Genomic DNA, 56,501 nt, shown 5'->3' with positions numbered 1-56,501 from the left:
CGCCGCCCGCGCCGCCCGGTCCGCCGTCGCGTCACCCCGCTGCGAGGGTACGGACGACGAGCGCCAGCGGGCGTTGGACGCCTTCCTGCTCGCCTGGGCGCCACAGCCCGACCCGGCGACGGCCGAGGCGATCGCCCTGGCCGAGACGATCCGCACCGACCGGAGCGTGCTACGGGTGGACGACCTCGCCCGCCGGCACGGCCTGTCCGTACGGCGGTTGCAGCGGCTCTTCCTGGACCACGTCGGCGTCAGTCCCAAGTGGGTGATCCGTCGCTACCGCCTGCTGGAGGCGATCGAACAGGTCATCATCGGGCTGCCCGACTGGGCCGCCCTCGCCGCCGACCTCGGCTACAGCGACCAGGCCCACCTGGCCCGCGACTTCGCGGCCGTCACCGGTCACACCCCCACCGGCTACGCCCGCTCCCTGCGTTGACCCCCGTGCCGCAGCCGGCGGCGTCGCCCGAGGAGCACGGAGAGTCGGCGGTCCGCACCGCCGCCGACCCTGCTTGCCCACGCCCCGACCCTGCCGGCCTGCGCTTCGATCCTGCTGGCTCCGCCGCTGGATGGCCCAACCCGTCCGAGGGCGGGCCCGACCGCACACTGCCGGACCAACCGGCGACCGCCTCGGTGGCTAGTGGCACGTCTGTGGAGATTTCTTGTCGTCATGGCCGCAAGAACTCTCCACGATCCGGATGCGTGCGCGCCGCACCGTCACCGCTCGCAGGCATCGTGCCGCCGCCCCGACCGATCCTGACACGGGGGCCGGTCCGGCAGCGGCCAAACCCAGCCCGGGATAGTAACTACAAGTAGTTATCATTCCACTCACCCCTGACCCGCCCGCGTCCTTTGCTCTGCTGACATCAAGGCGACAATTACTCCGCGTGGCGGACGGCTGCACAACACCTTCGAAAGTCTTGCGTCATGGCAGTTCAGCGTGCTGGCGCGAACAGGGCAGCAGAGCAAAGGAGGAGGAAGGGAGTTCTCGGGGATCAGTCGGCGATTACGGTGAGCAACATCCAGAGCGGACGGCCGCCTGATCACTATCAGTAATCACGATACTGGTTGGGGGTGCCAGGGGCGGGTCCGGCGCACGAGGGCCCCTCAGCGGCGACGGACCGCCACCACCGCGACGTCGTCGTGGATCTCCGGCGGGGCCAGCTCCACCAGCAGCCGCTGGCAGAAGCCGTCCAGGTCGTCGTCGACCACCGTCGCGCAGGCCGCCAACGCGGCCAGGCCGTCGTCGATGGTGGTGTCCCGCCGCTCGATCAGCCCGTCGGTGTAGAGCACCAGCGTCGCCCCGGCCGGCAGGGTGAACTCCAGGTCCTCGGGGCGGTCCGCGCGCACCCCGAGCAGCGGGGCCGACTGCTGGACGAACTCCACCCGGCCGTCCACCGTCACCAACGCCGGCAGGTGCCCGGCGCTGGCCAGCCTGATCCGGCCCGTCGACGGGTGCAGCAGCAGGATGCACAGGGTCGCCAGCTCGTTGCGCAGCAGCGTCCGCATCAGCACGTTGAGCCGGTCCACGATCATCCCCGGCTGGTGCCCCTCCACCGCGTACGCCCGCATCGCGTGCCGCAGCTCGGCCATCACCGTCGCCGCGTGCAGCGAGTGGCCGGCGACGTCGCCGATCGCCACCAGCAGGTGCCCGTCGAGCATCACCAGCTCGTAGAAGTCCCCACCCACCTCGGTCTGCGCACTGGCCGGCTCGTAGCGCACCGCCAGGTCGAGGCCGGCGACGTCGGGCAGCCGGCGGGGCAGCAGGCTCCGCTGGAGGGTGACCGCGATCCGGTGCTCCTCGTCGTAGGAGCGCTGCGCCTCCACCGCCGAGGCGACCGCCTGCGCGAGCTGCACCAGCACCGGGGTCCGGGCGGTCTGGGTGGCGGTGGGCACCACCACGTACAGCGGGGCGCGGTCCTCCCTCAGCTTCGCGGCGGCCACCGTCACCGTGTCGTCGGCCGGCCACCGCACCAGCGCCCAGCCGTCGGGGGCGTCCACCCGGACGGTCGCCCCGGTCGGCACGCCGGTGTCGTCCACCACCCACGGCACGATCTCCGCCACCGCGCCCGGCCCGGCGGCGACCCCGGCCAGGCACTCCCCGTCGAAGGTCTCCGCGACCACCGCCGCCGGACTGCGGAAGATCTGGGCCGCACCGGCCGCCGCCTCCAGCAGCAGGCGGGCGAAGGTGGACGCGGCGTGCACCGCCACGGTCGTGTCAGCCAGCCCGGTGAGCCGCTCGGCGAGCAGTTCCGCCCGCTGCCGCGCCTGGTAGTAGCGCAGCACCGCGTGCGCGGTGGCGACCAGCTCCTCCGGCTCGATCGGTTCGGCCAGGTAGGCGTCCGCGCCCCGGGTCAGGCCCTGGGTCCGGTCCACCACGTCGACCGCGTGCGCGGACACGTGGATCACCGGAATGGCCGGATGGTCCGCCTTGATCCGCTCGCAGACCTCGAAACCGCTGAGATCCGGCAGCCGGACGTCGAGGACCACCAGGTCGATCGGGTCCACCCCGACCCGGGCCAGCGCCTCGGTGCCGTTCTCCGCCTCCCGCACGGTGAAACCCGCCCGGGTCAGCCAACTCACCAGCAGGTAGCGCTTGGTGGGGCTGTCGTCGACCACCAGGATCGTCGGCGGGGCGGCGGCCACCTCACCCTCCCGCCACGGGCAGGTCAACCATGAAACTGCTGCCCCGGCCCGGTTCGCTGGTCAGCGTCAGGGTGCCGCCGAGCAGCGTCACCAACCGCCGCGCGTACGGCAGGCCGAGGCCGGTGCCGCTGCGCCGGCTGGTGCCGGGCACCTGGTAGAACTCCTCGAACACCCGTTCGTGCAGCTCGGCGGGGATGCCCGGCCCGGTGTCCGAGACGCAGACGCGGAGCCGGTCGTCGACACGTTCGGCGCGCATCCGCACCTCACCCCGGTCGGTGAACTTCACCGCGTTGTGCAGCAGGTTGCGCAACACCTGGGCCAGCAGCACCTCGTCCGAGCGGAGCACCGTGCCCGGAGGCGGCTCCTCCACCACCAACTCCACCTCGGAACGCAGGGTGAGCGCACGCAGCGTCCCGCGCAGCTGCCCGAACACCGCCCGCAGGTCGACCTGCGCCCACTCCGGCTCGATCCGGCCGGCCTCCGCCTTGGCCAGGTCGAGCAGGTCGTTGACCAGGGAGAGCAGATCGGCGGCCGAGGACCGGATCAGCTCGACCTGCTGGGCCTGTTCGCCGGTGAGCGGGTCCGACGCCGAGTCGGTCAGCAACCGCCCCAGCCCGATGATCGCGGTCACCGGCGCCCGCAGTTCGTGGCTGACGTTGGCCAGGAACCGGCTCTTCGACTCGCTCGCCGCGCGGAGCTGGGCCGACTTCTCGTCCAGCTCGGCGTAGAGCGCCACCACGCCCCGGTTGGTCTCCTCCAGCTCCTCGGAGAGCTGGGTGTAGAGCGCCATCACACCCCGGTTGGTCTCCTCCAGCTCGGCGTTGAGCACGGCCAGCTCGTCACGCTGGCGGCGTACCTCGTCGAGGGCGGCGATGAGCTGCCCGTTCTGGGTGGCCAACTCGTCCAGGGCGCTGGCCGGCGCGCTGGCGCCCAGTTCGGCGCGCAGCTCCGCCAGGCGCTGCGGAGTCAGCGCCGCAGCGGTGTGCGGGACACGTCGGGACATCCTCACGACGGTATCCCCCTGCACGTCCGCCAGCCCCAGGGTGTCCACCAACCGCGCCACCGCGCCGGACTGCGGCTCGTACCGGTTGTCCGGCAACGGGCGCAGCGGGGCGAGGTCGACGCTGAGCAGCCGCCGACCGTCCGGCTCCGTCACGCAGGAGAAGGTGACGTCCGCGCCGTCCACCGCGCGCAGCAGGTCCCGGGCCACCTCGCTGAGGGCGGTGGCGAACCGGACCTGGTCCTGGTGCTCCAGCCCGATCGCGGCGGCGACCTCCCGGCCCCGCTGGCGTACGCCGAAGATGTCCTGTTCCACCCGCAACGCCATCCGCAGCAGGGCTTCGCGGGCGGTCACGACGGGGTTCTCGCGGCCAGCACGCAGGCGTCGTCCCGGCGTATCCCGGCGTCGCGCAGCAGGGTCGCCGCGACGACGACCGGCGTCCGCCCGAACAGACCCGGATAGTCCTCGGCGCGCCACCGGTCCACCACCCCGTCGCTCTGCATCACCAGCGTCGCGCCGGACGGGAACGGGTAGTCGTACCCGCGTACCGTCGGGCGCTGGTGGCCGGCGATGCCGGGCAGCGAGACCAGCCCCCGCCGGGTGCCGTCGGGGGCCAGCACGGTCCCGGTGATGTTGCCCAGGCCGGCGTAGCGCAGCAGGCCCGCCGCCGGGTCCAGCTCCGCCACCGCCACCGCGGCCCCCCGGGTGTGCGACATCGCCCGGTGCAGGTGCGTCACCACCACGGCGGGCGGCCCGTCCGGTGCGGACCGGAAGGCGGCCACGGCCGCCTCGGCGGCGACGTTGGCCAGCGGCCCGTGCCCCAGGCCGTCGCAGACGAGTACCTGGTGCCGACCGTCCCCGGTACGCACCGCGTGGCTGTCACCGCTGACCTGCTCGCCGGTGATCGGTCGGGTCAACCCCGCCGCCCAGGCCGGGGTGACCGCGACCCCCTTCGCCCACACCTGCACCGCGAACACGGTGCCGCGTCCCGGCCGGGACCAGGCGTCGTACCAGCTGGCCTGCCGGGTGATGGCACCCAGCCCGATGCCCAGCGTGCCGGTGGTGGAGTGGCCGTCGCGGGAGGACACGGTCAGGTCGGCCATGCCGGGGCCGGAGTCGACGGCGACCAGCTCGACCCCGGCGGCGTCGGCGGTGCGCACCGGCCGCAGCAGCAGGACGCCCTCCTGGGCGTGCTTGACCAGGTTGCTGGTCAGCTCGGCGGCGACGATGGCCAGTTCGGCGACCCGGTTCTCGCCGAGGCCGAGCTGACCGCCGAGGCGTTCCGCCGCGCGACGCACGGTGCTGGCGGCGCTGCCGCTCTCCACCCGGTACCAGTGACCCGCGTCCGGCACCACGTCGTGGGTCATCGGGACCACTTGGTGACGGTGATCCGGGTGCCCTCGCCGGGGGCGGTCTGGATGTCGAAGTCGTCGACCAGCCGGCGGGAGCCGCTCAGACCGAGGCCGAGGCCGCCACCGGTGGTGTAACCGTCGGTGAGGGCGAGGTCCAGGTCGACGATGCCCGGCCCGGAGTCGGCGAAGACGATCCGCACCCCGCGTCGCCGGCCGTCCTCGACGACCGTCACCTCGGCCGTGCCGCCGCCACCGTAGATGAGGGTGTTGCGGGCCAGCTCACTCGCGGCGGTGACCAGTTTCGTCTGGTCGACGAGGGAGAGCTTGGTGGCCACCGCCACGGTACGTACCAACTGGCGGACCCGGACGACGTCCTCGTCGCTGCCGATCGCCTGGGTCTTCGGGCCCAGGTCGACTCCCGCGGTCATGGCGATGTCGCCGCCGTCCCGGAGTCGACGCCCTCGGGGTCGTCGTCGTACCCGGGGTCGTCGTCACGGGCCGCCGCGATCAACTCCATGCCCCGTTCCACGTTCAGCGCGGTACGGATGCCGTTGAGCGACAGGCCCAGCTCGACGAGGGTGATGGCGACCGCGGGACGCATCCCGACGACCACCGTCTCGGCGTCGAGCACCTTGGAGATCGAGGCGATGGTGGAGAGCATCCGGCCGACGAACGAGTCGACGATGTCCAGGGCGGTGATGTCGATGATGACGCCGTGGCAGCCGGTCGCCACGATCCGCTCGGCCAGGTCCTCCTGGAGGGTGACCGCCGTCTGGTCGGACATGTCGATCTGGATGGAGACCAGCAGGATGTCGCCGATCTTCAGGATCGGCACCCGTTCCATCACGCCTCCCGGCGCGGGTGCCGGCGGGACGTCTCGACCCCGGTGAGGCGCAGCACGTGCCGCAGGGCGTCGGCCAGGCTCGCCTTGGTGGCGATGTCGCCGAACTCGATGCCGAGGGCGACGATGGTCTGCGCGATCTGCGGGCGGATGCCGGAGATGATGCAGTCGGCCCCCATCAGCCGGGCGGCCACCACCGTCTTGAGGATGTGCTGGGCGACCTGGGTGTCGACCGCCGGCACGCCGGTGATGTCGATGATCGCGTACGGCGAGCCGGTGTCGACCAGGGTCTGGAGCAGCCGTTCCATCACCACCTGGGCGCGCGCCGAGTCGAGGGTGCCGACCAGCGGCACGGCGACCACGCCGTCCCAGATCTTCACCACCGGGGTGGAGAGTTCGAGCAGCTGCTCGGCCTGGTCGGCGATCAGCCCCTCGCGGGCCTGCACGTAGGTCTCGAAGGTGAGCAGCCCCATCCGGTCGACCAGGCCGGTGAAGTCCAGGACGTCCCGCAGCGACAGCTCGACGCCGTCGGTCTCGGCCAGGTCGACCAGGACGTCCTTGAGTGCGTAGATGCTGATCGCGGTCTCGGTGGCGGTGAAGCTCTGCCGGGCCCGGCTGCGGGACAGGTCGGCGAGCACCGCGCGCAGCTCGCCCGCCTCGGGCTTCTGGAGGTCGGCCAGGCCCGCGCCGCCAGCGTTGATCATGCTAGCGTGCAGTTCCTGCACCTGCAGGCGCAGCTCGGCCTGGCTCAGCCGACCGCGCAGCGAGGCGGCGACGAGTTCGGTCCACCGCTGCACGACCCGCTCAGCATGCTCACTCAGCAGCCCGACGAGCCGGTCGCCCCCGTCTGCGGTCAACGCCATGGTTACCTCCTGTGAGCTGGGCCGGCCGGACTCTATCACCGGAGGCAGACCCGGTAGTTGCCGCGCGGCAAAGGAATGATCGCTCCCACCGGAACCGCTCCCGTTCTGCGGGTCCCCCCGTTCGTGGGATACCGTTCCACCGATAACAGGAGGTCTGAATGTCCCTGACGGTGCACACGGAACAGCGCGGCGACGTGGTCGTCGTGTCGGTCGCGGGCGAACTCGACATGGCGACCGCACCGCAGCTGCAGGACCAGATCACCGACCTGCTCGACAAGGGTCGCAGCCGGCTGGTGTTCGACCTGGCCGAGGTGTCGTTCTGCGACTCGACCGGGTTGTCGGTCTTCGTCCGGGCCAAGAACAGCTGCGACGAGGCCGGCGGTGTGGTCCGGCTGGCCGCCCCGCAGCGCGGGGTGCTGCGCATCCTTGAGGTCAGCGGCCTGGTGGAGGTGCTGCACACCTATCCGACGGTCGAGCAGGCCGTCGCGGGTGACCCCACCCCCGCGTCGTCCTGACCGGTCTCCTCAGCGCTCGTCCTCGATGAACCGGGGACGGGCGATCACCATGCCCGCCGTCGTCTGCACCGCCAGCGCGGCGAGCAGGAAGCCCATCGGCGCGGTCCAGCCGCCGGTCGCCTCGTAGAGCACCCCGACGAGCAGCGGGCCGAGCGCGGCGATCACGTAACCGGTGCTCTGCGCGAAGGCGGACAGCGCCACCGTGCCGTCGGCCGTACGGGCCCGCAGGCCGATGGTGGTCAGGATCAGCGGGAACGCGCCCTGACCGAAGGCGAGCAGCAGCACCCACAGCAGCGCCCCGCTCCGTGGCGCGAACGCCAGCCCCAGGTAGGCCGCCGCGGAGAAGGCGGTCAGCCCGAACACCAACGGGCGCAGCGTCCGGAGCCGGCCGGCCAGCGTCGGCATCAGCAGGGCCACCGGCACCCCGAGCGCGGTGACCCCGGCGAGCAGCAGGCCGGCGCTCTCCGGCCGGAAGCCGGCGTCCCGGAAGAGCTGGGCCAGCCAGCCCATCACCGCGTACCCGCTGAGCGACTGCGCGCCGAAGTAGACAGCCATCGCCCAACCGAGCCGGGTGCGGGCCGGCCGGACCCGGGTGCGGGCGGCCGGGACCGCCGTCGGGGTGGCGGCCCGCCGGGCGGCGCGGGCGCGCAGCGCCAGCGGCACCCACGGGAGTACGGCCACCGCCGCCAACGCCGCCCACACGCCGAGCCCGGCCCGCCAGGAGCCGAAGGCGTGCGCCACCGGCACGGCGGAGGCGGCGGCCACCGTCGTACCCGTGGTCAGCGCCATCGTGTACGCCCCGGTGACCAGCCCGGTCCGGTGCGGAAAGTGCTGCTTGACCAGCATCGGCAGCAGGATGTTCGCCACCGCGATGCCGGCCAGGGCGAGCGCGCTGGTGAGCACGAAGACCGTCGCCGAGTCGGTAACCACCCGGAGCAGCTGACCGACGGTGAGCGCGAGCATCGCCACCACCAGCACCCGGGCGGCCGGCCAGCGCCGGATCAGCCACGGGGTGAGCGCGCCGAGGCCGGCGAACGCGATGGTGGGCAGGGTGGTGACGAACCCGGCCATCGCGCCGGAGAGCCCGAGTCCGGTGCGTACCTCGTCGAGCAGCGCGCCGAGGCTGGTCACCGCGGCCCGCAGGTTGAGCGCGACGAGCAGCATCCCCACCAGCACCAGCGCGCCGCCGGTGGCCGGCGACGGGGTGCGGTGGGCCGGCCGGTGGGCGAGCGGTTCGGGTGCCTCGACGGCGGGAGCGGTTGGCGGGGTCATGACCTCGAACCTACAATCATGGGATGAATTTCGGCAGCTGGTGTAACCGGTGACACCGTCGCTCGATTCCCCACCCGTGCCCCCGCGCGGTCAGCGGGTGCAGCAGACCATCGAGCAGCTCCGGGGACGGATCCTCGGCGGCGAGTGGCCGGTGGGCGGGCGCATCCCCACCGAGCCGCAGCTGGTGACGGCGCTCGGGGTGGGGCGCAACACCGTCCGGGAGGCCGTCCGGGCGCTGGTGCACGCCGGGGTGCTGGAGTGCCGGCAGGGCTCCGGGACGTACGTGGTGTCGACCGACGAACTGGCCCCGGTGGTAGCCCGCCGGCTCACCGACGACCGGATGGCCGAGGTGGTCGAGGTCCGCCGGGCGTTCGAGGTCGAGGCGGCCCGGCTGGCCGCGCTGCGGCGTACCCCGGAGGACCTGGTGGCGCTCGACAGCGCGCTGGCCGCCCGGGAGGCCGCCTGGCGGTCGGGCCGGGTCGCCGAGTTCGTGGAGGCCGACGTCACGCTGCACACGGCGGTGGTCGCCGCCGCGCACAACGGCATGCTGGCCGAGCTGTACGCCTCGGTCGGCGCGGCACTGCGCAGCACCGTCGCCTACGTGACGGGTGACTCCCTGCAACCGCAGCGGTACGTCGACCACAGCCGGCTGGTGGCCGCGATCCGGGACGGCGATCCGGGACGGGCGGCGTTCGAGGCCGGTGCTTTTCTGGAGCCCCTGTCCGGGGCATAGGTTGTCCCCGACGGAGAATCGGACGGCACAGGAGTAGGGATGCTCAAGGGCTTCAAAGACTTCATCATGCGCGGCAACGTCGTCGACCTGGCGGTCGGTGTCGTCATCGGCGCCGCGTTCACGGGCGTGGTCACCCAGCTGACCAAGTCGTTCCTCGAACCACTGGTCCGGGTCGTCATCGTGCTGATCACCGGCCAGAAGGACGGCCTCAAGGGCTCGACGCCGGAGTTCCGCGGCATCCCGTTCGACTGGATCGCCTTCGTCAACGCGGCGATCACCTTCGCGCTGACGGCGGCGGCGCTGTACTTCCTGGTCGTCTACCCGATGAACCGGCTCGCCGAGCGGCGCAAGCGGGGCGAGGAGCCGCCGCCCGCCGCGCCGAGCGAGGAGGTCAAGCTGCTCACCGAGATCCGCGACGCGCTGCTCGCCGGCGGACACGCCACCCCGGGGCAGCGCGGCGCGCTGGACGACGTGCTCGGCCGGCGTCCGGAGCCGCCCGCCCCGCGCTGACCCGACCGGCGCACATCGGCCCCTGCGGATTCCCGCAGGGGCCGCCTTCTGTCGTACACATGTTCGATAGAGTCCGGCCATGGAGCAGCGTAGGCACTGGTGGAACGGCAAATGGGGACGACTGGCGCGGCGGGACGTCTTCCTCCGCGTCGACGCCGACCGGTGGCACGTCGAGCAGCGCGCCGGTGGCGCGGAGGGCGTCTCCCAGTTCTACGAGTACGGCAGCGCCGACGAGGCCGAGGAGACCGTCCGGGCCCTGCTGGAGGGGACGGACGCCTGGCGGGAGCTGTCCCCGCGTCCGCCCGGCGCCTGGGGCCCGGCGGTTTAGCGGTGGGTGGGGCAGGGAACCGCCCGGGGATGGAGCAGCAGGGCATGGCAGAGCAGGCGGTCATCTCGCGGATCACCACCGGCATGCGGGTGGTCGACACGGTCGGGGTCGAGATCGGCACCGTCGACCTGGTCCAGCGGGGCGATCCCAACGCGGTGACCGTGCAGGCGTCGACCGCCGATCCGGGCGGCAGCCTGGACGAGCTGATCGAGTCGGTGGCCGTCGAGGAGCCGGACGTCCCAGCCGACCTCGCCGCCCGCCTGCTGCGCACCGGCTACCTCAAGGTCTCCACCGAACTGGCCCGCACCGGCGCGGTGTACGTGCTGGCCGACCAGATCGCCACGGTCACCGACGACCAGGTACGCCTGCACGTCCCCGTGGGTGACCTGCCCCCGGAGGAGTGATCCACCCGCCCCGCACCGCCGGGCGGTGTCGGTGGCGACCCGGGCGGCCACCGTGGCACCGACGCGCCGGCGGCGTCCGCTCCGGCGTGCCGAGCCCTCACCTCGACAGCGGTCCCATCGGCGTCGGTGGGGGCGTCGGCGTCGGTGTCGGTGGGGGCGTCAGTGTCGGCGTCGGTGGGGGCCCGGTCGGGGCGGGTACTCGAAGCCGCACCTCGACAGCGGTGCCACCGGGCACCAGTACCTGTCGCGCTCCCTTTCGACCTGACGGCGTCAACGAATCACCTGCCCGAGGCACGGCGCGACAGCGAAGCCGGGACCGTTCGCCCGGGTGAGTGGGTGAGCGGGCAGCCAGGGGGCGAGCGGGCGACGGGTGAGCGGGCACCATGAGGCAAGCGAGCGACGGATGAGCGGGCACCATGGGCGAGCGGGTGACTGGGGGCGAGCGAGCGGGTGCCTGGGGGCGAACGGGCGGGCGGGCGGGCGCCATGGGCAAGCCGGCGAACGGGCAGCCAAGGGGTGAGCGGGCGAGCCGGCACCCGGCAGGATGCGGATGAGTCGTTGACGCCGTCAGGTCGAAAGGACGCGCGGAGGTAGTTACCCCCTGGCCGAACGGTGGCCGAGAAGGCGCGGTGCCACGCCCTCCTGACGCGGGAGCAGGCACCGGGACGGCGGGCGGAGCGGCGTCGCGTCGCGTCCCGGGTGGGGGCGCGGCGGTGGGGCGGTCGGACCGGTCGCCGTCGGCCCATCAGGCGGCAGGGACGGGCCTGCGGCGACGGAAGAGCAGCAGCATCAGCCAGCCGGCGACCAGTCCCCAGAACGCCCCGCCCACGCCGAGCAGGCTGACCCCCGAGGCGGTGACTACGAAGGTGACCACGGCGGCCTCGCGGCTCCGGGGATCGGAAACGACCACCGACGCGGTGGCGGTCGTCGGTTCCGGCAGAGCGGTGGACGCGGACCCCGGCAGAGCGGTGGACGCCGGTGCCGGCAGAGCGGTGGACGCCGGTGCCGGCAGGACGGGGGTCACGGACGCCGGCAGAGCGGTGGACGCCGGGCCAGGGGTCGCGGGAACGAGGGGTGCAGCGGGAGCGGGGGGTGCAGCGGGAGCGGGGGGTGCAGCGGGAGCGGGGGGCGCGGACAGGGCCGCGGAGAGGGCACCGGCCAACGCGCCGAGCAGCGCGAGCCCGGCGACCGCCTCGATGAGCACCGGCGGGGAGAGCAGCACCAGCGTGGTCGCCGCGCCCGCGCCGAGCCCGAGCAGCGCCAGGCCGACGCCGGCGGTCACCGAGGCGATCCAGCGCCGGTCCGGATCGGGGTGGGCGTCGGGGCCGGCGGCGAGGGCGGCGGTGATCGCGGCGAGGTTGACCGCGTGCCCGCCGGTGGCGGCACCGAGCGCGCTGGCCAGCCCGGTGGCGCGCAGCGCCGGGGCGAGCGGCGGCCGGTAGCCGAAACCGCGCAGCACCGCCGTGCCGGGCACGTTCTGCGCGGCCATGGTGACCAGGAACAGGGGTAGCGCCAGGCCGATCACGGCGGGCAGGGTGAACGCCGGCACGGTCGGCGACACCACCGGCCGCAGGTCGCCGAGGGCGACCCCCACGCCGGACGTGGTCAGGGCGATCACCACCGCCGCCGCCACCAGCGCGGCCGGGACCGCCCACCGGGGGGCGAGCCGGTGCAGCACCAGCCAGGTGACGATCACCGGGGCGGCCAGGGCCGGCACCTCGACCAGCGCGCGTACGGGGGCGGTGCACAGCGGCAGCAGCACCCCGGCCAGCATCGCGGCCGCCACCGGGGCGGGGATGGCGGCCACCGCCCGCCCCAGGGCGGGGAAAAGGCCGGCGGTGACGATGAGCAGCCCACACAGCGCGAACGCGCCCACAGCGGCGGGCCACCCGCCGGGGACCGGCCCGGTGGCGACCAGCAGCGCCGCGCCCGGCGTGGACCAGGCGATCGCGATCGGCATCCGGTGCCGCAGGCCGAGCCAGGTCGCGCAGATCCCGGCGGCGACGCTCACCGTGAGCAGCCCGGAGGCGGCCTGCGCCTCGCTGGCGCCGACCGCCCGCAGCCCGGCGAGCACGACGGTGAACGAGCTGGCGAAGCCGACCACGGCGGTCACCACGCCGGCCAGCAGCGGTTGCAACCGATCCCCCACCACACTCCCCCTCGCGCCGGCCACCCATCGTTCCGTTTACGGAACAGCGGCGTGTAGCACCATAGCCGGATGACCCCGCCCCGCCCAGCCCGCCGGCCCGCGCTCGACACCGACGCCGGGGCGGTCGGCCACCGGTTGCGCGCGCTGCGGATGGAACGCGGGGTCTCCCTCTCCACGCTGGCCCGTACCGCCGGGGTCGGGAAGGCCACCCTCTCGGCGCTGGAGAACGGCACCCGCAACCCCACCCTGGAGACGCTCTACGCGATCACCGCCCAGCTCGGCGTACCGCTGGCGGCCGTGCTCGCCGGGCCCGCCGCCACCCCGACCGTGCGGGGCACCAGCGTCGTCGCCACCCTGCTGGAGTCGTTCACCGACACCGACGCCAGTTACGAGCTGTACCGGCTGCGGGTCCGCCCCGGCGGAGAGCAGGTCTCCCCCGCCCACCAGTCGGGGGTCACCGAACACGTCACGGTCTTCGCCGGGGTGCTCCGCGCCGGCCCGGTCGACGCCCCGCTGACCGCCGCCGCCGGTGGCCACCTACGCTGGACCTCCGACGTACCGCACGGCTACGCCGCCCTCGGCGACGAGGAGGTCGCCGCCAGCCTGCTGCTGCGCTACCCCCGCACCTGACCCGCACCGGGCACCCGGTGCTGCACCGCCCAGATCGCCGCCTCGGTACGCGACGCCGAGCCGGTCTTGCGCAGCAGGTTCGACACGTGCACGGTCACCGTCCGCACCGAGATGCCCAGCGCCCGCGCGGCCTGCTTGTTGGACATCCCGGCGACCAGGCAGCCCAGCACCTCGACCTCCCGGCCGGTCAGCTCGGCCTCGGGCGGGGCGGCGGCCCGGGGCGACGGCATCCGCAGGTGCTCCGGCAACGGCTCCCGGACCAGCGCGTCCAGCCCCCGGCCGGCGTGCACCGCCAGCAACTCGGTGAGCGCGTACGGGTTGCCGCCGGTGCGTTGCCAGACGTCGGCACAGACCCGCGCCGGGGGTGGGCTGTCGCCGTACACCTGGGTGAGGATCTCGGCCACCTCGGCGACGCCGAGCGGGCCGAGGTGCTGGCGCACCGCGCCGCGTACCCCGCAGAGGCGGGCCAGGACGCGGCGGGTGAGGTCGGGTGCGACCGCGTCGGCCGGCGGCCGGCTCGCCACCACCAGCAGCGCCGGCAACTGCGGCGCGGTGGCCAGCTCGACGACCAGGTTGAGGCTGGCCGGGTCGAGATCGTGCAGGTCCTCCACCACGAGCACGGCCGGGCCGGCACCCACCAGCGACCGGACGGTACGCACGGCGAGCCGGAGCAGCGTGCCGGGGGCGTACCGCTCGCGCGGCGCGGCCGGATGCTGGGCCAACCAGGCGAGCGCGTCGGACGGCAGGTCGAGCGCGCCGACGTCGCGGACGCTGAGCACCGCCGCCAGCCAGTCGTACGGGGCCGGATCGTGCACCCGTGCCGTCCCGGCGAGGATCACCGCCGGTCGGGGGGAGAGACCCTCGACGGCCGCCGCGACCAGCCGACTCTTGCCCACCCCGGCGGCCCCGGTGATGACCGTGACGGCGGGGGCCGACCGGCCCGTACCGGCCACGGTGGACCACGCCCGGTCGAGCTCGGCGAGCTCTCCGACGCGACCCACCATGGACACCGGGATCATTTCTCCCACCCTACGTACTAGTGCGTAGAGACGGAGCGAGGGTGTATCCGGCAAGCTTGTCCCATGACGCTGATCCTCCGCTCGGCCATCCTCAACGACGTCGGCCTGGTCCGCACCAACAACGAGGACTCCGCCCTCGCCGGTGAACGCCTGGTCGCGGTGGCGGACGGCATGGGTGGGCTCCCCGCCGGCGAGGTGGCCAGCGAGATCGTCATCCGCATCCTGGACGAGCTGGTCCCCCCCACCGGCACCGACGAGGCCGCCGAGGCGTTGCGGGCCGTCGTCTCCACCGCCAACCGGCGGATCCGGGCGGCGATCTCCGCCGACCCGGCCCGCGAAGGCATGGGTACGACGCTGACCGCCGCCCTGCTCGCCGGGGACACCCTGGTCCTCGCGCAGGTCGGCGACTCCCGGTGCTACCTGCTGCGCGACGGGGAACTGACCCAGCTCACCCGGGACGACACCTTCGTCCAGGCGCTTGTCGACCAGGGGGCGCTCTCCCCCGACCAGGCCCGCCACCACCCGCAGCGTTCCCTGGTCACCCGGGCGGTGCAGGGAGCGGACGCGCCCCCGGCGATCGGGGTGCTGACCGTCTTCGCCGGGGACCGGGTGCTGCTGTGCAGCGACGGGCTCTCCGACTACGTGGCCGACGAGGCGATCCACGGGGCGCTCGTCACCTACCAGGACCGCCGGCACTGCGGTGAGCAACTGGTGAAGCTGGCCCACCAGGCCGGCGCGCCGGACAACGTCACCGTGGTGGTATCCGACGTGACCGAGGGCTGAACCCGGCCAACCGGGTTGCGGCCGACCGCCGGCCGGGTTGGGATGGACGGATGCTCATCCGTCGCCTGGCCGCCGAGGAACGACTGACCACCAGCTTCCCGCTCCAGGCGTACGCCTTCGAGGCGACCCCGCTGAGCCGGGAGCGGGTCGACGCGTTCCACCGCTACCTGCCGTACAACAAGGGCAACCGGACCCTGGTGGTGGAGGAGGGTGGCGAGGCGCGGGCCACCGCCAGCGCGGTGCCGATGCGGCAGAACCTGCGCGGGGCGGTGCTGCCGATGGCCGGGGTCGCCGGGATCGCCACCCACCCGCTGGCCCGCCGTCAGGGGTACGTCCGCGCCCTGCTCTGCCAACTCCTCGACGAGATGCGCGACGGCGGGCACCCGGTGACCGCGCTGTACCCGTTCCGGGCCAGCTTCTACGAGCGGTTCGGCTACGTGGGGCTGCCCCGGGCCCGTACCGTCCGGTTCTCCCCGGCCGACCTGGGCCCGCTGCTGCGCGCCGAGCTGCCCGGCACGGTGGGCTGGGAACGGATCGGCGGCGGCTATCCGCACTACCGCTCGTTCACCGAGCGGTGCCTGCGGGAGCGGCACGGTTTCGCGATCTTCCCCGACTTCCGGGACGTGGGACTGCGGGACCGGGACGACAGGTGGCTGATCACCGCGACGATCGACGGCAGCGTGGTCGGCGCGCTCACCTACCGGATCGACGACCACGGTGGCGAACTGGTCGGCGACGACCTGCTCGCCGCCGACCCGTACGCCCGCGCCCTGCTGTTGCAGTTCCTCGCCCGGCACGTCGACCAGGTGGAACGGATCAGCCTCCGGGTGCCCGCCGACGAGCTGCCCGAGCTGTGGCTGACCGACCTGGCCGTGCACGTCGAGGCCCGGGTGTCCCGGCCCGGGTCGCCGGCGCCGATGGCCCGCCTGCTGAGCGTGGACGCCCTCGCCGGGCTGCCCGCCGGGCCGGGCCGGGTGCGGGTGGACCTGGTCGACGACCGGTGGCTCGCCGGCACCCACCTGCTCGACGGCGTCGACGGGCGGATGGCGTTGGCGCCCGGCGGCCGGTCGGCGGTGACCGACGGTGGCCGGGTGCCGACGGCGACGCTCACCGCCGCCGGGTTGTCCGCGCTGGCGTACGGGGTGCTCGACCCGGCCGAGGTGCACATCCGGGGGCTGGGTGACGTCGGCCCGGAGGCGGCGGACGAGTTGCGCCGGCTCTTCCCCCGTGCACTGCCCTACCTGTTCGCCGACTTCTGAGCGGCCGGCCCCGGCAGGGCCGCCGGGTCTGGTTGACGCGGTGCGGGGGCGGGTACGGTCCCCGGAATGCCGCAGTGGTTGCAAGCCGGGGCGTGGGGCCTGTTGGCCGGTTCCGCGCTCCTGGTCGGGGCTGCCGTCGGGTTCTTCCTGCCGGTGCCCCGCAAGGTCGTCGCGTCGATCATGGCGTTCGGTGCGGGGGTCCTGCTCTCCGCGGTCTCGTTCGAGTTGATCGCCGAGGCGCACGAGCAGGGTGGACTGCTGCCGACCGCGATCGGGGCGGCGGGCGGGGCGTTGGCGTACACGGGGGCCAACCTGCTCCTCGCCCGACGGGGTGCCCGGCACCGGAAACGCTCCGGCGCGGAACAACCCTCCGAGCGGGAGCAGCCCGGTTCGGGTTCGGCGATCGCGGTGGGTGCGCTGCTCGACGGCGTACCCGAGTCGGTGGTGATCGGCGCGAGCCTGCTGGCCGGTGGCCCGGTCAGCCTGGTCACGGTGGCCGCGGTCTTCCTCAGCAACGTGCCGGAGGGGCTGTCGAGCGCCGCCGGCATGCGCCGGGCCGGCCGTTCCCGCCGGTACGTCTTCGGGCTCTGGACGGCGATCGCCCTGGTCAGCGGGGTCGCCGCGCTGCTCGGCAACACCCTGCTGGTTGGTGCGCCGCCGGAGCTGCTGGCCACCATCACCGCGTTGGCCGCCGGGGCGATCCTCGCGATGATCACCGACACCATGGTCCCGGAGGCGTTCGAGGACGCCCACCTGCTGGTCGGCCTGATCACCGTGCTGGGCTTCCTGACCGCGTTCGCCCTCTCCCACGCCTGACGGACCGGCGGCCGGTGGCGGGGGTCAGTAGGGGTCGCCCTGGCCGGGGACGCGGCCCCGGAGCAGGCCGGCGGCCCGACCGGGCAGGTCGGCGACGCCTGACATCGGCGGGCCGGCGGTGTGCGCGCCGTCGGCCATCCCGGCGAACAGTTCCCGCAGCGCGGTCACCGCGTCGACCCGGGGCTGCCAGCCGAGTTCGGTCTCGGCCCGTTCGCTGGACATCAGCGGCGCGGCGAGCCCCAGCTCGACCCAGCCCGCGTCCACCGGTTGCAGCCGGCACCGCCAGGTCAGCGCGGCGGCGGCGCGCAGCACCGGGGCGGCCACCGGCACCGTCCAGCCCTTGAAGTGCCGGGCCACCAGTTCCGGGGTCAGCACCGGGTCCGCGGCGACGTTGAACGCGCCGCGCGCCGCACCGAGGACCGCCCGGGCGTACGCGTCGGCGACGTCGTCGGCGTGCACCGCCTGCATCCGCAGCCGCCGGTTGGCCGGTACGAGCGGGATCCGGCCGTACCGCAGCAGCCGTACCGGGGCCAGTGGCCCGAGGAAGTACCTGGTGATCTCGGTGCCGGCGTCCCGTTGGAAGATCAGTCCGGGGCGCAGCCGCACCACCCGCAGCTGCGGCTGGGCGGCCTCGACGGCGTCCAGCACGGCCTCCACCTCGGCCTTGTCCCGGCTGTACGAGGAGCCGGGCACCCCGGTCGCCGGCCACCGTTCGCTGACCGGGTGGTCCTTCGGGCCGGGCGCGTAGGTGCCGACCGACGAGGCGTACACCAGGGCGGGCACTCCGGCCCGGACGGTCGCCGAGATCACCGCGCGGCTGCCGCCGACGTTGGTCCGGTGCAGGGTGCGCTGGTCGTGGCTGGGCTGGATCTGCCAGGCCAGGTGCACCACCGCGTCGGCCCCCGCGAAGATCGCGGTGAGCTGGTCGACCGCGCCCGGCGCGCCGATGTCGCAGGAGTGCCACCGCACCCCGGCGTAGGGCACTCCGGCGTCGGGGCCGGGCAGCCGGCGGGCGACACCGACCAGGTCGAGCCCCCGTTCCCGACCCAGCCGGCGCAGCACCGCCGTGCCCACGTTGCCGGTGGCCCCCACGATCACGATCCGCATGCCGGGTGCGGTACCCGCTGGACCGTCCGCCAACCCCGCCGGGGGCGGATCGTGGGTCAGCCGCCGGCCGGGGTACGCGCCGGACCGTTGTCGACCAGCTTGAACGTGCTGCGCAGCGGCGCGTCGCCCAACTCTTCGAGGATCAGGCCCCGGCTGGGCGAGAACTGGAGGAACGCCGAGTCGTTGCTGATCGCGTACGCGCCCTTGCCCTTGCTGACGATGCTGAACAGCTGCGTCGGCTTACGCTTGTCGCAGGCCGACCCCTCGACGGTGAGCGGCGTGCCGTCGCCGGGGTTGACCACCTGCCAGCAGGCCGGGTCGTCGTTGGCGGGGTGGCCGTCGCGCCGGCCGTACGCCTTGACCAGGTACTTGCCGCCGCCGGCCGGCGTCGGGACGAACAGTTGGCGTCCGCTGTCGTCGTCGACCTCGACGAGCGCACCGCCGTCGAGGGCCACCCCGGACTCGGTCGCCTGCACCCGGACGATGGTGACCTCCCGCTTGCCGGACAGCACCCCGCCGGCACCGGCCGTGGCCGACGGCTTCCCGGCGGGCCGCGACGGGCTCGCCGACGTCGACGCCGGGGGCGCGGTCGGGTCGGGTGCCGTCGTGGCGGTGGGCGTCACCGCGTCGGAGGGCGTCGCCGACCCCGACGGCGTGGCCGTGGCCGACCCGTCAGCGGCCGGCGTGCCGCCGTCCCCGCAGGCCACCAACGCCCCGGAGCACGCCAGTACCGCGACCCCGGTGACCCACTTCAGCTTCGACATCCCCTGCTCCTCCACCGGCGACCCCGCGCGGGCGCGGGGTGTCCACTGCGCTCCACCCGGACGATGGACGCGCCACAGCATCGAACTGGACGCCGGTGACCCCCCGGCGGTTTCCCCGTACCCGGGAGAACCCGAATCTATCTGCGCCGCCGCGTACCGGGGCCGGCGGCCGGCCGGGACCGGTTCCGGCGGCGGCGTCCACAGTGACCCCGGTCACGTCAATGCCGTGTTTTCCATCGACGGTGACCCCTGCCAAATGGCTGACCAGTACGAACGGCACGACCGTCCACTGTCGTCGAATCGTGGGCGGGTACGGGTCCGATAAGACGGTAGGGTTGGCACACATCGGCGTCGACCAGTGGCGTAGGACCGCCGCTGTCTGTGGCTTGACCAGGATTGGATACGACGACTTTGGCGCACAAACAGGCCGACCGCGAAGAACCGCGCCGCGCCTCAGACGACCAGGCCGCACCGACGACACCGGGTCGCCGTGCCGGTCGACCGCAGTCGATCAAACGACGCGTGATCAGGCTGGTGCTCATTCCCAGCGTCGTCGCCCTGGTGGTCTGGCTCGTCGCCTCCGGCTATCTCATCTTCCAGGGTTTCTACAACCGCCAGGTCGCCAACAGCGTCCGGCAGGTGTCGATCCCGGCGGTCTCCGCGTTGTCCTCGATCCAGCAGGAACGGCGGCTGAGCGTCAGCTACCTCACCCAGCCGTCCCGGGATCTCAGCCGGCTCATCGAGCAGCGGCAGCAGACCGACCAGCGGGTGGCCACCCTGCGTCCCGCCGCCAACGCCGCGCTGGGCAACGCCCCGGACTCGATCGTGACCCGGTGGGAGACGCTCGCCGGCCTGCTCGACGAATTGGCGAGCGTGCGGAGCACCATCGATTCCCGGTCGGCCAACGGGACGGGTGTCTACGATTTCTACAACCGTCTGCTCGACGCCGCGACCGACCTCTTCGACACCCAGGCGAGAATCGTCCCCGACCCCGCCGCAGCCCAGGGCGGTATCGCGGCGACCGAGACTTTCCGCGCCAGTGACCTGATGTCCCGGGCCGGTTCCACCATTGACGGCGCTTTCGGTGCCCGCACCCTCAGCCCGCAGGACCATCTCGACTTCACCAACCTGGTCGGGGCCTATCACGCCGGCCTCACCAACGTGGCTCCGCACCTCGAACCGGAAGCCCGGGAACGCTTTGCCGCGATCACCGGGAGCGACTCCTGGAAAGAACTAGTCGCGGCAGAAAACGCCCTGGTCAGCAATGGGCCGTGGCGTTCCGGCGCACCGCGTGCCCTGACGTTCAACCGGGCCCGGTGGGAAGCCCTCACCCGGCAGGTGTCCGACGATCTGATCAACCTGACCGTGGTGCAGGCCGACACGGTCTCGGCGCGGACCCTGCGCACCGGCAACACCCAGCTCTTCACCGCCTCCCTGGGCAGTCTGGTCGCCCTGCTCGTGGTCATCGCCGCGATCATCTGGGCGATCCGGCAGTCGCAGATCCTGGTGGACCGGGCGTTGTCGGTACGCCTCGCCCAGCTCGGTCGGGACGCCGAGGCGGTGGTCGACAAGCAGCTGCCGGCGATGATGGACCGGCTACGCCGACGGGAGAAGGTCGACCTCGCCTCCGAGCTGCCGCTACCGGATTACGGCAGCGACGAGATCGGCCGGGTGGCCGAGGTGATCAACCGGTCGTTGCAGGCGGCGGCCGGTGCGGCGGTCGACGAGGCGAAGACCCGGGCGGCGGGTATCGCGATGCTGATGGGTGTGGCCCGCCGTCCGCAGCGCCCCCTGCAACGCGGCCTGAAGGTCATCGAGGACCTCCAGAACCGGATCGGCGACGAGAAGCTGCTGGCCGAACTGTTCGACATCAACCACCAGCTCACCCAGACCCGCCGGTTCCTGGAGAACCTCGTCATCCTGGCCGGCGGTCAGATCGGCCGCCGCTTCCAGAACCCGGTGCCGGTGCGCCGGGTGCTGCTGGCGGCCTTCGCGGAGGCCCAGCAGTACCAGCGCATCACCCTGCGCAGCGCGCCGGACGTGGCGGTCGCCGGGCCGGCGGTGGCCGGCACCGTCCACCTGATCGCCGAGTTGCTGGACAACGCGCTGGCGTTCTCGCCGCCCGAGACCACGGTCTGGGTGACCTGCATCGAGGTCAAGCGCGGCATCGCGGTGGAGATCGAGGACGCCGGCGTGGGCATGCGGGCGGACGCGTTGGAGCGGGCGAACGACCTGCTCGCCACCGCACCCACGCCGGACGTGACGGCGCTGAAGGACGGCGCGCAGGTCGGCCTGCACGTGGTGGCGGAGCTGGCCAAGCGGGACGGCGTCCAGGTGAGCCTGCGGGCGTCGGCGTACGGCGGCCTGCTGGCGATCGTGCTGCTGCCCGACCGGGTGATCGTCACCGAGTCGTACGCCGCCGAACTGGACCGCACCGACCCGGGCGTCCTGCCGCTCGGCGGCGTCGCCACGGCGATGTCCCGCCCCGGTGTCGGCGCGGTGCTGCCGGTCGGCGGCGGCCGGCGGGAGCTGCATCCGGCCGCCGGGGCCCGACCCACCGCCGTGGCGACCACCGCACCGGGCGGGGCCGGGCGGACGCCGGCAGATCCCACCGGGGAGCGACACTCCGACCGCAGCGGGGGCATCATGACCGAAGTTCCGGTGCAGCGTGGCCCGGCCCGCGGCGGCTCGTCCGGCCCGCAGGTCGCCGACCGGCCGCCCCTGCCGCACCGCCGGCCGCAGCAGCACCTCGCCCCCGAGTTGCGCGACGAGGGTCTGCCCGGGCCGAAGCCCGACGCCGCGCCGGCTCCCGCCCGTTCACCCGAGGAGGCCCGGGACCGGTTCAGCAGATACCAGAAGGCCTGGGCCGCCGGCCGGGCAGCGAAAAACGGGGACTCCGCCAGCAGAGACGACCGAGGCAGGAACGTATGACCCACTCCGCATCGCAGAACGATCTGACCTGGATCCTCGACGATCTGGTGGAGGTCCCTGACGTGGTCTATGCGGTCGTCCTGTCCACCGACGGGCTGATCGTGCAGAAGTCCACGTCGCTCCCGCAGGATGCCGGGGAGCTGTTGGCCGCCGGCGCGTCGTCCCTGCACAGCATCGCCGCGGGGATGGGCCGCCGGTTCGACAGCGGCCCCGTCCAACAGGTCATCATCGAGTACGAGGGACGCACGCTGTTCGTCGCCGCCGCCGGCCAGAACGCGCGGCTGGCGGTGCTCTGTGAACAGTCCGTCGACATGGGCACCGTCGCGTACGAGATGAGCCGCCTGGTGACCCGCATCGGTGACTACCTCGGCTCCGAGGCCCGCCTCGACGGCCCCCTACTCACCGACCGACCCGGGTCGAAACCATGAGTCACGACGTGTGGGACGGCGACGACGAGGCGGAGGCCGGCCGGCTGGTGCCGTTGTACATCCTCGTCAACGGGCGGACGAGCCCCCGCAACACCAGCCTCGACCTGGCCACCCAGGTCATCGCCCTGCCGGCCGACCAGAGCCGGCTGGAACTGGAGTACCGGGAGATCCTGCACCAGTGCACGGGGTGGATCTCCATCGCCGAGATCGGCGCCTACCTGCACCGGCCGCTCGCCATCACCAAGGTGATGGTCGACGTGCTCCACGAACAGGGGTTCCTGGACATCGGCTCACCGGCACAGGAGAAGATCGCCGACCGGTGGCTGCTGGAAACGGTTCTCGCCGGCCTGCAGCGGATATAGAAGAGGGACTGATACGCGTGGATCGGAAATCGGTGAAGGTCGTCGTGGCGGGCGGCTTCGGCACCGGCAAGACCACCCTGGTCGGCTCGGTCAGCGAGATCCCACCACTGGTCACCGAGGAGGTCCTCACCCAGGCCAGCATCGGGGTGGACGACCTCACCGGCGTGGAGGACAAGTCCAGCACGACCGTCGCCCTGGACTTCGGGCGGATCACCATCAGCGACGACGTCGTGCTCTACCTGTTCGGCACCCCGGGGCAGGACCGGTTCTGGTTCATCTGGGACGAGCTGGCCCAGGGCGCGGTGGGAGCGATCGTGCTGGTCGACACCCGTCGGCTCGGCACCAGTTTCCCGGCCGTCGACTACTTCGAGCGTCGGGGCATCCCGTTCGTCGCCGCCGTCAACCGCTTCTTCGGTGAGTGCCCCTACACCGAGGAGGAGATCCGCGCCGCGCTGGAGCTGGACGAGACCGTGCCGCTGCTGTGGTGCGACGCCCGGGACCGGGCCTCCAGCAAGCAGGCGCTGATCGAGCTGGTGCGGCACGCCCTGTCCCGGCTGCCCGCCACCGCCTGAGCGACCCCGTCCCGCGGTGTCGGCCGGCTCCGGCCGGCGCGGCCGGAGCCGGCCGTACCGGGTTCAGTCGGTACCGCCGCCTCCCGTCGGGAGCTGCGCCAACCGCACCTTGAAGTGGCGGAGCAGGGGCGGCGACGAGACGACCCGGTAGCCGGGGACCCGGCCGGGTTCCTTGGCGATGTCGGCGAGCACGGCGGCCACGTACTCGAAGTGGGTGTCGGTGTAGACGCGACGCGGGATGGCCAGGCGCACCAGTTCGAAGGGGGCCGGGGTGACCAGCCGGTGCCGGTCGTCCATCCCGCCGAGGTAGAGGGAGCCCAGCTCGGCGCAGCGGATGCCCCCGTCGAGGTAGAGCTGGCAGCCGAGGGCGTGCCCGGGGAACTCCGCCGGGGACAGGTGGGGCAGCAACCGGCCGGCGTTGAGGTAGAGGGCGTGGATGCCGGCGGGTTGCACGGTGTCCACCCCGGCCTCGTTGACCAGCCGGGCCAGCCGGGCGGTGGAGGCGGCCCGCGCCCGCAGGTACGCGGGGTCGACCACCTCGCGCAGCCCCTGGGCGAGCCGTTCGAGGTCGTGGCCGGCCAGCCCGCCGTAGGTGGAGAACCCCTCGGTGGCGATCAGGTTGGCCTCGCACCTGGCGAACAGGTCGTCGTCGCGCAACCCGATGAGCCCGCCGATGGCCGACAGACCGTCCTTCTTGAGGCTCACCACGCAGCCGTCGGCGAGCCCGAAGGCGTGGGTGGCGATCTGCCGGGGCGTCCAGTCCCGGTAGCCGGGCTCGCGCTGCCCGACGAGCCAGGCGTTCTCGGCGAACCGCGCCGCGTCCAGGAAGAACGGCACGCAGTGCGCGCGGCACAGGTCACGGACGGCGGTGAGGTTGGCCATCGACACCGGTTGCCCGCCGAGGCCGTTGTTGGTGATCGTGATGAGGACCAGCCCGACCCGGTCGCGTTCCGGCCCGGTGAGCGTGGCGGCCAACGCGTCGAGGTCGATGTCGCCCTTGAACGGGTCCGCGCTGTCGAGGTCGAACGCGGCCGGGCAGGGCAGGTCCCGGGCCTCCGCGCCGGCCAGCGTGACGTTGGCCCGGGTGGTGTCGAAGTGGGTGTTGCTGAGGCAGAGCTGACCGGGTTCGAGCAGGCTGGTGAAGAGCACGCGTTCGCCGGCCCGCCCCTGGTGCACGGGGAGCAGGTGCGGATAGCCGGTGAGGTCGCGTACCTCGTCGCGGAACCGGAACCAGGAGCGCGCCCCCGCGTAGGACTCGTCGCCGAGCGCGGCGGCGGCCTCCTGCGCGGCCGAGGTGGCCCCGGTGCCGGAGTCCGACAGCAGGTCGATGGTGATCTGGTCGGCGCGCAGCTCGAACGGGTTGTATCCGGCGTCCGCGAGGGCCTCCCGCCGCTGCTGCGGGTCGAGGAAGGGGATCGGTTCGACCACCTTGATCCGGTACGGGGGCAGCATCGCGTAGGCGTCGACGGGCACTGTTCGCTCCTCGATGGACGGTCAGGGGTGTCCCGCGCCGGCCCGGCCGGTCGGGGTGGCCAGCGCCGTGCGGTCGACGGTCAGCGGGCGGCGTACCGGCGGGGTCACCCGGTACGCCTCGGCGGACAGGTAGACGGTCACCCCCGGCCGGGGCGCGCCCAGCCGCAACGACAGGTGCGGGATCAGCCCGACGCCGTCCCGCAGCGGCCGTCGGGCCACCGCGGCGAGCGCCCGGTCCAGCAGCGTGTGGCCGAAGCCGTAGCGGTCCAGCACCGCCACCACCCGGTCGTACGCTTCGTCGTCGTCGTCGACGTAGCCGCGGATCGGCACGTAGAGGCTGTAGCCGACCGGCCGGTCGACCCCCTCGACCAGGGTGTAGCTGCCCACCAGGGGAAGACCGGCGAACCGGGTCCGGCCGCCACCGGCCAACTCGACGAACTCGGTGAGCCGGGTCGCGTCCACGTCGTGGACGATCCCGGCAGCCCGGACGACGTCGCGCACCTCGGCGTCGTGGTGGGTCAGGTAGAGCTTGACCCGGGCCTGGGCGTCGTCGTGCAGGTCGAGGGCGAAGAACGTCAGCCGGTCCCGGCGGCCCAGCTCGCCCGGCCGGACGCCGTGGTCGAGCATCGCCCGGTAGGACCTGCCGAGCCCGAGCCGGTGCAGCGCCTCGGCGATCAGGCCCGGCGCCCGGTCGGCCCCCCGCAGCTCCGGATTGAGGTAGACCTTGAACTCGGGCCGCCGGCCGCTGCGGAACACCAGTGAGCACCAGAGCGCGAAGGCGCCCTGCGGGTCGTCGGTGGTGAACAGGTCGCGTACCGATTCCAGCCGGGACGTGGACAGTCCGGCACGGTGCGCCTGCCGGTCGAGGAACCGTCGGGTGGCGACCATGTTGGCCGACCGGCCGGGTGGTGCACCCAGGGTCTCGCCGAGAATGCGCACGGTCGGCGGTTCGGTGGCGCTGAAGGCGATGGAGAACTCCACCGGGGTGTGGTCGTCGGCGATGTCGGACGGCCAGCGTGGCGGGGCCGACAACGGCTGCGAACCGGCTGTTCCGAGCAGGCTTTCCAGCAGTTCCACCGGCTCTGCCGCAGCGATTCCGCCGACCTCGCACAATCGCCTCAGCTGGTCGCCCAGACGATCGGAAAGGGACACCTCGTCCATCAATTCCCTCTCCCGATCAGGCTGCCGACCAAAAGAGACCTTAGGAAGCATTTCACGACAAGGTCAAGATTGATCACAACTTGCAATGACATAACGGGAGCGAGACCGGCAAATCACCTCGGACAATTACCCAGAGTCGCGTACAGGATACGTCACACCGAGTTGATGAACGCGCGGGGGCATCAGTTTTCCGGGTCCCACCCCGCTCGCCGCCGCCGCGTCGGCCGGCAACCACCAACACATCCATGTGCGACACTGTCCGTCACGGTGCGACACCGGTCACACACCGAACGGAGGGGCGGGCGATGGCCACCGCTGCGGCACCATCAGTGCTGATCGGCGCGGTCGTGCGCGTCATGAGGGACCTGGCGGTCCACCCGCTCGCCCTGGAGATCGACGGCACCGGGGCACGCGTGCTGACCACCATGCACGCCAAGGCGCTGCGGACCCGCAGCCGGGGCCCCTACAGTCCGGACAACCTGCCCCCCGAGGCCCTGACGATGATCGACTGGCTCAGCCTGAAGCTGTCCGTCGACCCGCAGCGGGTCGACGTCACCATCGAGGGCGGCGGACCCTGGCCCCGACTGCTGCTGGAGTTGCCCGACAAGCGGGTCACCGTACGGTTCGTGGTGCCCGAGGACGCGCCGCCCGGATACCAGCCGGAGTCCAACAACGCCACGTTGTCGGGTGACGTGAACATCGCCCTGGAGTTCCTGGCCGGTTCCCTGCGCGCCCTGGGCGGTCGGCTGCACGGCGAGCCACCGATCACCCTGACGCTGAGCTACCCCGACGATCCCCACTACGAACGCAACACCGCAGGGCTGCCGGCGGAGTTCCGGGATCTCGTCCCGCCGGTCGTGGCCGACCTCGCGGTCGACCGCAGCCGGTTCTCCCGCAAGCAACGGGTCGCCCACAACGAAGCGCTGCGCGCGGCGGCCTACGACGACCAGCCGATGGAACCCGCGGCGGGCAGTTGGTTCAGCACCCGGCTCAGCACCCGGCTCGGCGCGGCCCGGTTGCGGGTCAACCCGTGAAGTCGTAGTCCCAGTCCAGCTCCCACCGCCGGATCGCCGGCCGGTTGTCCATCGACACCAGGCTCCGGCCGTCCGCCGTGAACGCCACGGACGTCACCGGCTCCGGATGACCGTCGCACGTGTGCACGCGTCGTCCCGTCCGCACGTCCCAGATGCGCAGCGTACGGTCCGCGTCGGCGGTCACCGCGTGCCGCCCGTCGGGGCTCACGTCGAACACGTCCGCCTCGGAGGCGAGTTCGCACAGCACCCGCCCGGTCGCCGTCTCCCACACCGACACCACCCGCCCGTACGACCCGTCGTACGCGGCGACGAGCCCGACCCGTCCGTCCCGGCTCAACGCTACGGCGTCGCCCCGGCTCGGTAGCGCGTACCGCTGGCGGCCGGTGTGCACGTCCCACGCGGTCAGTTCCCTCGCCGAGTTGACCAGGAGCTGTCGTCCGTCCGGGGTGAACCGCAGCGTCGTCCGCCCGAACCCGACGGGGACCGTGAGCACCGGGCTTCCGGTGCCCGTACGCCACAGCCGGCACGTCCGGTCCTCCGCACCGGCCGACGCGGCGTACCTACCGTCGTCGCTGAGTCGGACCGACCCCACCGGCCCCTGGTGCGCCACCATCGTGCGGCTCAGGTGCAACCGGTGCAGGCTCCACAGGCACAGGTTGCCCTCGGCGTCACCGACGATCGCGTACCGGCCCGCACCGTCCAGGGCGATTGCCCGTACCGCGCCGTGGTCGCCGTGCAGTTCCGCCTGCCGCCGGCCGGCCGTCAGGTCCCACAGGTGGGCGGTCCCGGCCCAGTCCGCGCTGACCGCGAGCCGGGCGTCGGTGGAGAGCACGAGGGTGTGCGCCTTGCCCACCCGCTCCGCGAAGGTGTGCCGTTGCCGGCCGGTCGGCAGCTCCCACACCCGGATCAGGCCGTCGGCGCCGCCGGTCACCGCCAGCTCGCCGTCGACACTGAGCGCCGGCTCCAGCCCGGGTACGAAGGTGAACTGGCCGCCGCGCAGCTCGTAGCGCTGCCAGATGCCCAGCGGCGCGGTCCGCTCGCCCGCCGCCCGCCCCAGCCGCTCCCACAGGTCCCGCAGCTCCGGGTGACGCTCGAACCCGACCAGGTCGCGGGCGGCCCGCAGTTCCCCGACGGCGTCGGCCGTCCGGCCCTCCCGGGCGAGCGCCTCCGCCCGGACGATCCGTTGCCGGACCTGCGCCTCGGCCGCCAGCACCGCCCGCGCCGCCAGGGGCTGCTCGTAGCTCCACGGCGCACGCAGGTCGGGACGGGGCAGCCGGTGGACGTGCAGCCCCCCGTACTCGTCCCCGACCACGACCAGCGCGCCGTCGGCGCTGATCGCCACACAGGTGAGCGACAGCAGACCGACCAGCTCCGGTGGCAGCCCGTCGGTACGCGTGGCGACGGTACGCAGGCACCGGCCGGAGGCCGTCTCCCAGACCCGTAGCGGTTGGCCGGCACTGCCGTACCCGACCGAGGCCGCCCGTTCGCCGTCACCGCTGAGCACGACCGTCGAGTACCGGTTCAGGGTGTTCGGCACCGGACCCCGCACCCGGTTGGGTCGGGTCTCCCACAGGTGCGCCACCCGCGTCTGGTGCCCGATCAGCAGGGCGTACCTGCCGGACCCGCCCAACGCCACCTGGTCGACCCCGGTCATCCGCATGTCGGCGGACTTGACCAGGCGGTGCAGCCAGCGCCCGGTGTCGACCTCCCAGACCACCACGCTGCCGTCGCCAGGTGCCGCCGACACCGCGACCGTGCCGTCCTCGCTCAGGCCCAGCACGGTGACCTCGGCGGGCCTCTCCTGGATCTCCGGCAGGATCCGGCCCGTCGCCGGGTCCAGCCGCTGGTAGGTGCCAGGCGGATGCTCCAGGGTGCGCCGCAGCCGCCCGTCCGCCGTGTCCCGTAGCTCGATCCGGCCGTCGTCGTACCCGATGGCGGCCGTGCCCGAGGCGGTGAGCGCCAGGGCGGTCACCGCCGCCCCCCGGTCGGACGGCACCCGGACGCACCCGCCCCGCGCCAGGTCCCAGCACTCGACCCGGCCGTCCTTGCGGGCGACGAGCGCGGCCCGGCCGTCCCGGTCGACCGTCAGGGCCGTGACCGCGGCACCGGTGGCGTCCGCACCGAGTTCGGTGCCCGCCGGCGGCCCGGTCAGCGACCACGTCCGGAGGCTGCCGTCCGCGCCGCCGGTGACCGCCACCCGGCCGCTTGCGTCCACGGCGACGGCGGACACCCGGCGACGGTGGCCGGGCAGCCGCTGCGACCCGGGCTGCGTCCCGCGCCGGGCCAGGGCGGCGGTCACCTCGGTGACCTCGGGGCCGGCGGGCGCGGTGGCCAGCAGCGTCCGGGCCGCCGCGTCGTCACCCCGTTCCGCGTGGACGAACCCCAGCAGGTGGTCGGCCCGCCAGTTCTCCCCGGCGATCTCCCGTGCCGCCAGTAGCTCCGCCAGCACCTGTTCGTCGGTGATCCGGCCCTGCCGCCACCGGTACAGCGCCCAGTTGTAGACCGCGCCTGGATGGTGCGGGTCGATGTCGACGGCGGAGCGCCACAGGTGTTCCGACTCCGCCGGCCGGTCGAGGTCGAGCAGCGAGAGCGCCTGGTTGGAGAGGCTGCCGGCGAGCAGGCCCGCCGCCGACGGCGGCACCCGTGGATAGCGGACGCCGAGCAGGTCGGCGTACGTCCCGGCGACCTCGGTGGCCAGGTCGGCGAGGCTGTGCGGGCGGGTCGACGGGTCGACGTCGAAGCACCGCCGGAGCAGGTCGACGATCCCCGGTGGCATCGGCTGCGCCCCCGGGCGGGCCTCCCCCGCGGCCAGGTATTCGGCGAAGGCCTCCCGTGCCGCCTGACCGTAGCGGCAGGGGCGGTGACCGGCGAACATCTCCCACACGCACAGCGCCCACGACCAGACGTCGGTGGCCCGGGTGAGGGTGACCCGCGCGCCGGCCGCCGCCTCGGCCTGCTCGGGCGAGCAGTAGGCGGGGGTCATGCCGCCGAAACTCGCGCCCAGGCTGGCGTCCGGCCCGGTGCCGTCGGCCCCGTCGACGGCGGCGCGGGCACCGGCCAGACCGAAGTCGGTGACCTTCGCGGTCCAGTCGCCGTCGAGACCGACCATGATGTTCGCGGGCTTGACGTCCTGGTGGACCAGGCCCTGCCGGTGGGCGTGGTCGATGCCCCACGCCGACTGCACCGCGAGGTCCAGCGCCCGGGCGAGGAACCCGCCGTCGGGGCCGTCCGGCCCCCCGTGCAGCCGCCCGGCCCGGACCAGGTGGTCCAGCGACCCGCCGGTGACCCACTCGGCGAACACGCAGGGCAGCCCGTCGACCCGGCGCACGTACGCGCAGCTGACCACGTGGGGGTGCAGGCCCAGCCCGACCCAGGTGCCCGCCTCGGATTCGAAGCGGGCCCGTCGCGCCTCGGTGGACAGTTGCTCGGGGCGCGGCACCTTGACGGCGAGGTCGGTGTCCCAGCCGGGGTGCCGTACCCGGTAGACCAGGCCCATGCCACCGGCGAGGGGGTCGTCGAGCACTTCGTAGAGGTCCAGAATCCGGTCCCCGGGACGCCACGGCATGGTTCGAGCCTGGCACCGCCCGGCACACGGGACAACCGTCGGTTGGTCGCAGACGGTAACCTCGGGGGTCGGGCCGCGTCGTCAGGGAGTGACCGTGAGTTTTCGTTACTACCTCTACGTCAGCGACGCCAAGGTGGACATGCTGCTGTCCCAGATCGACCCGGGTCACCAGCGCAGGAGGGCCGCCGAGTTCAGCGTGAACCTCACCGTCGTCGGGGTGAAACGCAGCGTCGAGAACCCCGGCACCGACCGGTTGGCCCGCCTGGAGCGGGTCACCCGCTACCTGGACGAGCACGCCGACGTCGGTTCCGTGGACGAGCCGGGGCAGTTCTTCCGGGGGCTGCTGCCGATGCGGTGGGGCATCGTCCCGACCACGGGCGAGCTGTCACTCGTCTACTTCGGTGGCCGCACCGACGACACCATCGTCGGGCTCGGCGGGTCACCGTCGCACCTCATCGGCGCGACCCCGGCGGCCGAGTCGACAGTACGCGGGCTCGTGGGTTCGTCCACGATGCCGGCGCTGCTCGCCGGGCTCGTCGACGAGGAGGCCGAGCCGGCACCGGGCCCCCCACCCCCCGGGGTGGACGAGCCGGACCCGGCCGAGGTGGCGGCGCTGGCCTCGGTGCACCAGGCCGGCACCCGCCTGCGTGGACCCACGCAGAACGTCGAGTTCCTCGCCAAGCGGCTGCTCCACGGGCCCAGCCCGTACCCGGAACTCGACGGGCGGCCCGGCATGACCGTGCTGCTGGGCAGCCCGTTGTACGTGGCGCTGGTCGACTGACCGGGCGGTCGGGCGTGGACACCGACGACCCCGGGGCCGGGCGACCCGCCGGGGCGGTGCCGGCTCCCCCGCCCGTCACGGTGACCGTCCTGGCCGGGTCCACCGTCGACACGTACGTCTTCGACCGCCGCACCTCGGTCGTGGTGGGGCGGGCCGCCGACTGCGGGATCCGGGTCGACGACGGGCACCTGCGGGTCTCCCGCCGGCACTGCCGGCTCGACATCGATCCGCCGCAGGTGCGGGTACACGACCTCGGCAGCCGGCACGGCACCTGGCTCGACGGCCGGCCCGTCGACGGCGGGCGGCTCCTGTCAGCCGGTGACGAGGTGCGGATCGGGCGCGCGACGGTACGCGTCACCCTTTCCGACGACGGGACGCGGGCCGCCGCAGCGACCGGACCGGACCGGGGCCGGGCCCTGCCGACGTTGGCGGCGGCCGCCGCGCTCGGGGCCCCCGGCCTCGACGGCTTCGCCGACCACCTGGTGCTGCGCGAGCTCGGGCGGGGCGGCCACGGTGTCGTCTACCTGGCCCGCCACGAGCCGTCCGGCCGGCTCGTCGCCCTCAAGACGCTGCTCGCCGACCGGGCGGTGGACCCTGCCGCGCGGGACGCCTTCCGCCGTGAGATCGCCTGCACCCGGGGGCTGCGGCACCCCAACATCGTCGCCCTGCACAGCAGCGGTGTGGCCGACGCCGCGTTCTTCCTCACCTGCGAGTACTGCCCGGGTGGCAGCGTCGCCGAGTTCGTGGCCCGGCGCGGCGGCCGGCTCACGGTCGACGAGGCGCTGCCGATCACGCTCGACGCGTTGGACGCGTTGGCCTACGCCCATCGGGCGGAACTCGCGGTCGTGCTGGCCGACGGCCGGACGGAGACCGCCCACGGGCTGGTGCACCGGGACGTCACCCCGCACAACCTCCTGCTCACCACCGGGCCCGCAGGGGAGGTCGTCACCAAGGTCGCCGACTTCGGGTTGGCGAAGGCGTTCGAGAAGGCGGGCCTGTCCGGGCACACCGGGACCGGCGCGACCGGCGGCAGCCTCGCCTTCCAGCCCCGGGCCCAACTGGTCGACTACCGGTACGCCCGCCCCGAGGTGGACCTCTGGGCGGTCACCGCCTGTCTCTACTGGATGCTGACCGGGGCGACGCCCCGGGACTTCCCCGCCGGGGCCGATCCGGTCGCGGTGGTCCTGCGTACCCGGCCGGTGCCCGTGCGGCAGCGGGTCGGGGCCGTGCCGCCACGGCTGGCCGGGGTGATCGACGCGATGCTCGTCGACCAGCCCCGGGTCACCGCGACGACGGCCACGGAACTCGCCGACGCGCTCCGGCAGGCCCGCTGACGGTGTGCCGCGCCGGGACCGGGACGGTGCCGGCCTGTCGCGCCGGCACCGGGCGACCCGGTTCGGCGGGCGGCGGCCGGGTGGGCCTGGGTCACTGCCGGGTCCGGGGCGGTGAGCTGCCCGGACGGGGCACGCTAGCCTCTGCCGGCATGTCAGCATTCGGCAACTCGCCCAACGTCCTGTTCGCGACGACCGTGACGGCGACCCGGCGGCTGTCGCCCGGGTTCGTCCGGGTGACGCTCGGCGACGAGCGGCTGCGGGAGATGGCCCCGTACCAGCTCGACCAGCGCATCAAGATCATGCTCCCGGTCGACGGCGGCTACCCGGCCGAGCTGCGGGCGGGGCTGCCCGAGCAGACGTGGCGACGCGAGTGGCGGTCCATTCCCGGCGACGTGCGCCCGAGGCTGCGCAGCTACACCGCGTACCGGACCCGGCCGGCGGCGGGCGAGCTGGACCTCGACTTCTACCTGCACCAGCCGCACGGTCCGGCGAGCGGCTGGGCGGCGGCGGCCCGGCCTGGTGACCGGCTGCTCCTGTCGGGCCCGCACGTGGGGGCGGGCCAACCCGGGTACGGCGTGCAGTGGGAACCGGGGCCGGCGACGCGGGTGCTGATCGCGGCGGACGAGACGGCGTACCCGGCGGTACGCGGCATCCTGTCCGGCCTCGGCCCGGGGGTCCGGGCGACGGTCCTGCTGGAGGCGGGCGACGCGGCGGATGCCGCCACCCTCGACGACGTGACCGCCGGCCACCGGGTCGAGGTCCGGCTGCGGGGCGACGCCCGGGGCGGGACGACGCTGACCGGGCTGGTGGCCGACTGGCTGGCCGGGCACGGCCGGACGGCGGCGACCGCGGGGACGGACTTCTACGCCTGGGCAGCTACGGAGAGTAGCAAGATTGCCCTGGTGCGTCGGCTCTTCACCGAGGCGAACGTTGATTTACGGCAGGTGCACACCCAGGGCTACTGGCACGACCGGCCGGCCCGCGAAGAGATCGATGATTAGGTAATGCTAACCTAAACATCGCCGTGAGTAATCACTGTCAGTAGCCAGACGGGAACCTGCACCATGCGCACGCCGACCCCTCGAACAATCCGCCGACGACTCCTCGCCCTCACCGTCGCCTCGGCGGCCGTGCTCGCCGTGGCCGCCTGCGGCTCCGACGACTCCGACCCGGCGGGCAGCGTCGGCGACACCAGAACCGTCGAACACGCACGCGGCAAGACCGCCGTGCCGAACAAGCCGACCCGGGTCGTCGTCCTCGAACCGGTCCAGCTCGACACCGCCATCGCCCTGGAGCTCACCCCGGTCGGCGCGGCCGTGCTCAACGAGGCCGCCGGCGTGCCCAAGTACCTCGGCGACAAGGCCGCCGGCATCACCACCGTCGGCACCGTCCAGGAACCCAACGTGCAGAAGATCGCGGCCCTCAAGCCCGACCTGATCATCGGCACCGAGTCCCGGCACTCCGCCCTGTACCAGCAGCTCACCGACGTCGCCCCGACCGTGTTCATGGCCTCCCAGGCCGACCCGTGGCAGGACAACGTCAGGTTCACCGCGACCACGCTCGGCGGCGCGGACTCCGCCGACAAGCTCCTCGCCGGCTTCCAGCAGCGGTGCGCGGACATCGCCAAGAAGTTCGGCACCGCCGGGAAGACCGCGCAGCTCATCCGCCCCCGCGACGGTGTCCTCACCCTCTACGGCCCCACCTCGTTCGCCGGCAGCGCCCTGGAGTGCGTCGGCTTCACCACCCCGAAGCGCGACTGGGAGAACTCCATCTCGGTCGACTTCTCCCCGGAACGGGTGCTGGAGGCCAAGGCCGACCACGTCTTCGTCACCACCGTCGACGTCAACGACCGCAGCACCATCCCCGCCTCGATCACCGCCAACGCCGCCGCCTTCCCCCGCCTGCACCTCGTCGACCAGTCGTTCTGGATCACCGGGGTCGGCACGGTCGGCGGGAAGGTCGTCCTCGACGATCTCGAACGCATCCTCACCGCGTCGAGTTGACCGCCACCACACCCGCCCGCGCGGTACGGCCGGACACCGGCCGTACCGCGCGTCGCCGTACCACCCGGCGGTGGCTGGTCGGCGCGGTCGCCGTACTCGTGGGGTCGCTGGTGCTGTCGGTCTTCGTGGGCGCGAACCCGGTGCCCCCGGCGGACGTCTGGGCGGCGCTGCGGGGCGCGGGCAGCGACACCGCGCAGTACGTCGTCTGGGGGCAGCGCCTGCCGCGCACCCTCGCCGGGCTGCTCGTCGGAGCCGGCCTCGGCGTCGCGGGCGCGCTGATGCAGGCGTTCACCCGCAACGCGCTCGCCGAACCGGGCATCCTCGGCGTCAACGCCGGTGCCGCCGCGTTCGTCGCCGCCGGCATCGCCTTCTTCGGGATCACCTCGCCGGCCGGCTACATGTGGCTCGCCCTGCTCGGCGCGCTCCTGGTCGCCGTCGCCGTGTACGCCGTCGGCGGTGCCGCCGACCTGCGGGCCACCCCGACCCGGCTGCTGGTGACCGGGGTGGCGACAGGTGCCGTGCTCGCCGGCCTGACCACCGGGATCACCCTCACCCACCCCGACACCTTCGACCGGATGCGCGGCTGGAACGCCGGCAGCCTGCTCGAACGCGACACCGCCGTGGTGCTGCCGGTGCTGCCGCTGATCGTGGCCGGTCTGCTCGCCGCGCTGGTCGCGGCCCGCAGCCTCAACGCGCTCGCGCTCGGCCCCGACCTGGCCGCCGCCCAGGGCGTCAGCCTGGTCCGGACCCGGCTGCTCGTGCTCGGCGCGGTGACCCTGCTCGCCGGTGGGGCCAGCGCCATCGCCGGCCCCATCTCGTTCGTCGGTCTCGTCGTGCCGCACCTGGTGCGGTGGGGCGTCGGCACCGACCAGCGCCGCATCCTCGCCGGATCGCTGCTGGCCGGCGGGATGCTGGTGCTGCTGGCCGACGTGCTCGGCCGGATCGCCGTCCTGCCCAGCGAGATGCCCGTCGGCATCGTCACCGCGTTCGTCGGTGCGCCCATGCTGATCGCGCTGGCCCGACGCCGACGGGCGACCGCGCTGTGAACCGGCCGGTCCGCCGCACCGCCGGGGGTCGCCGGCTGCTGCTCGGCACCGACCACCGGCACGTGACCGTCGGCGTACGCGAAGCCGCCGTCTGCGCCGCCGCCGCGCTCGTCGTCGCGGCGCTGGCGGTGGTCGGCCTCTGGCTGGGTGACTTCCCGCTCCGCCTCGACGAGGTGCTCGGCGTGCTCGGCGGCCGGATCGACGGGCTGACCCGCACCGTCGTGCTGGAGTGGCGGCTGCCCCGCATCGCCGCCGCCGTCGCCTTCGGCGCGGCCCTCGGCGTCGCCGGGGCGATCTTCCAGACCATCACCCGCAACCCGCTGGCCAGCCCGGACATCATCGGCCTGGCGAACGGCTCGTTCACCGGCATGCTGATCGCCCTGCTGCTGCTCGGCGGCGGCTGGCACCTGCTGATGCTCGGTTCGCTCGCCGGCGGCCTGCTCGCCGCGCTGGCGATCTACCTGCTCGCCTACCGGGACGGGCTCTCCGGGTTCCGGTTCATCGTCGTCGGGGTGGGCGTCTCCTCGATGCTCGCCGCCACCAACACCTGGCTGCTGCTCCGCGCCGACCTGGAGACGGCGCTGTTCGCCGCCGCCTGGGGTGCCGGCTCGCTCAACGCGGCCACCGCCGACGTGGTCTGGCCGGCCGCCGCGATCATCCTGGTGCTGCTGGCGGTCACCCCGCTGTGGGCGGCGGCCCTGGCCCAGCTCGAACTGGGCGACGACGTCGCCGCCGCCAGCGGAGTCGCGGTCGAGCGCAACCGCGCCGTCCTCGTGGTCATCGCGGTCGCCCTGGTCAGCGCGGTCACCACCGTCGCCGGCCCGATCTCCTTCGTCGCCCTGGCCGCACCGCAGATCGCCCGCCGGCTCGTCCGGGCACCGGGCCTGCCGCTCGCCGCCACCGCCGGGGTCGGTGCGCTGCTGCTGCTCGGCGCCGACCTGGTCGCCCAGCACGTGATCCCGCTGACCGTGCCGGTGGGGGTGGTCACGGTCACCCTCGGCGGCGCGTACCTGCTCTGGCTGCTCGTCCACGAGATCAGGAGGACCCGATGGTCGACCAGCTGACCGCGCGGCTGCGGGCCGAGCACGTCACCCTCCGGTACGACCAGCGGACCGTCAGCGCCGACCTGTCGTTCGCGGTGCCCGACGGCTCGTTCACCGTGCTCATCGGGCCCAACGCGTGCGGCAAGTCGACGCTCCTGCGCGCCCTCGCCGGGCTGCTCCGCCCCGCCGGGGGCCGGGTCACGCTCGACGGGTCGGACCTGGTCACCCTGCCGGCCAAGGAACGCGCCCGGCGGATCGCGCTGCTGCCGCAGACCATGACCGCGCCCGAGGGGATCACCGTCCGCGAACTGGTCGGCCGGGGCCGCTACGCCCACCAGCGGGTGCTGCGCCGCTTCTCCCACGCCGACGAGGAGGCCGTCGAGTCGGCGCTCGACTCCACCGGCACCACCGACCTGGCCGACCGGCGGGTCGACGAACTCTCCGGCGGGCAACGCCAACGGGCCTGGATCGCCATGGTGCTCGCCCAGGAGACGCCCCTCGTCCTGCTCGACGAGCCCACCACCTATCTGGACGTGGCACACCAGATCGACGTACTCAACGTGCTGCACCGCCTGGTCACCCGGGGACGCACCGTGGTGGCCGTGCTGCACGACCTCAACCACGCCGCCCGGTACGCCACCCACCTGGTGGCGATGCGCGACGGCCGGATCGTGGCCGAGGGGCATCCGGCGTCGACCGTCGGTGCCGGGCTCGTCGCCGAGGTGTTCGGGATGCCGAACCAGGTGGTCCCCGACCCGGTCACCGGAGCGCCCATGGTCGTACCGGCCGACACCCGGGAACCGGCCGCCGGGTGAGGTGGGCGACCGCCGCCCGGCCTCCGGGGCCGCCCGCAGGCGTACCCGACCGGGAGGGCGTGGTCGGGTAACCTGTGGGCGAACGGGCCGCTAGCTCAATGGCAGAGCTGAGGACTTTTAATCCTTAGGTTCAGGGTTCGAGTCCCTGGCGGCCCACCACGATCCGCCTTGGACGCGAAAGCGTCTGACGAAGGTCACCGGACGCAGCCGGGGCACGACGCAGCCCCGGTCCTCGTCTGCACGCAGACCGCGAGCACTGCCCGTCTCCCGCCTGCGGCCACCCACCGGGCCGCGCGGCCGGTCCTTCTTCGGGCACCCGTTGAACGTAGGTCTGTACGTGCTCCGCAGGCTGGCGGCCCGATCCCACCGGCGTCGGCCGGGACGCCGGTGGGCCGTGCGCTGGAGGGCACCGCTGGACGCCTTCCATTTCGTCTTCGAGATCGGGTCCCACCCCACCGACGACTGACCACCCTGACTTCCGAGACCAGCCGTCGATGTAACCGGCCCTGCCTGCCCGGCTACAGGGTGCATCGGCGTCTCAGGCGGCCCCGGCAATCGGGCCCAAGGGTTCGGCGTTGCTGCGGCGGATACTCACCACCTCTCCCTCTTCGTGCCAACCAAGCTGTTCCGCTTTCGCTCCCAGCGCGTAGAGAGTGGGTGCGTTTGCGCGCTGGCGGAGCCTGGCGAGCATTCCTTCTGCCGTCCTCGTGCTGACGTAGAGTGCTGCTGCCGCAGCGGCGACGGTCTGCCCCAACAACAGTAGTCGCAGTAATTCGTGTTCCTGGCCACTAACACTTCTGTCCCCCGTGGACATGACAACCTCCGGCTGAGAATCCCGGCATCGGTAATCAAGAGCCTAGGGTGCAGCACCCATCCCCGACTGTCAATGCCGACAAATCCGCCAAAAGCTCGATACCGGACACGGTCGCAGCACTGCTGCGGGTATCCGCAACCCTTCCCCGGCAGGCTTGTCGTGGCCCCATGGGTCCGGCCAGTCTGCATCGACGGGAGTTCCCGTGACAACTATCGGTTCCATCGGGAGGATGCATCTTGTTCGCCAAAGGGATTATCGGCCGCATTGTCGCCCTCACGGCCCTCGTGTCCGGGAGTGTGGTAATCATCAGCGCCACGGGAGCGCAGGCGGCACCTGAGCCCCTCTGTCTCAGCAACTCCGCGGCCAACAGGGCGACAGCCGGCGACGGCGGGGCAAAGGCGTTGGACCGCACCCTCGTCGCCCTGCGTCGTTCCGGCAAGTCGCAGGCGGAGATCGACCGGACGCTGTTCGCCGAGGAGGGACTCAGGCTCGTCTCGACCCCGACGCCCCGAACCGCTACTCCGATGTCGTCGGAAAGCATCGTCAGCGTGCCCGCGCCCTCCATCTACAGGGACACCTGCACCAGTAAGTACTACGCGATCGCAACGTGGAAGTTCAGCAGTCTCACCTCACTCAAGAGTGACGGTGGCTGCACGACCACGTGCAATGTCGGTGGATACGACGTGTTCGCGATCTCCTTCAGCCGTAACGTCTCCTCGGTGTCGGGATACTCCTCGACCGCATGGGGCGCGTCCAGCACGTTCCCGTCCTTCAGCCTGACCATGGTCTCCGGCGGGACCGACGGGGTCGCGGCCAGGGCGCAGGATCGACTCTGCGGTGGATCCGGCTGTGGCGCGCTGGACTACAACATGTACAACGGCCAGATCGTGTACTCGATCAATACTCCCGGCTGCGGCGAGCTCCAGGCCTTCTCGGAGTACACCCACACCTGGTCGACCGCACAGATCACCGGCATCGGCGTCGGGATCGACTCGATCAGCGTTTCGTGGAACCCGACCGACAAGGGTTGGGACAAGGGCAGCCAGCCCTCGAACGTCGTGCGGCCGTGCTGAGTCCCGGCGCCTTCTCCAGGGCATCCGGTGGCGTTTTCGTCGCGGCGGCAGTGCTGACGGCCACCCTCGGCGTCGCCTCACCCGCCCTGGCCAACGACGGCAACTGCGGACCTGGCGACTTGTGCCTCTTCGAGGGCAACAACATGAGCGGTGGTCGCTGGGACCTGGGCAGCAGCGACAGCGACTACGCCAGTGGCGACAAGTGGTGGGGGACGACGATCTCCATCAACGACCAGGCCAGTTCCGGACAGAGCAAGTACAGCTTCTGGGACGCCTACCTTTACGAACACTCCTACTACCGAGGCTCCTGGCTCCGCATCCTCCCGGGGGAGAAGGTCTACTACTTCTCCGACTACGGGTTCAACAACAAGGCTTCTTCCAACGACTACTGAACATTCCGCAAGTGGCGGAATTGAGGAATAATTGTGATGCGTCAGGCGCTGGTGGCCCTGCCGGCCACCAGCGCCTCAATCGCAGAGGTAGGCCATGCCACGATTGAGAACTTTACTCCCCGTCGTTGTGGTGACCTTTATTTCCGGCTGCGCAGGGCCGACCGCCGAAGTTGCGGGTGAGCCGGAGATAAGTGTCCGTACGGGACCGGTGCTCGCCGAGAAGGTTGCCCTCCCACTCGACGCCTACATGCTCGACGCGCGGAGCGAGGCGATAGTCACCTACGCAACTTCCCTGATCGCCGCGAAATGCCTGGCTCGCTTCGGCTACCAGGTCGTCCCACCACCGCTGGTCGAGGGACGCCCCGGTCATCCCGACAGGTTCGGCATCACGGACGAGGCGGAGGCACGACGCTACGGCTACCACCCGCCTCCCAGCCGGCTGGCCGGCCCGAGGCGGGAGCCGGAGTTACCCCCGGGGGCCTACGCGATCATGCATGGCGAGGTCGCCAGGAGCGAAGCCGGCCAGGTTCCGGAGGGCGGATGTCTGGGGGAGGGACGCCGGGCGCTGGGGTCAGCCTCCGCGGAGAGTTTCGCGCTGCCCTTCGCGCTCGCCGGTGAAGCAACGGCGCGGGCCAGGCAGGACCGTCGCCTCCTGGCCGCCTTCGACGACTGGCGTGACTGCATGTCGAAGCGGGGCCATGACTATCCGGACCCCTGGAAGGCGAATGACGATGTGCGGTGGCAGGGTTCGAACGTCGCGACGGCAACCGAGAGGGAGGTCGCGGTCGCCGATGTCACGTGCAAGCGCGAGACGAATCTGATCAACATCTGGATGGCAGTGGAGGCGGCCTACCAGACGCGCTCCATCGAGGAGAACGAGACCCGCCTCGACGAGGTCAAGCAGACGATGGATGCGGAGCTTCGCGCTGCCACATCCGTCGTCATGTCGAGTGGGACAACATGGTCCCCTCACGTCGCACCGCGTTGATCGCGACAACCGCTGCGGTGGCGGTACCCACCGGTCGACCGTGGCAGGCTGGCGAGCCCTCCGGGCCCGATGCCAGCACGCCGCGCCCGAACTCGACGGGCACAGGGGGAGGACAACGCGATGAGCGGTGAAACACACAACGGCGTTTGCCGGTGCGGGTCCGCGAAGGCTGGCCTGGCGACAAGACGACGGTGGTTGGCACTGACCGCCGGGGCAGCTGTCCTGTCCGTGACCGGTCTGGTGGGCTCGACCTATGTGAAGTCGCCGGCGGAGCGGCGAGCGGCCGCCGCGCCGCCAACTCCCACCGTGCTGACCGCGCCCGTCGAGCGCAAGGTTCTGGCGGACACCGTAGTCGTACGGGGGACCGTGGTCACCGAGCGGCGAATAGAGGTCACGCCCGTGGTGTCCGATGTCGGCGCTCAGGTGGTGACCCAGGTCAGGGCGAGGACCGGTGCCACCGTGCGCGCGGGGCAGGTCCTTCTCGCCGTCTCGGGACGGCCCTTGGTGGTGCTGCCGGGGCGCACGCCCGGCTACCGTGACCTCAAGCCGGGAGACAGTGGTGAAGACGTCACGCAGCTTCAGCATGCCCTGAAAGAACTGGGCCACTACCGGGGTGGCGACCGGGCAGGGTACTTCGGTGCATCGACCAAGTCAGCGGTGCGACGACTGTACCGCTCGATAGGTTACGACGTTCCTGACACAGGAGGCCGCGGCGGAGCAGCCGATCGTCCCGCCCTGGACGCCGCTCGGTCGGCCATCGAGTCAGCGGAACACGAGCTACGGACCGCGGCTCGCGACGCCGCAGGTCACGACGCCGTCGACATCGCCCGTCGTCGTCTCGAACGCGCGAAGGCGGCAGAGACGGAACTGATTGCGCATACGGGGCCGATGCTGCCGTTGGCGGAGGCTGTCTTCGTCCCAGCGTTCCCGGCCCGGGTCATCGACACGAAAGCGGAAGTCGGCCGCAAGATCGAGGAGCCCCTGCTCACCCTCGGCGCCGGGAATCTCAGCATCGAGGCGAAGCTGCCCCCGGACCAGGCCACCCTGGTGCAACCCGGGATGGGGGCGATCGTGGCGTCGGAGATCACCGGTGACGAGACCGCCGCGAAGGTCACTGCGGTTGGCGAGCCGGTGGTGGACAGCACGGGTGGGGCGGCTCCACACTGTGTCGTCCTCCTGCAGTCGCTGCGCAGGTTGCCGTCAAGTTGGGCCGATCTCGACGTGCGGGTCACGGTGACCTCCGCCAAAAGCGCGCGGAAGGTCCTGGTGGTGCCGGCGTCCGCGATCTTTGCCGGTGCGGACGGAACATCCGCCGTGCTCGTCCAGCCGGCTGCCGGCGTCCCCGTCAGGACCGAGGTACGCGCCGGGGCGAGTGCGGGTGGATTCGTCGAGGTCACCCCACTACACCAGGCACGCCTGCGGGAGGGCGACGTCGTCGTGGTGGGTACCGGCGCATGAACGACCTCATGCGCCTGAGTGCGATCGGACTCACCTATCCCGGTCCGCCGCCGGTGCGAGCGCTCAACGACGTGAACCTATCCATCGCGGCCGGCGAACGAGTCTCCGTGGTAGGCGCCTCCGGTTCCGGAAAGTCGACCCTGCTGAACGTCATCGGGCTGCTGGACCGGCCTACAGCCGGGCGCTACGAGTTCCGGGGCAGGGATGTGGGCTCGCTGTCGGAAGGGAAGCGATGCGCGCTGCGCGCTTTCGAGATCGGGTTCGTCCTCCAGGCGTTCCATCTGCTGCCCCGGCGCTCGGCGTTGGAGAACGTGGAACTCGGCCTGCTCTACCGGGGCGTAGCGGGTGAGACGCGCCGGGCAGCGGCCACGGAGGCGCTGAAGCGTGTCGGACTGGCCCGTCGAGCACAGGCGATGGCCAACAATCTCTCCGGAGGGGAGCGGCAGCGGGTCGCTGTGGCGCGGGCCATCGTCGGACGGCCGCAGGTGCTGCTCTGCGACGAACCCACCGGAAACCTCGATAGCCGGAGCGCGGCTGACGTCCTCGATCTCTTCGACGAACTTCACGGTGACGGTCTGGCGCTGATCGTCGTCACTCATGACATGGCGGTGGCGGATCGGTCACCGCGCTCCATCTCCGTCATGGACGGGGTGGTCACGTGAATCGCCGCACCAGTGTCCGCTTTCTCGACCTGATGTCCGAGGCCTTGGCCGGCCTGCTGCAGAGGCCCGGTCGATCGGTCCTGACGGCACTCGGCGCGGTGCTCGGCATCACCTCGCTCGTCTCGGTCCTCGGCCTCGCCGCTACGGCCGGGGCGCAGATTGATGACCACTTCAGCGAACTCGCCGCGACGACCATCACGGTCGAGGATATCGGCAGAGCCGGGGAGATCTCCTCTCCGCCGTCCTTTCTCCCGGACGCACCGGAGAAAATTGCCCGCCTGAACGGCGTGACGGCTGCGGGAGTGTGGTGGCCGGTACCGAACGAGCGGTATCACCTTGCGGCAGCGCCCGGAGTCCGCAACGACACGAATGTGGGCGTGATGGCTGCGGACAGTGGCGCGCTGGCCGCAGCGGAGATCAAACTCCGGTCGGGTCGGATCTTCGACACCTTTCACGAAGAACGTGCGGAACGGGTGGCCATCCTGGGTGCTGCGGCGGCCGACAGGCTCGGGATCTCGACCCTCGCCTACCAGCCCACGGTCTTCATCAATGACATGCCGTTCTCAGTGATGGCGGTTGTCGACTCGGTAGAGAGGTTGCCCGAACTGCTCCTCAGCGTCATCATCCCCCCGAACTCGGCCGTGGTCGCGTTCGGCACGCCCGAGGAACCTCGTGCCCGAATGCTGGTGGAGACGAGGGCCGGGGCAATTTCCCTCGTCGCATCCCAGATAGCGTTGGCTTTGCGGCCGGAAGCTCCGGAAATGTTCAAGGTGGTAGCGGCCGGCGACCCTCAGTCGCTACGCGCGAAGGTCACCGGCGATCTCGACGATATGATCATCGTGTTGGCAGTCGTATGTCTCGTCATTGGCGCGGTCGGTATCGCCAACACGATGCTCGTGTCAGTCCTGGAACGGGTCGAGGAGATTGGGCTGCGGCGGACGCTGGGCGCGCGGCCGTGGCACATAGGTGTCCAGTTCATAGCCGAATCCGCCGTGCTCGGCGCGACCGGCGGGCTCATCGGCACCGCCCTCGGCGTCTCCCTCGTCTTGGCCATCGCCATCGCGCGGAGGTGGACCGCGGTGATCGAACCTTGGACGGTCGCCCTGGCACCCTGCCTCGGCTTGGCAATCGGGCTATCGGCAGGGCTCTACCCAGCACGTCGTGCGGCGCGTATCGAACCAGCCGACGCAATGCGGCGATGAGGTAGCGTAAGAAGTGACATCTACCGATCAGGAGGGCGCTGTGAAGATTGGTCACCCGCAAGTACGGTCAGCAGCCTGCGTCGTTTTGTCAGCCTTGGCCCTGGCCGCCTGCGGAGGTCCCGCCCGCACCGAGGTCGATGTGGAAATCCGCCTCAACTCCTGCAACACGCAGAAGGCGAGCTGCCTTGCGTTGGGGCTTTCTGAAGCCGAGATCTCGCTGGTGGATGCCGACGGGCAGACCATCGCCTCCGGAAAATCCGACGACGCGGGAAAGTTGGTGCTGGCGACAGGAGGTGCCGTGGGCGAGGCGCGGGTGATTGCCGTGTCCCCGCTGATTGAAGGTGGCCGGAAAGAGGCCAATCTCGTCCTTCCCCGCGAGGGAGAGACGACAAACATCACCATCATGGCCAACGGATCCGGGACCTCTTCACCCTAGTCGATCCACTTGCAGAGAACCGTAAGAATTAATCAGATCCTTGCCGCACCCTCTTGCTTTCCATAGGCTGGAACCGCCAATAAAATCAAGACAAGGGAGTCGTCGTGAAAATTTGGCGGTTTGGAAGAACCGTTTCAGCGCCCGTCGTTGTCGCCACCACGGCAGCGATCATGGTGTTGACCGGGGCAAGTGCGGCTACAGCTAACGACGGGGTCTGCGGTTCAGGTGACGTGTGCCTTTACGAAGACACGTCGTGGAGCGGTGGTCGCTGGGACGACAGTGGCAGCGTCTCGAACTTCACGAACGAGCGTTGGTGGGGAACGTCGCGATCCATCAACGACGCCGCGAGCTCCGCCGAGAACAAGTACAGCTGGGCGGTGGCCACGCTGTGGGAGCACTCGTTCAACCGCGGAAGCAAGGTCAGCTTCGGTCCAGGAATTCGGATCGGAAACCTGGGCGACTACGGAATGAACAACAAGGCGAGCGCCAACTGGTGGGGCTAGCCACCAGTACCCTGCTCCTACGAGACCAGCGCGACTTGGCGTGATCCTCCATCCTCCCGAGCGAAGGACGCCCTGGCGAGAACAGCCTCACCCAGGGCGTCCGCCCGCCAGGTCCGATATGAAGCCGGGTGACTGTCACTCGGCGTGACCGGCTGGCCCTCCGGCCCGACACGACGCGCCGCATCCCGTCGCGCCGCCCACCGCACGCGCCGTGGAGCGACGCTGAAGAGCGTTCGGGCCGGAGTGGGGGGCCACGGCCCGATGCCCATCGTGGGCGTGCGTCACGCTCGGGCCGGCCGGGCGGACAACGTCGTACCGCCGCCCGGTGACGCGGAGCGGGGGCAGTTGCTGCGCGCGATGGCCAGCGACGCCATCCGGGCCAGCCTGGAACGCCACTTCGGGGTGAAGCTGGCGTTCCAGAACTGCCACCGGGTCGCCGCGTTCCGCCCGGCGGCGGTCGACTCGGAGCCCTACCGCCGGTTCGTCTCCACCCGGGGGCAGCTCCTGAACCAGTCACCCGAGCTGCGCAACTGCTGACCCGCCGCCCGGGTGTGCCGGACCGGAAAGAACCGTCCCGGTCCGGCGCACCCGGTGGCGCGGGTCGTCAGCGGGCGCACTCCGCGCAGGTGCCGAAGATCTCGAAGGTGTGCCCGACCTCGGTGAAACCGTGCTGGGCGGCGACCTGGTCGGCCCACCGCTCGACCGCCGGCCCGGCCACCTCGACCGTGCTGCCGCACCGGCGGCAGACCAGGTGGTGGTGGTGCCGGCTCTGGCTGCACCGGCGGAACAGCTGCTCCCCGCCGGGCAACCGGGTGGAGTCGATCTCCTGGGCGTCGACGAGCAGCTGCAGGGTGCGGTAGACCGTGGTCAACCCGACCCGGGCCTTGCGGGCCACCAGCATCTGGTGCAGCTGCTGCGCGGTGTGGAAACCGTCGACCTCGCGCAGCAGCGCCAGCACCTCGCCGCGCTGACGCGTGTTCCGGGTCACGTTCGGCATCGCCTGGGTCACCGTACCGCCGTCTCCGCTCGTCGCCCCGGCCCCGCCCGGCGGCCGTCGCTGCTTCCCGCCCCCGCCGGTCCACGCGGAGGCCGTACCCATTATGCGCTGCGGATACGGGCACCCCACGGCCCGAGGCGGGCCCGGGGACGACGACCGCCGGGGGCGGGTCAGGCCACGGCCGCGACCGTGGTGAGGGCCGCGTGCCGCGACCGGGCGACCACCGCCAGCTCGGTGGCCGGCACCAGCTCGTACTCGGGCACCCCGGCGCGGAGCACGGTGAGCAGCTTCTGCCCGGTCACGGTGCAGGTCCTGCCCCGCGCCGCGAGCAGGGCCGGCACGTCCGCGAACGAGCCGGTCGCCACCACCGCGCCGGCCACCCGGAGGGTGGCCAGGCCCTCGGCGGCGAGCACCGCCTCGACGGCGTCCGGGTCGTCGCCGGTGAGCACCACGGAACGGGCGTCGGCCACCACCGCGTACGCCGGGTCACCGGTCGGGCCGATCACCGAACCGACGTGGAAGTCACCGGTGTTCAGCCGGCAGGTGACCGTCACACCGTGCCGGGCGGCCAACTCGACGGCCCCGGAGTGCAGCACCTTCGCGCCGGCCCGCGCCATGGTCACCACGTCGGCGTACGCCAGGGTCGGCAGCAGTCGCGCCGCCGGGACCTGCCGGGGGTCGGCGTCGTACACGCCCTCCACGTCGGAGTGGATGTCGCAGCCCGGCAGCCGCAGTGCGGCGGCGACCGCGACCGCGGACAGGTCGGAGCTGTTCTTGCCCAGCCAGGTGGGCCGTTGGTGGGCGTCGGCCGCCTGACCGCCGGGCAGCACCAGCGCGTCGGCGGTGGCCAGGTGCCCGTGCAGGTAGACCGGGTCGACACCGGTGAGCGCGGCGGCCTGCCCACCCGCCGGACTGCTGGCCAGCCCGATGTGGTGCGGCGGCAGCAGTTCGGCGCGCAGACCGGCGCGTTCCAGCGCGATCCGCAGCAGGGCCGCACCGACCGTGTCGGCCAACGGCAGCAGGCCGAGCAGGGCCGGGCTGCTGACCTCGGGATGCAACTCGGTGGCGAGGCGACGCAGTTCCTCGGTGGCCCCGGGCATCCCGCTGGTGACGACCACCAGTTTCTCGCCGTCGCGGACCCGTCCGGCGAGGTGGGCGGCGACGGTGTGGAAGTGCTCCGGACCGGCGAAGCTGGAGCCGCCGAACTTGACCACCCGTACCCGGCTCACCGGACCCCCCTCGCCACCAGCACCTCGGCGATCTGCACCGCGTTCAGCGCGGCACCGATCCGCAGGTTGTCCGCCACCAGCCAGAACGCCACCCGGTTCGGGTGCTCCGGGTCGACCCGGATCCGCCCGACGTGCACCAGGTCGGCGTCGTCGAGGGTGCGCGGGGTCGGCGGCCGGTCCGTCCACACCCGGACCTCCGGCTCACCGGCCAGCAGCGCGGCCAGCTCACCGGCGTCGACCGGCGCGTCGCAGTCCACCACCACGGTCTCGCTGTGCCCGTTGAGCACCGGCACCCGGACGCAGGTGGCAGTAACGTCCAGCGTCGGGTCGCGGAGGATCTTGCGGCTCTCCTGCCGCATCTTCTGCTCCTCCAGCGTGAAGCCGTCGGCGAGCAGGGTGTCGATCAGCGGAATCACGTTGTACGCCAGCGGCACCCCGAACGCCTCGACCGGGCCCGTGCGGGTCGGGTCGTCGGTCGCGGCAGCGGCCTGGGCGCGCAGTTCCGCCATTCCCCGGTTACCCCGGCCGGAGGCCGCCTGGTAGGTGCTGACGGTGACCCGGCGCAGGCCGTAGCGCTGGCGTAGCGGGGCGAGCAGGCGCACCAGGGGAATGGTGGAGCAGTTCGGGTTGGCGATGATGCCGCTGTCCGGCCGCCGGTGCAGCACGTCCGGGTTGACCTGCGGGACCACCAGCGGCACGTCCGCCGCCATCCGGAACGCGTTGGTGTTGTCGATGACCAGGGCGCCCTGGGCGGCGGCGCGACGGGCGTGCCGTTCGCTGACCCCGGTGCCGGCGGAGAAGAACGCCAGCCGTACGGCGGAGAAGTCGTACCGGTCGAGGTCGTGGACGGTGGCGGTGCCGCCCGGCACGTCGATGCGCTGCCCGGCGGAGCGCGCCGACGCCACCGGCACGCACTCGCCGACCGGGAAACCCCGCTGGACGAGCAGGTCGATCAGGGTACGACCCACCGCGCCGGTGGCCCCGACGACGGCGATCGGCAACGCGGCGCCGGTGGCGGCCCGCGGGGCGGTCTCGGGGAGAGCGGGGGTGTCGGTGGAGGATGTCACGTCAGCCCTGCTTTCGAAGGACGGAGTGGGGTGACCCGGCCTCGTCGACGGTCACCAGAGGAGTGGGTGCCCCGGTCGCCACCGGCACCTCGGCCGGCTCGGGCACCGCGGGCCCGGTCGGGGTGCCGCCGGGCGCGGGGTCCGGGCGGCGGGCGGCCAGCGGCTGCCAGCGCAACGTCACCCCGAGGCTGGACAGCACGATCAGCACGATGCCGACGATCTCGGCGAGGGTGGGCCGGTGGGCGTAGACGACGACGTCGCAGACGATCGCCACCGCCGGGTTCACGAACGCCACCACCGCGATGGTGGAGCTGGGCAGGTGCGGGACGGCGGAGTAGAGCAGGTGGTAGAGCACGCCGGTGTGGAACACCCCGAGCACCGCCAGCCAGATCCAGCTGCTCGCGCCCGGTGCCGGCAGCGCCGCGAAACGGACGAACGGCAGCAGCAGCGGAATGCCGATCAACACCTGGATCAGTGCGGTGATCTGTGGCCGTACCCCCTTGAGCTGCTTCGCGGCGATGGTGGCCAGGGCGTAGAGGACGGCGGCGGCAAGCGCGTTGAGGATGCCCAGGAGCTGCCGGGAGTCCAGCCCTTCGCCGCGCAGTGCCGTCCACAGTTCGGTGGTCAGCACCAGCCCGACGAAGGCCAGCACCACCCAGCCGACGTTGGCCCGGGTGAGCCGTTCCTTGAACAGCAGCGCGCCGAGGAACAGCACGTAGAACGGCTGGGTGTGGTAGACGACGGTGGTGATGGTGATCGACGTCTGCTCGAACGAGGAGAACAGGAACACCCAGTTGAACACCAGGCAGACCCCGCCACCGGCGGCGAGCAGCAGGTTGCGCCGGGTCAGCCCGGTGTTGCGGAAGTAGCCGCCGACCAGGCAGGCCACGGCGAGGGCGACCGCGCCCAGGACGCACCTGGCGAAGACCACGTTGAACGCCGGCTGCCCGGATTCGAGGACGAACACCCCGATCGTGCCCCAGCCCGCCATCGCGACGATGATCTGGACCATCGGTGTCCTGCTGCTGCGGTGGTTCTCCATGGTGTCCCTTCCGGTTGCGGTCGCCGCCCCCTCGGCTGCGGCCGTGCTCAGGCGAACGGCGGGGCGTACATCAGGCCGCCGCGCGTCCACAGGTCGTTGAGGCCGCGGGGCACGTCGAGGCCGCTGGCCGCGCCGAAGCTGCGGTCGTACACCTCGCCGTAGTTGCCGACCTGACCGACGGCGTCGCCGATCCAGGTCCGCGGCAGGCCGAGCGTGTCGCCGAGGTGGGCCTGCGCGTCCAGCAGCGCCGACGCCGCGCCCTGGCCGACGGTGGCCGAGGTCAGACCCTCCTCCTCGGCGGCGATCAGCGCGAAGATGATCCAGCGGACCGTCTTGAGCCAGTGCGAGTCACCGTCGGCGACCGCCGGGCCCATCGGCTCGCGGGAGATCAGCTCGGGCAGGACGACGTGGGCGTCGGGGTCCGGCAGCCGGGTCTTCTCGGCCGCCAGCACCACCCCGTCGCAGACGTACGCGTCGACCGCGCCGTCGCGGTAGCCGACGAGCGCGTCCGCCGCGTCCGGGTACGGCACCACCTCGACCTCGGCGTTCAGCGGCGCGTAGTAGCGGGCGAGGCTGGCGGCGCTGCTGGTGCCGCCGAGCACCCCGATCCGGCGTCCGGCGAGCTGCGCGGCGGCGGTGACACCGGCCGCCCGGGGCACCAGGAACGCCCCGCCGTCATAGCAGGTGGTGGCGACGAAGGTGGCCCCGAAGCCGGCCTCCCGGCTCACCGTCCAGGTGGCGTTGCAGGTGAGCAGGTCGATGTCGTCGCCGGCCAGGGCGGGCATCCGCTGGTCCGGGGTCAGCGGCACGAACTCGACCGCGTTGGCGTCACCGAGCACGGCGGCGGCCACCGCACGGGCCGTGTCCACGTCCAGGCCCTGCCACCGGCCGTCGGTGTCGGGGGCGGACAGGCCACGGATGCCGGTGCTCACCCCGGCGCGCACCGCGCCGTGGCGGCGGACCCGGTCGAGGCGGGCGGTCGTGCTGGTCAGGACCGAGGTCATCGGGTCTCCCTGTCAACGGGCCGGGCTCAGGGCCGGCGTGGTCGGCTCGGTGGTCGGGGTGTCGAAGCGGCGCTGGTTGAAGGCGAGCATGTCGATCAGTTCGGCCGAGCCGAGGTCGGCGGCGTGGCCGGTGGCGGGCCGCAGCGGCATCCGCCCGGTGCGGGTCCAGTGCAGCGTCCCGTCGGGTTCGACCCGGCTGCGGGCCTGGTTCGCGTTCTCCGGGTGCAGGCAGAACGGCACGTCGAGCAGGCCGGTGCCGAACGCCGCGGCGAGGGCGGCACCGGGCTCGGGGTGCAGGTCGAGCACGGCCTCGACGAGCAGCCGCGCCTCCGCGTACGCGGGGGAGGCGGCCGGGTCGAAGGACTGCCGGGTCGGTGCGGCGCAGCGGGCCGCCTGGGTGGCGGCGAACTCCAGGGCGGCGACGTTCTCCGCCACGGTGGGGATGCGGAACGCCTCGGCCGAGGTCTTGACGATCAGCCGGGCGGCCCCACCGGCCACGGCGAGCCGGACGCTCTCCGCCAGGATCGCGGCGGCACCGGCCGGCGTGCGGGGGAACAGCCCCATGAACGTGTAGACCACCAGGTGCACGTCGCAGTCCGGCAGGAACTCGGCGGCCAGGTGCCGCAGGGCCAGCAGCGCGTCCAGGTCCTGCCCGGGGTTGGTCTGCTGGGCGAAGCTGAGCGACAGGCTGCGCACCCCGTGCCGGCGGAAGAACAGGCCCTCCAGGATGCCCAGCGCGACGAGCAGGGACGGCGGGCAGAGCTGGCCGAGCATGCAGCCGGCGAAGCTCTCCAGGTGGGCGCCCCGCCCGTCGCCCACGGTGGCGAGCAGTTCGCAGCAGGCCGCCCACTCGTCGATCGCCGCCCGCAACGGCACCCGGCTGTAGGGCAGGCAGTACGAGACGGGCCCGCCCTCGGTGGCGTCGAGGCCGGCGTCGAGCAGGGCGTGGAAGATGCCCAGCGGCAGTGCCGAACCGTGTCGTACCTGGACCGGGAAGTCGTCGGCGGCGATGTCCTCCAGCATCGCCCGGGTCATCACCGCCCCGTGCGCGACCAGCGGATAGCCGTTGAGGTCGTGGCCGTGCACCAGGGCACGGGCGGCGCTGGCGTGGTCGCCGACCCGGGTGAAGCTGTCCAGGGTGAGGGTGCCGGCGGTGGTGGCCCGGGCGGCGCGGACGGCGAGCAGGCCGCCGCGCATCTGTTCGGTGGTGGCGAAGCCCATCCGGGGCTGCACCACCAACCGACCGGCGGCCTGGTTGTCGGCCACGTACGACGCGAACCGTCCCCGGGTCACACCGGGCTCGCGGCCAGGTGCGGGTGGGCGTGCAGGGTGTGCAGGTGGGCGCGGAAGTCGTCGACGGCCCGGTCGCCGACGAAGACGCCGGTGTAGCCGGCGTCGAGCAGGGCGGGCACGTGCCGTTCGTCGGCGGACCCGGCCACGCCGAGGTTGCCGCCGATCACGACGGGGGTGGTGTGGTCGTGCCGGCGCAGCCGGCGGACCAGTTGCTCGCCCTCGACCGCGCCGTGCCCGTTGACGGTGCTGACCACGACCAGGTCGGGCGTGTGCCGCAGGTGGGCGGCGACGAGTTCGTCGATCGGCGTGCAGGCGCCGAGGTTGACCACCCGGAAGCCGTGCTCCTCCAGCAGCAGGTGGAGGTAGACCAGGTTCCAGGTGTGCGAGTCGGAGGGAATGGTGGACAGGACAGCGACCGGTGCGTTGGCCGTTGAGAGGCGCATGCCGAACTCCAGGACACTTCGCTAGCGGAAAATCGTCACGGAAAATGGGCACGACTGGTCCGCCGCAGCCTCCGGGCGGAAGCTCGGCAAAAGCCGTTCCATGGTCAGAGAAAGATGATCTGGCTAGCGCAGGCCCGCCATTGCATTGAACACCGCAACTCCCCGTAAGTGGGTGTCTCACACATCTGTCGGTCGCCGAGTCTAGGACGCGACCAGAACCCTGACAAGCAATGTCCCGGTTGACTTCCGGCGGGTCGTCGTCGGTGGATACGCACGGTAGCCAAATCACCACCGACACCCCGCGTGCGGCCCACCCGCACCGCCTGCGGGCCGCTTCCCACCAGCACCGCCCGCCGGGCCGGCCGCCACTCGAAGTGGCGCAGGGTGACCGAGGTAATCTGTCCCCGCGTTCCGCATCCTGAGACGTAGTCGACCGCACACCCCCGTCGCACCCGACGACCGCCGCTGCGGAGTGACCCAGATCATTCCCGCCACCGACCGCTCCCCCGCCGCTCACCCGGGTGGGCCGGATCGCCGATCCGACACGTGTTCGGTTCGACCGGAGACACCCGAACGAACCGGGAAACCGCCTCCGCAGATCATCGTTCCCGAATCGCGGGACACTTGAACAGGTCAATTGATGACTGCGGGTCACGGACGAGGCCCTGCCGGTGGCCAGGGAATAGATAAGGCGCGATGGGCTTCGACACTCGGTGACGAGCCGACCCGGGGCGAAGAGATGCATTGCACGGCCCCCGCAACCGACCTATGGTCTACCCGCACGCCTGATCGACAGTGATCATTGCGGCACTCATAGTCACCGGCGCCGCCGCGTCACGGGGGTTCCCCGCACCGCGCGTAGCCGACGAACATCCGGTCGTCGTCGACCGTCCCCCGTGCCGTCGCCGCCAATGCGCGGTGACCCGGCACGCCCTCGGAAGGAGGTTTCCGTGGCGAGTGCGAAAGGCCAACGCGAATTGTTCGCGGTACACGGCGAAATCGAGGTGAACGCCACCGGTCAGCACATCTACGAAGTGGTCAGCGACCTGGCGGGCAGCGGTCGGTGGAGCCCGGAGTGCCGGGGCGGGAAATGGATCTCCGGCACTCCCGGCACGGTCGGTGCGGTGTTCCGGGGCGACAACGTGCGCAGCGACGACGTGGTGCCCTGGGCACCGGTGGTCCGGGGCGAGTGGCAGACCACCGCCGAGGTGGTACGCGCCGAACCCGGTCGGGTGTTCGCCTGGGCGATGCGCAACAGCGCCGGTGAACGACAGGAGAGCGTCTGGTCGTACGAGATCGGCGCCACCCCGGGCGGCAGCCTGCTCGTCCACCGGTTCCGGATGGGCGAGGCGACCGAGGGCATCCGGGGCATCACCGCCGACCTCGACGCCGAGGCCACCGAGCGGTTCTTCACCCAGTGGACCGAGAAGCTGCGCGGCGACATCGAGCTGACCCTCGCGCGGCTGAAGACCTACCTCGAACAGCCCTCCGGAGGACGGTAGCCATGCTGCTGCAACGCGTCGCCAACCAGGGAATCCGACTCGGCACGGTGTTCGACCGGGCACTCGCCCGGCACCCCGCCAACCTGCTCATCCTCGACCACGACCTGGACGTCGCCCCGGAACTCGGCCGCCGGATCGCGATGGCCGAACTCGCGGACCTCGTCGACGACCTCGCCTCCCGGCTGTGGGCGGCACGCATCCGCCCCGGCGACCGGGTGGTCGTCTACAAGTCGGACGGGTTCGACATCCCGCTGCTCGCCGTCGCCATCGCCCGCATCGGCGCGGTACCGGTGCTGCTCTCCCCCAAGCTGGACGGTGCGACCGTCGCCGAGCTGCTGCGCCGGGCCGCCCCGGCGTACCTGCTCACCGACGGGACGAAGCTGACCGGCAGCCTGCCCGAGGGCGTCGGGGAGCTGGCCGACGGGGTGCTGCTCGCCGCCGGCAGCCACCCGGCGGGCACCGCGCTGGCCGAGCTGGCCGGCGCACCCCGGGTCGCGCCGGTGACCATGCCCGCCGACCACCCGTCGCTGGTCACCCACACCTCCGGCACCACCGGCATCCCCAAGATGGCGGTGCACACCGGCCGGTCGCTCCAGGCCCGGTACCGGCCGCAGGCCACCATCGCCGCGCTGGTCCGCCGCCGGGAACCGCTGCTGCTGCACGTGTCGTTCGTGCACTCCCGGGCGATCAGCGCGATGACGCTGGCGCTGTCGCGCGGCGTACCGCTGATCGTGCTCGCCGACGACGACCCGGCCCGCGCCGCCGAACTGCTCACCCGGTTCCGGCCCGGCGTGATCGAGGCGCACCCCAACTCGTTCCTGCGCTGGGAGGAACTGGCCGACGACCCGCGCCGGCCGCTGGCCAGCGTCCGCTACTTCAGCAGCACGTTCGACGCCATCCACCCGCGCACCATCCGCCGGATGCTCGCCGCCTCCGAGCACCGCAACCCCAAGTTCGCCCAGCTCTACGGCCAGAGCGAGACCGGCCCGGTGGTCGGTCGGACGTACAGCAGGCGGTGGGAGCCGGAGCACGACGGGCGCTGCGTCGGCGTGCCGTTCCCCGGCATGACCGACATCCGGGTGGTGTCGATCGACGGCCGGCCCCCGACCCGGGAGTCGCCGGGTCGGATCGAGGCCCGCAGCGACGGACGGGCGGTCACCTTCCTCGGCGAGCCGGAACGCTACGCGGCCCAGGTCGACGGTGGCTGGTGGAAGATGGGCGACGTCGGCTACCGCACCCGGTGGGGCTGCCTGCACCTGCTCGACCGCGAGGTCGACGTGGTGCCCGGCTTCGGCAGCACCCTGGTCGCCGAGGACCACCTGCTGGCCCGGATGAGCGACCTCACCGAGGTGATCATCGTGGGCACCGAGGGCCGGCCGGTGCCGGTGGTGTGCACGCGCGACGACAAACCCCTCGACCTCGACGCCTGGCAGGCGGCGGCCCGGGGATTGCCGCCGATGGCCGACCCGGTGCACCGCCGGCTGGCCGACCTGCCGCACACCGCCACCACCAAGATCAAGCGGCTGGAGCTGGCCCGGGCGCTCGTCGCCGAAGGTGTCGGTCGGTGAGCACCGTCGGCACGGCCCTGGTCACCGGCGCGGCCGGCGGGATCGGCGCCGAGGTGGCACGGGCGCTGGCCCGGCGCGGCACCCCGGTCGCCGCCGTCGACAGCGACGCCGACCGGCTGCGGGCCACCGTGGACGAGGCCCGTTCCGCCGGGCTGCCGCTGACCGCGTACCCGGCCGACGTCCGCTCGGGTGCGGCGGTACGCGACCTGGTGGACACCGTCGAAGGGACGCTCGGACCGATCGACGCGCTGGTCAACGCCGCCGGGGTGCTGCGCTCGGGCGAGGCCCGCACGCTGACCGAGGAGGACTGGCAGCACACCTTCGCGGTCAACGCGACAGGGGTGTTCCACACCTGCCGGGCGGTGGCCGACCGGATGGTGCCCCGACGGCGCGGCACCATCGTCACCGTCGCCTCCAACGCCGCCGGCACCGCCCGCGCCGGCATGTCGGCGTACGGGGCGTCCAAGGCGGCGGCCACCGCGTTCACCAAGGCGCTCGGGCTGGAACTCGCCAGGTACGGCATCCGGTGCAACGTGGTGGCCCCCGGCTCCACCGACACCCCGATGCTGGCCGCGCTGCTGCCCGACGACGCCGCCCGGCGCTCCACCATCGGCGGGGTGCCGGAGGCGTACCGGGTGGGCATTCCGCTCGGCCGGATCGCCGACCCGGCCGACATCGCCGCCGCCGTGCTGTTCCTCATCTCCGACGACGCCCGGCACATCACCATGCAGCACCTGACCGTCGACGGCGGCGCCACGCTCGGCGTCTGAACCCGACCGAGGAGGCAACCGTGGGCATCCCGGACACCATCCGGTACGACCTGCCCGACCTGCCCGGCAACACCGTCGGCTGGGTGCCCGACCCGGCCCGCGCGGTGCTGCTCGTCCACGACATGCAGGGCTACTTCCTGCGTCCGTTCCCGCCCGACGCGCAGCCGGGCCGGGCCCTACGGCACAACGCGGCCCGGCTGCGGGCCCGCTGCGCCGAGCTGGGGGTGCCGGTGGCGTACACCGCGCAGCCGGGCTCGATGACCCCGCTGCAGCGGGGCCTGCTCGCCGACTTCTGGGGGCCGGGGATGACCGCCGAGCCGCAGCAGCGCCGGGTCGACCCGGCGCTGGCCCCCGCCGTCGGGGACTGGGTGTTCACCAAGTGGCGCTACAGCGCGTTCCACCGCACCGACCTGCTGGACCGCATCCGCGCCGCCGGCCGTGACCAGCTCGTCGTCTGCGGCGTGTACGCGCACGTCGGCGTTCTGGCCACCGCCTGCGACGCGTTCTCGCACGACATCGAGACGT

The 56,501-nt window shown here is 72.4% G+C and carries 55 protein-coding genes, 1 tRNA gene and 1 pseudogene (2 of these 57 running past the window's edge); 36 read left to right on the top strand and 21 right to left on the bottom strand.

Annotation, left to right across the window (positions count from 1 at the left end):
• Positions 1 to 433, top strand: the 3' portion of a protein-coding gene (locus ACN261_RS10695) for a DUF6597 domain-containing transcriptional factor (RefSeq protein ID WP_425849780.1). The gene continues 380 nt to the left of window position 1, outside the view; only the last 433 of its 813 coding nucleotides appear in the window; the start codon falls outside the window, past its left edge; it ends in the stop codon at positions 431 to 433.
• A gap of 668 nt (positions 434 to 1,101) precedes the next feature.
• On the opposite strand, the gene ACN261_RS10690 is transcribed toward ACN261_RS10695, so the two are convergent.
• From ACN261_RS10690 to ACN261_RS10665, 6 genes are read right to left on the bottom strand one after another with little or no spacing between them, the layout of a single operon-like run.
• Positions 1,102 to 2,667, bottom strand: coding sequence for a SpoIIE family protein phosphatase (locus ACN261_RS10690; protein ID WP_421485048.1), 1,566 nt, complete (start codon positions 2,665 to 2,667; stop codon positions 1,102 to 1,104).
• Positions 2,642 to 3,967 (bottom strand): ATP-binding protein, encoded by a 1,326-nt coding sequence (locus ACN261_RS10685; RefSeq protein ID WP_421486977.1) that lies wholly within the window; start codon positions 3,965 to 3,967, stop codon positions 2,642 to 2,644. The genes ACN261_RS10690 and ACN261_RS10685 overlap by 26 nt, the downstream gene beginning before the upstream one ends.
• Before the next feature lie 23 nt (positions 3,968 to 3,990).
• Positions 3,991 to 5,007, bottom strand: a complete 1,017-nt coding sequence (locus ACN261_RS10680; RefSeq protein WP_425849777.1) for a SpoIIE family protein phosphatase — start codon at positions 5,005 to 5,007, stop codon at positions 3,991 to 3,993.
• Positions 5,004 to 5,420 (bottom strand): anti-sigma regulatory factor, encoded by a 417-nt coding sequence (locus tag ACN261_RS10675; RefSeq protein WP_425849774.1) that lies wholly within the window; start codon positions 5,418 to 5,420, stop codon positions 5,004 to 5,006. Before ACN261_RS10675 ends, ACN261_RS10680 begins: the two co-directional genes overlap by 4 nt.
• Positions 5,417 to 5,836, bottom strand: coding sequence for an STAS domain-containing protein (locus ACN261_RS10670; protein WP_425849771.1), 420 nt, complete (start codon positions 5,834 to 5,836; stop codon positions 5,417 to 5,419). Before ACN261_RS10670 ends, ACN261_RS10675 begins: the two co-directional genes overlap by 4 nt.
• Entirely contained in the window at positions 5,836 to 6,696 is an 861-nt protein-coding gene (locus ACN261_RS10665; RefSeq protein WP_425849768.1) for an STAS domain-containing protein, read from the bottom strand. Before ACN261_RS10665 ends, ACN261_RS10670 begins: the two co-directional genes overlap by 1 nt.
• Positions 6,697 to 6,854: 158 nt before the next feature.
• Here ACN261_RS10665 and ACN261_RS10660 point away from each other — a divergent pair, with 158 nt between their 5' ends.
• Positions 6,855 to 7,211 (top strand): STAS domain-containing protein, encoded by a 357-nt coding sequence (locus ACN261_RS10660; protein ID WP_088642031.1) that lies wholly within the window; start codon positions 6,855 to 6,857, stop codon positions 7,209 to 7,211.
• 9 nt (positions 7,212 to 7,220) lie between these two features.
• On the opposite strand, the gene ACN261_RS10655 is transcribed toward ACN261_RS10660, so the two are convergent.
• Complete coding sequence (locus ACN261_RS10655; protein ID WP_232377989.1) at positions 7,221 to 8,375, bottom strand: MFS transporter; 1,155 nt, start codon at positions 8,373 to 8,375, stop codon at positions 7,221 to 7,223.
• 157 nt (positions 8,376 to 8,532) lie between these two features.
• On the opposite strand from ACN261_RS10655, the gene ACN261_RS10650 reads away from it, so the two are divergent.
• The 4 genes from ACN261_RS10650 (at position 8,533) to ACN261_RS10635 (ending at position 10,458) form a co-directional block, all read left to right on the top strand.
• Positions 8,533 to 9,216: a FadR/GntR family transcriptional regulator gene (locus tag ACN261_RS10650; protein WP_421485042.1), complete on the top strand. Its 684-nt coding sequence runs from the start codon at positions 8,533 to 8,535 to the stop codon at positions 9,214 to 9,216.
• A 39-nt stretch (positions 9,217 to 9,255) separates the two neighbouring features.
• Complete coding sequence (gene mscL, locus ACN261_RS10645; RefSeq protein WP_088642028.1) at positions 9,256 to 9,726, top strand: large conductance mechanosensitive channel protein MscL; 471 nt, start codon at positions 9,256 to 9,258, stop codon at positions 9,724 to 9,726.
• 79 nt (positions 9,727 to 9,805) lie between these two features.
• Complete coding sequence (locus tag ACN261_RS10640) at positions 9,806 to 10,054, top strand: hypothetical protein (protein WP_421485041.1); 249 nt, start codon at positions 9,806 to 9,808, stop codon at positions 10,052 to 10,054.
• Between the two features lie 44 nt (positions 10,055 to 10,098).
• Positions 10,099 to 10,458: a hypothetical protein gene (locus tag ACN261_RS10635; protein WP_145917392.1), complete on the top strand. Its 360-nt coding sequence runs from the start codon at positions 10,099 to 10,101 to the stop codon at positions 10,456 to 10,458.
• Between the two features lie 745 nt (positions 10,459 to 11,203).
• Here the strand turns inward: ACN261_RS10635 and ACN261_RS10630 are convergent.
• Positions 11,204 to 12,607: a benzoate/H(+) symporter BenE family transporter gene (locus tag ACN261_RS10630; protein WP_425849763.1), complete on the bottom strand. Its 1,404-nt coding sequence runs from the start codon at positions 12,605 to 12,607 to the stop codon at positions 11,204 to 11,206.
• Positions 12,608 to 12,676: 69 nt separating this feature from the next.
• On the opposite strand from ACN261_RS10630, the gene ACN261_RS10625 reads away from it, so the two are divergent.
• On the top strand, positions 12,677 to 13,237 hold the full coding sequence (locus tag ACN261_RS10625; RefSeq protein ID WP_421485039.1) for a helix-turn-helix domain-containing protein: 561 nt from the start codon (positions 12,677 to 12,679) through the stop codon (positions 13,235 to 13,237).
• Here ACN261_RS10625 and ACN261_RS10620 read toward each other — a convergent pair.
• Positions 13,222 to 14,256, bottom strand: coding sequence for an AAA family ATPase (locus tag ACN261_RS10620; RefSeq protein WP_421485038.1), 1,035 nt, complete (start codon positions 14,254 to 14,256; stop codon positions 13,222 to 13,224). The two genes, ACN261_RS10625 and ACN261_RS10620, sit on opposite strands and share 16 nt — an antisense overlap.
• 63 nt (positions 14,257 to 14,319) lie before the next feature.
• Here ACN261_RS10620 and ACN261_RS10615 point away from each other — a divergent pair, with 63 nt between their 5' ends.
• The 3 genes from ACN261_RS10615 to ACN261_RS10605 all read left to right on the top strand — a co-directional run bounded on the left by ACN261_RS10615 (position 14,320) and on the right by ACN261_RS10605 (position 17,114).
• Positions 14,320 to 15,039, top strand: a complete 720-nt coding sequence (locus ACN261_RS10615; protein WP_088642022.1) for a PP2C family protein-serine/threonine phosphatase — start codon at positions 14,320 to 14,322, stop codon at positions 15,037 to 15,039.
• A 50-nt stretch (positions 15,040 to 15,089) separates the two neighbouring features.
• On the top strand, positions 15,090 to 16,298 hold the full coding sequence (locus ACN261_RS10610; protein WP_421485037.1) for a GNAT family N-acetyltransferase: 1,209 nt from the start codon (positions 15,090 to 15,092) through the stop codon (positions 16,296 to 16,298).
• Between the two features lie 66 nt (positions 16,299 to 16,364).
• Positions 16,365 to 17,114 (top strand): ZIP family metal transporter, encoded by a 750-nt coding sequence (locus ACN261_RS10605; protein WP_421485036.1) that lies wholly within the window; start codon positions 16,365 to 16,367, stop codon positions 17,112 to 17,114.
• A gap of 24 nt (positions 17,115 to 17,138) precedes the next feature.
• Here ACN261_RS10605 and ACN261_RS10600 read toward each other — a convergent pair whose 3' ends face one another.
• Positions 17,139 to 18,221, bottom strand: a complete 1,083-nt coding sequence (locus ACN261_RS10600; RefSeq protein WP_421485035.1) for an NAD-dependent epimerase/dehydratase family protein — start codon at positions 18,219 to 18,221, stop codon at positions 17,139 to 17,141.
• Between the two features lie 56 nt (positions 18,222 to 18,277).
• Positions 18,278 to 18,985 carry a hypothetical protein gene (locus tag ACN261_RS10595; protein ID WP_421485034.1) on the bottom strand — a complete coding sequence of 236 codons (708 nt, stop codon included), beginning with the start codon at positions 18,983 to 18,985 and terminating at the stop codon, positions 18,278 to 18,280.
• Between the two features lie 522 nt (positions 18,986 to 19,507).
• On the opposite strand from ACN261_RS10595, the gene ACN261_RS10590 reads away from it, so the two are divergent.
• The 4 genes from ACN261_RS10590 to ACN261_RS10575 are packed head-to-tail and all read left to right on the top strand — an operon-like array spanning position 19,508 to position 23,278.
• Positions 19,508 to 21,916, top strand: a complete 2,409-nt coding sequence (locus ACN261_RS10590; RefSeq protein ID WP_425849758.1) for a sensor histidine kinase — start codon at positions 19,508 to 19,510, stop codon at positions 21,914 to 21,916.
• Positions 21,913 to 22,344 (top strand): roadblock/LC7 domain-containing protein, encoded by a 432-nt coding sequence (locus ACN261_RS10585; protein ID WP_204925689.1) that lies wholly within the window; start codon positions 21,913 to 21,915, stop codon positions 22,342 to 22,344. Before ACN261_RS10590 ends, ACN261_RS10585 begins: the two co-directional genes overlap by 4 nt.
• Positions 22,341 to 22,706 (top strand): DUF742 domain-containing protein, encoded by a 366-nt coding sequence (locus tag ACN261_RS10580; protein WP_204925688.1) that lies wholly within the window; start codon positions 22,341 to 22,343, stop codon positions 22,704 to 22,706. Before ACN261_RS10585 ends, ACN261_RS10580 begins: the two co-directional genes overlap by 4 nt.
• Before the next feature lie 11 nt (positions 22,707 to 22,717).
• On the top strand, positions 22,718 to 23,278 hold the full coding sequence (locus ACN261_RS10575) for a GTP-binding protein (protein WP_421486976.1): 561 nt from the start codon (positions 22,718 to 22,720) through the stop codon (positions 23,276 to 23,278).
• 63 nt (positions 23,279 to 23,341) lie between these two features.
• Here the strand turns inward: ACN261_RS10575 and ACN261_RS10570 are convergent, their stop codons facing one another.
• Positions 23,342 to 24,751 (bottom strand): tryptophanase, encoded by a 1,410-nt coding sequence (locus ACN261_RS10570; RefSeq protein ID WP_425849754.1) that lies wholly within the window; start codon positions 24,749 to 24,751, stop codon positions 23,342 to 23,344.
• A 21-nt stretch (positions 24,752 to 24,772) separates the two neighbouring features.
• On the bottom strand, positions 24,773 to 25,828 hold the full coding sequence (locus ACN261_RS10565; RefSeq protein ID WP_421485031.1) for a tryptophan dimethylallyltransferase family protein: 1,056 nt from the start codon (positions 25,826 to 25,828) through the stop codon (positions 24,773 to 24,775).
• A 440-nt stretch (positions 25,829 to 26,268) separates the two neighbouring features.
• Here ACN261_RS10565 and ACN261_RS10560 point away from each other — a divergent pair, with 440 nt between their 5' ends.
• Complete coding sequence (locus tag ACN261_RS10560) at positions 26,269 to 26,946, top strand: hypothetical protein (protein ID WP_421485030.1); 678 nt, start codon at positions 26,269 to 26,271, stop codon at positions 26,944 to 26,946.
• On the opposite strand, the gene ACN261_RS10555 is transcribed toward ACN261_RS10560, so the two are convergent.
• Positions 26,936 to 30,511: a protein kinase domain-containing protein gene (locus tag ACN261_RS10555; protein WP_425849751.1), complete on the bottom strand. Its 3,576-nt coding sequence runs from the start codon at positions 30,509 to 30,511 to the stop codon at positions 26,936 to 26,938. The genes ACN261_RS10560 and ACN261_RS10555 overlap by 11 nt on opposite strands.
• A gap of 94 nt (positions 30,512 to 30,605) precedes the next feature.
• On the opposite strand from ACN261_RS10555, the gene ACN261_RS10550 reads away from it, so the two are divergent.
• The 17 genes and pseudogenes from ACN261_RS10550 to ACN261_RS10470 form a co-directional block, all read left to right on the top strand.
• Entirely contained in the window at positions 30,606 to 31,292 is a 687-nt protein-coding gene (locus ACN261_RS10550) for a DUF7019 family protein (protein WP_425849748.1), read from the top strand.
• A 14-nt stretch (positions 31,293 to 31,306) separates the two neighbouring features.
• Positions 31,307 to 32,626, top strand: a complete 1,320-nt coding sequence (locus ACN261_RS10545; protein ID WP_425849746.1) for a protein kinase domain-containing protein — start codon at positions 31,307 to 31,309, stop codon at positions 32,624 to 32,626.
• Between the two features lie 149 nt (positions 32,627 to 32,775).
• Entirely contained in the window at positions 32,776 to 33,627 is an 852-nt protein-coding gene (locus ACN261_RS10540; RefSeq protein WP_421485026.1) for a siderophore-interacting protein, read from the top strand.
• Between the two features lie 63 nt (positions 33,628 to 33,690).
• Positions 33,691 to 34,629, top strand: a complete 939-nt coding sequence (locus ACN261_RS10535) for an ABC transporter substrate-binding protein (RefSeq protein ID WP_425849744.1) — start codon at positions 33,691 to 33,693, stop codon at positions 34,627 to 34,629.
• A complete protein-coding gene (locus tag ACN261_RS10530) occupies positions 34,626 to 35,675 on the top strand; it encodes a FecCD family ABC transporter permease (protein ID WP_425849741.1) in 1,050 nt (349 codons plus the stop codon). The genes ACN261_RS10535 and ACN261_RS10530 overlap by 4 nt, the downstream gene beginning before the upstream one ends.
• Positions 35,672 to 36,739, top strand: coding sequence for a FecCD family ABC transporter permease (locus ACN261_RS10525; RefSeq protein WP_425849738.1), 1,068 nt, complete (start codon positions 35,672 to 35,674; stop codon positions 36,737 to 36,739). Before ACN261_RS10530 ends, ACN261_RS10525 begins: the two co-directional genes overlap by 4 nt.
• On the top strand, positions 36,736 to 37,533 hold the full coding sequence (locus tag ACN261_RS10520; RefSeq protein WP_421486975.1) for an ABC transporter ATP-binding protein: 798 nt from the start codon (positions 36,736 to 36,738) through the stop codon (positions 37,531 to 37,533). Before ACN261_RS10525 ends, ACN261_RS10520 begins: the two co-directional genes overlap by 4 nt.
• Positions 37,534 to 37,617: 84 nt before the next feature.
• Positions 37,618 to 37,692, top strand: a tRNA-Lys gene (locus ACN261_RS10515).
• 891 nt (positions 37,693 to 38,583) lie between these two features.
• The gene (locus ACN261_RS10510; RefSeq protein WP_363650003.1) at positions 38,584 to 39,420 is read left to right on the top strand and encodes a hypothetical protein; all 837 of its coding nucleotides are present in this window, start codon (positions 38,584 to 38,586) and stop codon (positions 39,418 to 39,420) included.
• A gap of 50 nt (positions 39,421 to 39,470) precedes the next feature.
• Positions 39,471 to 39,812, top strand: coding sequence for a peptidase inhibitor family I36 protein (locus ACN261_RS10505; protein ID WP_363650001.1), 342 nt, complete (start codon positions 39,471 to 39,473; stop codon positions 39,810 to 39,812).
• Between the two features lie 208 nt (positions 39,813 to 40,020).
• The gene (locus ACN261_RS10500; protein WP_421485023.1) at positions 40,021 to 40,800 is read left to right on the top strand and encodes a hypothetical protein; all 780 of its coding nucleotides are present in this window, start codon (positions 40,021 to 40,023) and stop codon (positions 40,798 to 40,800) included.
• Positions 40,801 to 41,028: 228 nt separating this feature from the next.
• Positions 41,029 to 42,258: a peptidoglycan-binding protein gene (locus ACN261_RS10495; RefSeq protein ID WP_363649997.1), complete on the top strand. Its 1,230-nt coding sequence runs from the start codon at positions 41,029 to 41,031 to the stop codon at positions 42,256 to 42,258.
• Positions 42,255 to 42,920: an ABC transporter ATP-binding protein gene (locus ACN261_RS10490; RefSeq protein ID WP_363649995.1), complete on the top strand. Its 666-nt coding sequence runs from the start codon at positions 42,255 to 42,257 to the stop codon at positions 42,918 to 42,920. Before ACN261_RS10495 ends, ACN261_RS10490 begins: the two co-directional genes overlap by 4 nt.
• Positions 42,917 to 44,122, top strand: a complete 1,206-nt coding sequence (locus ACN261_RS10485) for an ABC transporter permease (protein WP_421485022.1) — start codon at positions 42,917 to 42,919, stop codon at positions 44,120 to 44,122. The genes ACN261_RS10490 and ACN261_RS10485 overlap by 4 nt, the downstream gene beginning before the upstream one ends.
• Positions 44,123 to 44,162: 40 nt before the next feature.
• On the top strand, positions 44,163 to 44,558 hold the full coding sequence (locus tag ACN261_RS10480; protein WP_363649991.1) for a hypothetical protein: 396 nt from the start codon (positions 44,163 to 44,165) through the stop codon (positions 44,556 to 44,558).
• Positions 44,559 to 44,662: 104 nt separating this feature from the next.
• Positions 44,663 to 45,061 carry a peptidase inhibitor family I36 protein gene (locus tag ACN261_RS10475; protein WP_363791305.1) on the top strand — a complete coding sequence of 133 codons (399 nt, stop codon included), beginning with the start codon at positions 44,663 to 44,665 and terminating at the stop codon, positions 45,059 to 45,061.
• A gap of 291 nt (positions 45,062 to 45,352) precedes the next feature.
• A pseudogene (locus ACN261_RS10470) lies at positions 45,353 to 45,598 on the top strand (SCO5389 family protein); the annotation flags it as partial.
• A 67-nt stretch (positions 45,599 to 45,665) separates the two neighbouring features.
• Here ACN261_RS10470 and ACN261_RS10465 read toward each other — a convergent pair.
• The 7 genes from ACN261_RS10465 to ACN261_RS10435 form a co-directional block, all read right to left on the bottom strand.
• Positions 45,666 to 46,058 carry a Fur family transcriptional regulator gene (locus ACN261_RS10465; RefSeq protein WP_211291356.1) on the bottom strand — a complete coding sequence of 131 codons (393 nt, stop codon included), beginning with the start codon at positions 46,056 to 46,058 and terminating at the stop codon, positions 45,666 to 45,668.
• A 170-nt stretch (positions 46,059 to 46,228) separates the two neighbouring features.
• Positions 46,229 to 47,287, bottom strand: coding sequence for an aspartate kinase (locus ACN261_RS10460; RefSeq protein ID WP_425849730.1), 1,059 nt, complete (start codon positions 47,285 to 47,287; stop codon positions 46,229 to 46,231).
• A complete protein-coding gene (locus tag ACN261_RS10455) occupies positions 47,284 to 48,354 on the bottom strand; it encodes an aspartate-semialdehyde dehydrogenase (protein ID WP_425849727.1) in 1,071 nt (356 codons plus the stop codon). The genes ACN261_RS10460 and ACN261_RS10455 overlap by 4 nt, the downstream gene beginning before the upstream one ends.
• Before the next feature lies 1 nt (position 48,355).
• Complete coding sequence (locus ACN261_RS10450; RefSeq protein WP_421485019.1) at positions 48,356 to 49,366, bottom strand: DMT family transporter; 1,011 nt, start codon at positions 49,364 to 49,366, stop codon at positions 48,356 to 48,358.
• Between the two features lie 77 nt (positions 49,367 to 49,443).
• Complete coding sequence (locus tag ACN261_RS10445) at positions 49,444 to 50,400, bottom strand: amino acid ABC transporter substrate-binding protein (RefSeq protein ID WP_421485018.1); 957 nt, start codon at positions 50,398 to 50,400, stop codon at positions 49,444 to 49,446.
• A 12-nt stretch (positions 50,401 to 50,412) separates the two neighbouring features.
• Entirely contained in the window at positions 50,413 to 51,693 is a 1,281-nt protein-coding gene (locus tag ACN261_RS10440; protein WP_421485017.1) for a methylaspartate mutase, read from the bottom strand.
• Positions 51,690 to 52,136, bottom strand: coding sequence for a cobalamin B12-binding domain-containing protein (locus tag ACN261_RS10435; protein ID WP_421485016.1), 447 nt, complete (start codon positions 52,134 to 52,136; stop codon positions 51,690 to 51,692). The genes ACN261_RS10440 and ACN261_RS10435 overlap by 4 nt, the downstream gene beginning before the upstream one ends.
• Before the next feature lie 950 nt (positions 52,137 to 53,086).
• On the opposite strand from ACN261_RS10435, the gene ACN261_RS10430 reads away from it, so the two are divergent.
• The 4 genes in view from ACN261_RS10430 to ACN261_RS10415 are tightly spaced (at most 20 nt apart) and all read left to right on the top strand, a layout consistent with a single transcriptional unit that may run on beyond the window.
• Complete coding sequence (locus ACN261_RS10430) at positions 53,087 to 53,638, top strand: SRPBCC family protein (RefSeq protein WP_425849722.1); 552 nt, start codon at positions 53,087 to 53,089, stop codon at positions 53,636 to 53,638.
• Between the two features lie 2 nt (positions 53,639 to 53,640).
• Positions 53,641 to 55,206, top strand: coding sequence for an AMP-binding protein (locus ACN261_RS10425; RefSeq protein WP_425849720.1), 1,566 nt, complete (start codon positions 53,641 to 53,643; stop codon positions 55,204 to 55,206).
• Entirely contained in the window at positions 55,203 to 55,976 is a 774-nt protein-coding gene (locus ACN261_RS10420; RefSeq protein WP_421485013.1) for a 2,3-dihydro-2,3-dihydroxybenzoate dehydrogenase, read from the top strand. The genes ACN261_RS10425 and ACN261_RS10420 overlap by 4 nt, the downstream gene beginning before the upstream one ends.
• 20 nt (positions 55,977 to 55,996) lie before the next feature.
• Positions 55,997 to 56,501, top strand: the 5' portion of a protein-coding gene (locus ACN261_RS10415) for an isochorismatase family protein (RefSeq protein ID WP_421485012.1). 143 nt of this gene lie beyond the right edge of the window; 505 of the gene's 648 nt are visible here — the first part of the coding sequence; the start codon lies at positions 55,997 to 55,999; its stop codon lies beyond the right edge, outside the window.

The organism is Micromonospora sp. WMMD723 (assembly GCF_049863385.1).
Lineage (GTDB): Bacteria > Actinomycetota > Actinomycetes > Mycobacteriales > Micromonosporaceae > Micromonospora > Micromonospora wenchangensis.
This window is presented reverse-complemented; position numbering and strand designations above follow the sequence as displayed.

What these genes read in the sequence shown, in the direction of transcription:
- ACN261_RS10675 (WP_425849774.1), bottom strand. Translation starts at nt 5,420, where the DNA reads ATGACCGCGGGAGTCGACCTGGGCCCGAAGACCCAGGCGATCGGCAGC.
- ACN261_RS10685 (WP_421486977.1), bottom strand. Translation starts at nt 3,967, where the DNA reads ATGGCGTTGCGGGTGGAACAGGACATCTTCGGCGTACGCCAGCGGGGC.
- ACN261_RS10580 (WP_204925688.1), top strand. Translation starts at nt 22,341, where the DNA reads ATGAGTCACGACGTGTGGGACGGCGACGACGAGGCGGAGGCCGGCCGG.
- ACN261_RS10655 (WP_232377989.1), bottom strand. Translation starts at nt 8,375, where the DNA reads ATGCTGCTCGTCGCGCTCAACCTGCGGGCCGCGGTGACCAGCCTCGGC.
- ACN261_RS10435 (WP_421485016.1), bottom strand. Translation starts at nt 52,136, where the DNA reads ATGCGCCTCTCAACGGCCAACGCACCGGTCGCTGTCCTGTCCACCATT.
- ACN261_RS10450 (WP_421485019.1), bottom strand. Translation starts at nt 49,366, where the DNA reads ATGGTCCAGATCATCGTCGCGATGGCGGGCTGGGGCACGATCGGGGTG.
- ACN261_RS10595 (WP_421485034.1), bottom strand. Translation starts at nt 18,985, where the DNA reads ATGTCGAAGCTGAAGTGGGTCACCGGGGTCGCGGTACTGGCGTGCTCC.
- ACN261_RS10610 (WP_421485037.1), top strand. Translation starts at nt 15,090, where the DNA reads ATGCTCATCCGTCGCCTGGCCGCCGAGGAACGACTGACCACCAGCTTC.
- ACN261_RS10620 (WP_421485038.1), bottom strand. Translation starts at nt 14,256, where the DNA reads ATGATCCCGGTGTCCATGGTGGGTCGCGTCGGAGAGCTCGCCGAGCTC.
- ACN261_RS10660 (WP_088642031.1), top strand. Translation starts at nt 6,855, where the DNA reads ATGTCCCTGACGGTGCACACGGAACAGCGCGGCGACGTGGTCGTCGTG.
- ACN261_RS10555 (WP_425849751.1), bottom strand. Translation starts at nt 30,511, where the DNA reads ATGCCGTGGCGTCCCGGGGACCGGATTCTGGACCTCTACGAAGTGCTC.
- ACN261_RS10540 (WP_421485026.1), top strand. Translation starts at nt 32,776, where the DNA reads ATGTCAGCATTCGGCAACTCGCCCAACGTCCTGTTCGCGACGACCGTG.
- ACN261_RS10585 (WP_204925689.1), top strand. Translation starts at nt 21,913, where the DNA reads ATGACCCACTCCGCATCGCAGAACGATCTGACCTGGATCCTCGACGAT.
- ACN261_RS10615 (WP_088642022.1), top strand. Translation starts at nt 14,320, where the DNA reads ATGACGCTGATCCTCCGCTCGGCCATCCTCAACGACGTCGGCCTGGTC.
- ACN261_RS10465 (WP_211291356.1), bottom strand. Translation starts at nt 46,058, where the DNA reads ATGCCGAACGTGACCCGGAACACGCGTCAGCGCGGCGAGGTGCTGGCG.
- ACN261_RS10670 (WP_425849771.1), bottom strand. Translation starts at nt 5,836, where the DNA reads ATGGAACGGGTGCCGATCCTGAAGATCGGCGACATCCTGCTGGTCTCC.
- ACN261_RS10640 (WP_421485041.1), top strand. Translation starts at nt 9,806, where the DNA reads ATGGAGCAGCGTAGGCACTGGTGGAACGGCAAATGGGGACGACTGGCG.
- ACN261_RS10600 (WP_421485035.1), bottom strand. Translation starts at nt 18,221, where the DNA reads ATGCGGATCGTGATCGTGGGGGCCACCGGCAACGTGGGCACGGCGGTG.
- ACN261_RS10560 (WP_421485030.1), top strand. Translation starts at nt 26,269, where the DNA reads ATGAGGGACCTGGCGGTCCACCCGCTCGCCCTGGAGATCGACGGCACC.
- ACN261_RS10535 (WP_425849744.1), top strand. Translation starts at nt 33,691, where the DNA reads ATGCGCACGCCGACCCCTCGAACAATCCGCCGACGACTCCTCGCCCTC.
- ACN261_RS10445 (WP_421485018.1), bottom strand. Translation starts at nt 50,400, where the DNA reads ATGACCTCGGTCCTGACCAGCACGACCGCCCGCCTCGACCGGGTCCGC.
- ACN261_RS10425 (WP_425849720.1), top strand. Translation starts at nt 53,641, where the DNA reads ATGCTGCTGCAACGCGTCGCCAACCAGGGAATCCGACTCGGCACGGTG.
- ACN261_RS10490 (WP_363649995.1), top strand. Translation starts at nt 42,255, where the DNA reads ATGAACGACCTCATGCGCCTGAGTGCGATCGGACTCACCTATCCCGGT.
- ACN261_RS10665 (WP_425849768.1), bottom strand. Translation starts at nt 6,696, where the DNA reads ATGGCGTTGACCGCAGACGGGGGCGACCGGCTCGTCGGGCTGCTGAGT.
- ACN261_RS10605 (WP_421485036.1), top strand. Translation starts at nt 16,365, where the DNA reads ATGCCGCAGTGGTTGCAAGCCGGGGCGTGGGGCCTGTTGGCCGGTTCC.
- mscL (WP_088642028.1), top strand. Translation starts at nt 9,256, where the DNA reads ATGCTCAAGGGCTTCAAAGACTTCATCATGCGCGGCAACGTCGTCGAC.
- ACN261_RS10680 (WP_425849777.1), bottom strand. Translation starts at nt 5,007, where the DNA reads ATGACCCACGACGTGGTGCCGGACGCGGGTCACTGGTACCGGGTGGAG.
- ACN261_RS10625 (WP_421485039.1), top strand. Translation starts at nt 12,677, where the DNA reads ATGACCCCGCCCCGCCCAGCCCGCCGGCCCGCGCTCGACACCGACGCC.
- ACN261_RS10635 (WP_145917392.1), top strand. Translation starts at nt 10,099, where the DNA reads ATGGCAGAGCAGGCGGTCATCTCGCGGATCACCACCGGCATGCGGGTG.